At 60.4% G+C, this 57,671-nt stretch carries 50 protein-coding genes (1 of these 50 running past the window's edge); 20 read left to right on the forward strand and 30 right to left on the reverse strand.

The genetic code is table 11. From position 1 onward, the window contains the following. Positions 1-225: 225 nt before the first annotated feature. The gene (locus ASG86_RS06965; RefSeq protein ID WP_200946186.1) at positions 226-1,668 is read right to left on the reverse strand and encodes an MFS transporter; all 1,443 of its coding nucleotides are present in this window, start codon (positions 1,666-1,668) and stop codon (positions 226-228) included. A gap of 370 nt (positions 1,669-2,038) precedes the next feature. On the opposite strand from ASG86_RS06965, the gene ASG86_RS06970 reads away from it, so the two are divergent. Next, complete coding sequence (locus tag ASG86_RS06970; RefSeq protein ID WP_056331939.1) at positions 2,039-2,434, forward strand: hypothetical protein; 396 nt, start codon at positions 2,039-2,041, stop codon at positions 2,432-2,434. A 259-nt stretch (positions 2,435-2,693) separates the two neighbouring features. Here the strand turns inward: ASG86_RS06970 and ASG86_RS06975 are convergent, their stop codons facing one another. The 5 genes from ASG86_RS06975 to ASG86_RS06995 form a co-directional block, all read right to left on the reverse strand. Beyond that, the gene (locus ASG86_RS06975) at positions 2,694-4,850 is read right to left on the reverse strand and encodes an amylo-alpha-1,6-glucosidase (RefSeq protein ID WP_056331941.1); all 2,157 of its coding nucleotides are present in this window, start codon (positions 4,848-4,850) and stop codon (positions 2,694-2,696) included. A gap of 230 nt (positions 4,851-5,080) precedes the next feature. Continuing rightward, complete coding sequence (locus ASG86_RS06980) at positions 5,081-5,809, reverse strand: winged helix-turn-helix transcriptional regulator (RefSeq protein ID WP_056331943.1); 729 nt, start codon at positions 5,807-5,809, stop codon at positions 5,081-5,083. A gap of 191 nt (positions 5,810-6,000) precedes the next feature. Further along, a complete protein-coding gene (locus ASG86_RS06985) occupies positions 6,001-6,780 on the reverse strand; it encodes an MBL fold metallo-hydrolase (protein ID WP_056331945.1) in 780 nt (259 codons plus the stop codon). A 42-nt stretch (positions 6,781-6,822) separates the two neighbouring features. After that, positions 6,823-7,245, reverse strand: a complete 423-nt coding sequence (locus ASG86_RS06990) for a PAS domain S-box protein (protein WP_056331948.1) — start codon at positions 7,243-7,245, stop codon at positions 6,823-6,825. A 171-nt stretch (positions 7,246-7,416) separates the two neighbouring features. Further along, positions 7,417-8,043, reverse strand: a complete 627-nt coding sequence (locus ASG86_RS06995; protein WP_327019818.1) for an Lrp/AsnC family transcriptional regulator — start codon at positions 8,041-8,043, stop codon at positions 7,417-7,419. On the opposite strand from ASG86_RS06995, the gene ald reads away from it, so the two are divergent. The 3 genes from ald to ASG86_RS07015 all read left to right on the forward strand — a co-directional run bounded on the left by ald (position 8,036) and on the right by ASG86_RS07015 (position 10,506). Then, positions 8,036-9,151: an alanine dehydrogenase gene (gene ald / locus ASG86_RS07000; protein ID WP_056331950.1), complete on the forward strand. Its 1,116-nt coding sequence runs from the start codon at positions 8,036-8,038 to the stop codon at positions 9,149-9,151. The genes ASG86_RS06995 and ald overlap by 8 nt on opposite strands. A 68-nt stretch (positions 9,152-9,219) precedes the next feature. After that, entirely contained in the window at positions 9,220-9,477 is a 258-nt protein-coding gene (locus ASG86_RS20490; protein ID WP_134165669.1) for a hypothetical protein, read from the forward strand. Between the two features lie 534 nt (positions 9,478-10,011). Beyond that, entirely contained in the window at positions 10,012-10,506 is a 495-nt protein-coding gene (locus ASG86_RS07015) for an HtaA domain-containing protein (protein WP_235565123.1), read from the forward strand. A gap of 222 nt (positions 10,507-10,728) precedes the next feature. Here ASG86_RS07015 and ASG86_RS07020 read toward each other — a convergent pair whose 3' ends face one another. The 10 genes from ASG86_RS07020 to ASG86_RS07065 form a co-directional block, all read right to left on the reverse strand. Continuing rightward, a complete protein-coding gene (locus ASG86_RS07020) occupies positions 10,729-11,493 on the reverse strand; it encodes a type 1 glutamine amidotransferase (RefSeq protein WP_056331959.1) in 765 nt (254 codons plus the stop codon). Positions 11,494-11,757: 264 nt separating this feature from the next. Then, complete coding sequence (locus ASG86_RS07025; RefSeq protein WP_082566703.1) at positions 11,758-13,542, reverse strand: helix-turn-helix domain-containing protein; 1,785 nt, start codon at positions 13,540-13,542, stop codon at positions 11,758-11,760. A gap of 4 nt (positions 13,543-13,546) precedes the next feature. Beyond that, on the reverse strand, positions 13,547-14,707 hold the full coding sequence (locus ASG86_RS07030) for an NAD(P)/FAD-dependent oxidoreductase (protein WP_235565124.1): 1,161 nt from the start codon (positions 14,705-14,707) through the stop codon (positions 13,547-13,549). Then, positions 14,704-14,940 (reverse strand): ferredoxin, encoded by a 237-nt coding sequence (locus tag ASG86_RS07035; protein WP_056332056.1) that lies wholly within the window; start codon positions 14,938-14,940, stop codon positions 14,704-14,706. Before ASG86_RS07035 ends, ASG86_RS07030 begins: the two co-directional genes overlap by 4 nt. A 5-nt stretch (positions 14,941-14,945) precedes the next feature. Continuing rightward, positions 14,946-16,139 carry a cytochrome P450 gene (locus ASG86_RS07040; RefSeq protein WP_056331965.1) on the reverse strand — a complete coding sequence of 398 codons (1,194 nt, stop codon included), beginning with the start codon at positions 16,137-16,139 and terminating at the stop codon, positions 14,946-14,948. Further along, a complete protein-coding gene (locus ASG86_RS07045) occupies positions 16,136-16,876 on the reverse strand; it encodes a gamma-glutamyl-gamma-aminobutyrate hydrolase family protein (RefSeq protein ID WP_056331967.1) in 741 nt (246 codons plus the stop codon). Before ASG86_RS07045 ends, ASG86_RS07040 begins: the two co-directional genes overlap by 4 nt. A 1-nt stretch (position 16,877) precedes the next feature. Then, positions 16,878-17,651 carry an SDR family NAD(P)-dependent oxidoreductase gene (locus tag ASG86_RS07050; RefSeq protein ID WP_011777266.1) on the reverse strand — a complete coding sequence of 258 codons (774 nt, stop codon included), beginning with the start codon at positions 17,649-17,651 and terminating at the stop codon, positions 16,878-16,880. Positions 17,652-17,712: 61 nt separating this feature from the next. After that, on the reverse strand, positions 17,713-19,158 hold the full coding sequence (locus tag ASG86_RS07055) for a glutamine synthetase family protein (protein ID WP_235008782.1): 1,446 nt from the start codon (positions 19,156-19,158) through the stop codon (positions 17,713-17,715). A 212-nt stretch (positions 19,159-19,370) separates the two neighbouring features. Beyond that, positions 19,371-21,077 carry a diflavin oxidoreductase gene (locus tag ASG86_RS07060; protein ID WP_056331969.1) on the reverse strand — a complete coding sequence of 569 codons (1,707 nt, stop codon included), beginning with the start codon at positions 21,075-21,077 and terminating at the stop codon, positions 19,371-19,373. After that, positions 21,074-22,441: an aldehyde dehydrogenase family protein gene (locus ASG86_RS07065; protein ID WP_056331971.1), complete on the reverse strand. Its 1,368-nt coding sequence runs from the start codon at positions 22,439-22,441 to the stop codon at positions 21,074-21,076. Before ASG86_RS07065 ends, ASG86_RS07060 begins: the two co-directional genes overlap by 4 nt. 378 nt (positions 22,442-22,819) lie before the next feature. Here ASG86_RS07065 and ASG86_RS07070 point away from each other — a divergent pair, with 378 nt between their 5' ends. The 6 genes from ASG86_RS07070 to ASG86_RS07095 all read left to right on the forward strand — a co-directional run bounded on the left by ASG86_RS07070 (position 22,820) and on the right by ASG86_RS07095 (position 30,907). Beyond that, the gene (locus ASG86_RS07070; protein WP_235565125.1) at positions 22,820-24,349 is read left to right on the forward strand and encodes an APC family permease; all 1,530 of its coding nucleotides are present in this window, start codon (positions 22,820-22,822) and stop codon (positions 24,347-24,349) included. A gap of 204 nt (positions 24,350-24,553) precedes the next feature. Then, positions 24,554-25,918: an aminotransferase family protein gene (locus ASG86_RS07075; protein WP_235565126.1), complete on the forward strand. Its 1,365-nt coding sequence runs from the start codon at positions 24,554-24,556 to the stop codon at positions 25,916-25,918. A gap of 151 nt (positions 25,919-26,069) precedes the next feature. Beyond that, positions 26,070-27,185, forward strand: a complete 1,116-nt coding sequence (locus ASG86_RS07080; protein ID WP_043807263.1) for a Zn-dependent alcohol dehydrogenase — start codon at positions 26,070-26,072, stop codon at positions 27,183-27,185. A 207-nt stretch (positions 27,186-27,392) separates the two neighbouring features. Further along, positions 27,393-28,889 (forward strand): aldehyde dehydrogenase family protein, encoded by a 1,497-nt coding sequence (locus ASG86_RS07085; RefSeq protein WP_056331974.1) that lies wholly within the window; start codon positions 27,393-27,395, stop codon positions 28,887-28,889. A gap of 153 nt (positions 28,890-29,042) precedes the next feature. Next, positions 29,043-30,314 (forward strand): M20 metallopeptidase family protein, encoded by a 1,272-nt coding sequence (locus tag ASG86_RS07090; RefSeq protein WP_056331977.1) that lies wholly within the window; start codon positions 29,043-29,045, stop codon positions 30,312-30,314. 299 nt (positions 30,315-30,613) lie between these two features. Beyond that, positions 30,614-30,907: a hypothetical protein gene (locus tag ASG86_RS07095; protein ID WP_056331979.1), complete on the forward strand. Its 294-nt coding sequence runs from the start codon at positions 30,614-30,616 to the stop codon at positions 30,905-30,907. 310 nt (positions 30,908-31,217) lie between these two features. On the opposite strand, the gene ASG86_RS07100 is transcribed toward ASG86_RS07095, so the two are convergent. Together ASG86_RS07100 and ASG86_RS07105 are read right to left on the reverse strand one after the other, a co-directional pair. Next, positions 31,218-32,306 carry a HigA family addiction module antitoxin gene (locus tag ASG86_RS07100; protein ID WP_056331981.1) on the reverse strand — a complete coding sequence of 363 codons (1,089 nt, stop codon included), beginning with the start codon at positions 32,304-32,306 and terminating at the stop codon, positions 31,218-31,220. Between the two features lie 13 nt (positions 32,307-32,319). Next, positions 32,320-32,619: a type II toxin-antitoxin system RelE/ParE family toxin gene (locus ASG86_RS07105; RefSeq protein ID WP_009358115.1), complete on the reverse strand. Its 300-nt coding sequence runs from the start codon at positions 32,617-32,619 to the stop codon at positions 32,320-32,322. 584 nt (positions 32,620-33,203) lie between these two features. Between ASG86_RS07105 and ASG86_RS20105 the strand changes: the two genes are divergently transcribed. Then, complete coding sequence (locus ASG86_RS20105) at positions 33,204-33,485, forward strand: DUF3892 domain-containing protein (RefSeq protein WP_015062092.1); 282 nt, start codon at positions 33,204-33,206, stop codon at positions 33,483-33,485. Positions 33,486-33,713: 228 nt separating this feature from the next. Here the strand turns inward: ASG86_RS20105 and ASG86_RS07110 are convergent, their stop codons facing one another. The 8 genes from ASG86_RS07110 to ASG86_RS07145 are packed head-to-tail and all read right to left on the reverse strand — an operon-like array spanning position 33,714 to position 41,969. Next, the gene (locus tag ASG86_RS07110; RefSeq protein ID WP_056331983.1) at positions 33,714-34,136 is read right to left on the reverse strand and encodes a DUF4913 domain-containing protein; all 423 of its coding nucleotides are present in this window, start codon (positions 34,134-34,136) and stop codon (positions 33,714-33,716) included. Beyond that, positions 34,129-35,898, reverse strand: a complete 1,770-nt coding sequence (locus ASG86_RS07115) for a type IV secretory system conjugative DNA transfer family protein (protein ID WP_056331985.1) — start codon at positions 35,896-35,898, stop codon at positions 34,129-34,131. Before ASG86_RS07115 ends, ASG86_RS07110 begins: the two co-directional genes overlap by 8 nt. Beyond that, on the reverse strand, positions 35,898-37,517 hold the full coding sequence (locus ASG86_RS07120; RefSeq protein ID WP_056331987.1) for an ATP/GTP-binding protein: 1,620 nt from the start codon (positions 37,515-37,517) through the stop codon (positions 35,898-35,900). Before ASG86_RS07120 ends, ASG86_RS07115 begins: the two co-directional genes overlap by 1 nt. Further along, the gene (locus ASG86_RS07125; RefSeq protein WP_056331989.1) at positions 37,517-39,028 is read right to left on the reverse strand and encodes an SCO6880 family protein; all 1,512 of its coding nucleotides are present in this window, start codon (positions 39,026-39,028) and stop codon (positions 37,517-37,519) included. The genes ASG86_RS07120 and ASG86_RS07125 overlap by 1 nt, the downstream gene beginning before the upstream one ends. Position 39,029: 1 nt before the next feature. Beyond that, on the reverse strand, positions 39,030-40,337 hold the full coding sequence (locus ASG86_RS07130; RefSeq protein WP_056331991.1) for a hypothetical protein: 1,308 nt from the start codon (positions 40,335-40,337) through the stop codon (positions 39,030-39,032). Beyond that, complete coding sequence (locus ASG86_RS07135; protein ID WP_056331992.1) at positions 40,337-41,062, reverse strand: hypothetical protein; 726 nt, start codon at positions 41,060-41,062, stop codon at positions 40,337-40,339. Before ASG86_RS07135 ends, ASG86_RS07130 begins: the two co-directional genes overlap by 1 nt. A 12-nt stretch (positions 41,063-41,074) precedes the next feature. Beyond that, on the reverse strand, positions 41,075-41,362 hold the full coding sequence (locus ASG86_RS07140) for a hypothetical protein (protein ID WP_056331994.1): 288 nt from the start codon (positions 41,360-41,362) through the stop codon (positions 41,075-41,077). Positions 41,363-41,375: 13 nt separating this feature from the next. Beyond that, entirely contained in the window at positions 41,376-41,969 is a 594-nt protein-coding gene (locus ASG86_RS07145; RefSeq protein ID WP_235565127.1) for a DUF6668 family protein, read from the reverse strand. A 167-nt stretch (positions 41,970-42,136) separates the two neighbouring features. On the opposite strand from ASG86_RS07145, the gene ASG86_RS07150 reads away from it, so the two are divergent. From ASG86_RS07150 to ASG86_RS20640, 9 genes are all read left to right on the forward strand, one after another. Beyond that, on the forward strand, positions 42,137-42,409 hold the full coding sequence (locus ASG86_RS07150) for a helix-turn-helix domain-containing protein (protein ID WP_011689726.1): 273 nt from the start codon (positions 42,137-42,139) through the stop codon (positions 42,407-42,409). 36 nt (positions 42,410-42,445) lie between these two features. Continuing rightward, on the forward strand, positions 42,446-43,528 hold the full coding sequence (locus ASG86_RS07155) for a CHAP domain-containing protein (protein ID WP_056331998.1): 1,083 nt from the start codon (positions 42,446-42,448) through the stop codon (positions 43,526-43,528). Further along, on the forward strand, positions 43,525-44,040 hold the full coding sequence (locus ASG86_RS07160) for a hypothetical protein (RefSeq protein ID WP_056332000.1): 516 nt from the start codon (positions 43,525-43,527) through the stop codon (positions 44,038-44,040). The genes ASG86_RS07155 and ASG86_RS07160 overlap by 4 nt, the downstream gene beginning before the upstream one ends. 6 nt (positions 44,041-44,046) lie before the next feature. Next, positions 44,047-45,498: a MinD/ParA family ATP-binding protein gene (locus tag ASG86_RS07165; RefSeq protein ID WP_056332002.1), complete on the forward strand. Its 1,452-nt coding sequence runs from the start codon at positions 44,047-44,049 to the stop codon at positions 45,496-45,498. 68 nt (positions 45,499-45,566) lie between these two features. Further along, positions 45,567-45,797, forward strand: coding sequence for a hypothetical protein (locus ASG86_RS20495; protein WP_015062388.1), 231 nt, complete (start codon positions 45,567-45,569; stop codon positions 45,795-45,797). A 139-nt stretch (positions 45,798-45,936) separates the two neighbouring features. After that, positions 45,937-47,781 (forward strand): MarR family transcriptional regulator, encoded by a 1,845-nt coding sequence (locus tag ASG86_RS07170; RefSeq protein WP_056332004.1) that lies wholly within the window; start codon positions 45,937-45,939, stop codon positions 47,779-47,781. An 865-nt stretch (positions 47,782-48,646) separates the two neighbouring features. Next, positions 48,647-49,417 (forward strand): ParA family protein, encoded by a 771-nt coding sequence (locus tag ASG86_RS07175; RefSeq protein ID WP_056332006.1) that lies wholly within the window; start codon positions 48,647-48,649, stop codon positions 49,415-49,417. A 197-nt stretch (positions 49,418-49,614) separates the two neighbouring features. Beyond that, positions 49,615-49,740, forward strand: a complete 126-nt coding sequence (locus tag ASG86_RS21105; protein ID WP_009358100.1) for a hypothetical protein — start codon at positions 49,615-49,617, stop codon at positions 49,738-49,740. A 627-nt stretch (positions 49,741-50,367) separates the two neighbouring features. Next, positions 50,368-51,387: a DUF559 domain-containing protein gene (locus tag ASG86_RS20640; RefSeq protein ID WP_056332010.1), complete on the forward strand. Its 1,020-nt coding sequence runs from the start codon at positions 50,368-50,370 to the stop codon at positions 51,385-51,387. A gap of 102 nt (positions 51,388-51,489) precedes the next feature. Here ASG86_RS20640 and ASG86_RS07190 read toward each other — a convergent pair whose 3' ends face one another. The 4 genes from ASG86_RS07190 to ASG86_RS07205 form a co-directional block, all read right to left on the reverse strand. After that, the gene (locus tag ASG86_RS07190; protein ID WP_056332012.1) at positions 51,490-52,302 is read right to left on the reverse strand and encodes a hypothetical protein; all 813 of its coding nucleotides are present in this window, start codon (positions 52,300-52,302) and stop codon (positions 51,490-51,492) included. 234 nt (positions 52,303-52,536) lie between these two features. Beyond that, on the reverse strand, positions 52,537-53,730 hold the full coding sequence (locus tag ASG86_RS07195; protein ID WP_056332014.1) for a GIY-YIG nuclease family protein: 1,194 nt from the start codon (positions 53,728-53,730) through the stop codon (positions 52,537-52,539). Then, positions 53,727-55,712 carry a DEAD/DEAH box helicase gene (locus ASG86_RS07200; RefSeq protein ID WP_056332016.1) on the reverse strand — a complete coding sequence of 662 codons (1,986 nt, stop codon included), beginning with the start codon at positions 55,710-55,712 and terminating at the stop codon, positions 53,727-53,729. The genes ASG86_RS07195 and ASG86_RS07200 overlap by 4 nt, the downstream gene beginning before the upstream one ends. Further along, a protein-coding gene (locus ASG86_RS07205) for a DNA methyltransferase (protein WP_056332018.1) crosses the window boundary here: on the reverse strand, positions 55,709-57,671 show its 3' portion. It continues 755 nt past the right edge of the window; the window shows 1,963 of its 2,718 coding nt (coding positions 756-2,718); its start codon lies off the right edge, out of view; its stop codon occupies positions 55,709-55,711. Before ASG86_RS07205 ends, ASG86_RS07200 begins: the two co-directional genes overlap by 4 nt.

Consider the following 57,671-nt stretch of genomic DNA (forward strand, 5'->3'; position numbering starts at 1 on the left):
CTGGCTGCAAATTCCGCGCAATCTCAACGGAGTTAGAGAACTCCTTGCCGATCCGGGGGATCGGGACGATTGATTCATCTGATGCAATACGCAGACTGCTAGTTGACATAATCACAATTATCGGCGTTTGATGCTCGGTGGCAGAGATGCCCAGACAAGCGAGCAGGCGCTGGCGTTCGAAAACGCCAGCGCCTGCTAAAGGCTGTTATGTAGAGAAAGCGGCACTTAGACCGTTAGTTCGTCAGTGCTTGTGTCGGAGTTGTGGGCTTCGGGTGTTGGGTGTCCACTGAGCGTTGTTAGGGCCAGTACGCCAGCGATGACGAGAATAGCGGCGGCGACTAGCAACGCTGTACTGTATCCCGCCGTGAGAGCTGCCCCGGGGCTGACGCCCGCGCGTTCGTGCGGCGCTGAGATGGTGGCCGCGACAGCGGCCAGCACGGCTAGACCGAGAGCGACGCCGATCTGCTGGGCTGAGTTGAGCAGCGCCGAGGCGATCCCTGCCTTGTCCTGGTCGACGTGGTAAACGGCGGCCTGTGTGAGCGCTATGACGCCCAGGCCGAATCCGAGGGCGAGTACGAACATGGCCGGTGCCAGGTGGAGCCAGTAGCTGGCGTCCTCGGCGATGGTGGAAAACCAGAGCGCAGCGACGGCGCTGAGGAGTGCCCCCGTTGCAGCGACGAGACGCGGTGCTATCTTCAGCAGAAGCTTCGGGGCACTACCGGCGGCCAGTATGAGTCCGGCAGCGAACGGCAGCCAGGCGGCACCGGTCTGGAGCGGGCTGAATTGCTGGACCTGCTGGAGGTAGAGGGTGATGACATAGAAAGTGCCCATCGGGCCAATGGCGAGCAGGAGCATGGTGGCGTAGGCGCCGGTACGGTTGCGGTCTCTGAAGAGGCTTAGGGGCACCAGAGGGTTTTTGCTGCGCGCCTGGGTGAGCGTGAATACCAGGAGCAGGAGCGCGGAAGCGCCGAAGAGGACCAGTGCAGCCGGGTCAGTGAAGCCGGCCTCACCGAAACGTGTAATCGCGTACACGAGCGCAACCATTCCACTGGTGCCCAGAACGGCACCGAGGATGCCGAGCTGTCCCTGATGGCCACCCTTGGTCGGGAGGGCCCGGCTGCCCAGGAGAACGAACAGGCCGATGGGGATGTTGATGAAAAACACCCAGCGCCAGCCCAGAGTGTCTGTCAGAACGCCTCCAAGAAGCAGGCCTATGACGATGCCGAGGGCGGACATCCCCCCATAGAGGGACAAGGCCCTGTCGCGCATCTTACGGTCCTGGAACGTAGTCGAAATCAGCGCCAGTGCGTTAGGTGCTGCCATGGCTGCACCCAAACCCTGGGCGGCCCTGGCGATGATGAGCACTTCTGTGCTCTGCCCGAGTCCTCCGGCCAAGGAGGCGAGTACGAAGATTGCGATGCCGAGCTGTAAGGTGCGACGCCGCCCCCACAGGTCGCCGATGCGGCCACCCAGCAGGAGCAATGCGCCAAACGCCAGGATATAGGCGTTGACAACCCATGGCAGGTGAAGGGCTCCCACGCCCAGGTCCCGCTGGATGCTGGGTAGTGCAATGTTCACGATCGAGTCATCCAGCACCAGCATTAGCTGCGTGGTTGCGATGACCAGCAGGGGTATCAAACCGCTTTGCCGTCCTGTTTTGGGTGTCAATTCGTCTCCTACGTTCCGGTGGGAACTACTCCACTTCTCACTTCGTACTGGTACCCCCTGGGGGTATCGGTGCTATCCCAATTTATACCCCCTAGGGGTATCCGCGTCAAGTGAAGCGGACAGTCTGAGGTGGGTATAGGAGCAAACGCGGACGCATGGTTTCGTCCCGTGGCCCTCCAAATCCTCGATGGGAGATAGGTGGTTCGACGGTTCCGGTCCTCGATGACACATGGCCTGAGCGGGGTTCCAGTGTGCCCAGTTTTGGGTGGCAGTACAGCTTTCGTACTTGTCTGGTCCACAGAGCAAGTCGCTGAATTGAAGTAAGGCGTCAGCGCCGACGTCTTACACGACGAAGGAGTAGAGGAAGAATATGACTGCAAACCTCGCGCGCATGCAGAAGGCCAATTTTGTTGACGAGGACGAATACGAACTCATTACTATCGGGCGGATTACGAAGAGGATGGTGACCCTTGAGGGGGCCAGCGCTCTTCTCGTCCGTTTCCCTGTGGGGGCCTCGGTGACGGAGGACGCGGTAAAGACCGGAATTCTCGACACGGATATGTGTCCAATGCCGCATGTCGCCTACATACTTCAAGGCAGTCTGGGGGTTCGACAGCGTAGCGGATCTGAGGAGGAATTCTCTGCCGGAGACCTTATGATGTTGCCCCCGGAGCATGAAGCATGGACCGTCGGGGACGAGGATTGCGTCTTTATCGAATTCATGCGCGGGACCAGTGACGTCTACGATTACTGGCCGGAGCACTGAGACGGGTCAGCCTGCACGATGTGATGTCCTTGCACGGTGAGCGCGAGAGATTGCGCTCATCAAGGGCATGGCCTCCCGTTAGGCAAGTAGTAGTGCCTAACGGGAGGCCTGTTACGCGGGAGACAACGAACTCACATCCGTCTGGCCTGGACTCTTGCCCTTACGGCTGCCAGAAGTTTTTAGCGGACTATCCCTGTCCGGCATCGTATTCATAGTCTGCACAGTATGACGCCGTCGGGTTGGACGGCAGCCAAGCTGCCTACTTCTTTCGCCGGCGGTCTGCCTGTTCTACCAGTTCCGTAATCCATGGCCGATGTCCGCGTCGAAATTCCATCCACTCCGGCAGGCCCTGAATGGACGGGCCAGACTTGTCGATGTCGATAGTGATTCGACCGCCACCAACCGGTGCGTTGGTGATGCGCAGATCCCCGTAGGTTTCGGGCAGTACAGGATCCATCCATAGTTCCCGACGGGAGACATGAACGTCGTACTGCATCAGGTTTGTCACCAGGAGGATTGGGGCGGTTGCTGCCCAAGCCTGGGGCGAGCACGCGGTTGGATAAGGTACGGGTTCGGCGAACTGGTCGCGGCTGAAGCCGCAGAAGAGCTCGGGCAAGCGCCCACCTGACCATTCCGCGGCTTCCAGCATCGCAGTAGAAATACGCTGAGCTTCCTCCACGAAGCCGTATCGCAGCAGACCGGCCGCGATGATGGCATTGTCGTGGGGCCACACTGAACCGTTGTGATAGCTGGCCGGGTTGTATGCACCCATGTCGCTGGCCAGGGTCCGTATACCCCACCCGCTGAACATTTCCGGAGACATAAGCCGCTCGACAACCTGGGAAGCCTTGTCCTCGTCAACGAGGCCGTACACGAGACAGTGGCCCATGTTGGAGGCACAGGCGTCCACCTGGCGTTTCCTGCCGTCGAGGGCTATTGCAAAGTACCCGCGATCCGGAATCCAGAACTGCTCGTTAAACCTTCGTTTGAGCTCTGCTGCCCGATCGGAGAGTTCATCTCCCCGTGCGGTGTCCCCAGCGTCGTATGCCATCCAGGCGCGCGCAGTGTACGCGGCATAGACATAGGCCTGAACTTCACAGAGCGCGATCGGGGGCTCCGCAAGTGTTCCATCGGCAAAATTGATCCCGTCCCAGGAGTCCTTCCAGCCCTGGTTGATCAGCCCTTGGTCGTTGAGACGTTCATATTCGACGAAACCGTCGCCATCTTTGTCCCCGTAATGCCGTATCCAATCCAAGGCGCGGTCCGCGTGAGGCAGTAAATCAGCGATAATATCAGCGCCAAATCCCCACCGGCTGACGGCTCCAAGCACATCCACAAACAGTGGCGTCGCGTCGACGCTCCCGTAGTAGGCCGATTTGCCTCCAAGGGCCAAACCAGCGTTGACGCTAAACCTTACTTCGTGCAGGATCTTGCCGGGCTCTTCCTCCGTCAGCGGGTCCACGACGCTTCCTTGCCGGTCCGCCAGCGTCTGCAGTGTCCCTAGGGCCAGTGATGGATCCACCGGTAACGCCATTTCTGAGGCCCACAAGGAATCACGGCCAAAGAGCGTCATGAACCACGGGGCACCTGCAGCCACCACAACACGCTCTGGATGGTTCGGGTCCTCAATCCGGAGGGCACCCAAGTCATCGTAGCTCCGCCGCAAGGTCCGCTCTATGGATCGATTACTCATGTGTACGACCGGAATCTTGGCAACCCATTCCTTGCGGCGCCGGTCACTTGGGGACAACACTTCCCCATCAGGGTGGACGAGTGCAGCGCTCCGCGCGGAGCCTTCGACCTCGGCCGTAGCACTGACAATCGCGCTCCAGTGACCGTGTGGCGGGACCGATATCCGATAGGTGACCGCTTCCGGCTTCACGTCGGCTCCTGGCGCCTGAATGACGACCCGCTTTCGCATGCCTTGCCAAGCCCCGTCAATGGTCAACTGGTCCCGGTCGACATGGCGGCTTGCGTCCCACGTTCGTTGAATCCGGGCTTCCTTCACTTCGAAAAGGTCCGCGAAATCCGCTTCAACCTCCAGGGACATCACGCACTGGACGGGCTTTGTTGAGAAATTGCGAACCGTAAGTTGTTCTCGGAGACCGGCCCCGACTTCCCGCAGCCGCTCTACAATCAGCGGACTGTCCGCGTATCCGTCGGATCGGGGAACCCGACCTGCAAACAGCGCACGGAAAGGCTCCCGGGTCTCGGCAGCCAGGGACTCCAGCGGTTGACTGTTGACTGTCAGGTTCCAGCGGGACAGGAAGCGGGTGTCCTGGACGAACAGGCCATGCGGGTGCTCAGGATGAATGTCGCCATTGGGTAAGGAAATGCAGAACGAGGTTTCCTCGACCAGGGTGACGGTCCCTGCCCCTACTGGCCCGGCCGCCGTGTCAGCATTCCATCCAGCCATCCTGGTTCCTCCAAGAAAGCAGCGCCGACACAACGTGGTCTCTTCGACACGCTTGGGCGACGGCTTGTTTACTTGACCCTACTCTCCCGCGGCAAAGGGGTGTAGACCCTGTTCCATATCCTGCGTTGCATCCAGACAAGGAACTGGACCAGCGGATCAGACGGCGTAAAAGCAGGGAAAGGTGGCGAGCCTACAATCTTCAGAGGCATCTGGAATCGGGGCACTAAACGCTAGAAGGCTGCTGCTCGAGGAGTGAACCAACCGGAGAACTCCTCTGCCCACTCGTGTGGACCAACAAATCCGATAGAGCCCAACTGCCGTGCATCCTCACAGCGGCGAAGACCCCACCACAGATCGTAGAGGACCCGCGGGGCGACATGGATCTGAAGATCCGGGGTACGTTCTGAGCGGCCGATGCTCGCGGTTGTCTTGCTGTTTTCCCTGCAGATCCAACCCTGGAAGGGTGCTCCCCTGACGTTGTCGAACTCGAATGCCAGGACAAGCGACTTCCGAGGCAGGGAATCTGTCACGAGGCTGCGGCCCATGTGTTCGAGCAGTGTGCCAAGACCTGCCCGCAGATCATTCTCAAAGGGCTCTTGCCATCGACTTGCCCAGAGACCGAGCGACTCCAAGGTCTCGCGCAACCCGTAGCCGATCGGCGTCAATCTGTAGCGGCGCGAGCCGCGGGGGCCGGTTTCATCGTTGCGAACGACAAGCTCCAGCTGGACCAGCCGCTTAAGCCGCTGGGAGAGCAGCGTCCGTGAGAGATCAGGCAGCGCGCGGGACATATCATTGAACCCCATCTCACCGCCGAGCAGTTCACGCACGATCAACAGGGACCAGCGGTCGCCCAGCAGCCGCAGCCCTTGCGATATGGACCAATAGTCGGCACTCAGGCGCCCGGCAGTATCCGCCAGGTCGTCGTGTTCTCGGGGGAGTTGCTCTGCAATGGTCGTCATCGTCCCTGAGCTCCAAGCGGTCTGTGAGTAGTGCTGCCGCCATTCTTCCCGACCGGTCAGGCAGCTGTATGTGCGCCGTGCACATAAGTTGACGCCAAGCTGTCCGTGGTGGACCTTCTCCCATTCTGTCTTTGAAAGAAGAATCGGAGGTTGGGCTGCTAACCGCCCCACCTCCGATTCCAGTCCTCTTGCTAGAGCCGGATGTCGGCAGACTCCCCCGGCTTTAGGGCGATGAGCAGATCGCTCAGCCCAGCGTCCGCAAAGAGTTTGCTGATCTGATCCGCATTTTGGCTGAAATGTGCCCACGAATCCTCGTGCACTGGAACGACCTTTTTAGCACCCATGATCTTGGCCGCTTCGAGGGCGCGGTCATTGCTGAGAGTTATATACGCCCCATCAGCAATCACATCGAATTTAGCGCCGCCGACGAAGAGTACAGCGATGTCAATGGTTGGAAAACGGTCCGCGATTTCGCGCACGATATCCAGCTCGGAGTTGTCACCGCTGATGTACACCGTCGGTATGCCCTCCGCTTCGAGAACAAAGCCGATCACCGGACCAAGCGCGTCCCACACGCCCTCCGGGCCGTGATGCGCCGGCACTGCCGTGATCTTCATCTGCCTGCCATCGGGAAGCGCCACGGTATGAACGTCGTAGTCGCTGATCCCCAGGACGTTGGGGCCAAAGCTCCCCGCGGCCTCCGTCGTGGTGAGGGCAAGCGGCACCATCGTGAGAAAACCCCGACCGGCCACGTCCAGATTGTCGATGTGCTCGTGGGAAGCGAGAGCCAGGTCAACCTGACCAAGCTCCTCGGGGGTGGCGCTCGGGCCGAGCTTCTTGGTAACGGGCCCGGCGATCGGGTGGTGGTAGACCTGGGGAGAATCAAAGGTCGGGTCAGTGATCATCCGGTAGCCGGCGATCTCGAGGAGCAGGGTCGGTCCTCCAACGAGGGTTACTTTGACGTCGTCCATAATTTCAGTCCTATCGGTTCGGTGCGCCTGATTACGGGAAGTTCAGCTTTTGCTCATCATCTGAGCCGTGATGTCTTCTGCCCCGTGCAGGACGTAGACGAGCTTGCCCTCATCGTCGAACGCCGGGGCGTTCAGGGGCTGGAACCAGCGGGGCTCGAAAATTCCGTCCGAGTTCTCAATGTCATAGCGAACAGGCGGAAGAATGTCGATTTTTCCGGTCTCGACAACAAGCTCGATGGAGCTTCGCAGAATCTCTGTTCCCTTCGCATCAGGGTTGTCCGGGTTGTCCGGAAAAGCGTCAAGGATATCCATGCCGACGATTCCGTCACGGCTCTTTCCCGTAGATGCAAGGAACGAGTCAGTGGCGGCGACAATCGTCCTGTCAGGGGCGACGATGATGTATTGGTTCGGCAGACTTTCGAAGATTCTCTGGAAGTCGGGGTTACGTGCATCTGAGGATGACACTTTCGGTTCCTTTCCTGATAAGCGACGTTTTCGCGTCTCGTAATGCCATTGGAGCAGCTGGCCGCGCCCCTAACTAGTGCAAGACATGGACCGGAACGTCCAGTTGCCTCGACCACGAAACCGCGGATGACCGTCAGCCTGGGCCATCTACGGCGAGGTGTCCCAGGCCAACTAGAGGCCGAAGGCGGTTCCGTGACCGTGTTCGAATACGAGGTTGGTCTGGGTGCCTGCGACGGCAGGATTCGAAGACAAGTGGTCCAGCACGAATTGACGGATGTGCTCAGTGTTTTTGGCCGTGATGTGGATCAAGAAATCGTCGGCACCGCCCAGTACGAAGAACTGCTTAATTTCGGGAAGGTCCCGCAACTCGTTACCGAAGGCGTTCATGAGGTGACGGGCACCAGGCCTAAGCCGCACGCTCACCAGGGCCTGGAGGGGCAAACCCATCGCTTCGGGTGCGACTTCGACGGTGAACCGCTTGATCACCCCCGACTCCTTGAGCGCCTTAAGGCGCGCAAGACAGGTTGACGGCGCAAGCCCCAGGGCTTCCGACAACGACTGATTTGTACGCCTCGAATTCTTGGACAACAGACCCAGAAGCCTCTGGTCGACTTCGTCCAGAGTCACCTGCTGCAGTTTCTGCGGGTCGGACATCATGTAACGCTCCTCACAACGCAGGAATTTGCCAGTTACTGGCATTCTGCCGTAGATCCTGTGCTGAAACACGTCTTGCCCGCAGTTTCTGTCATTCTTTTTCCCACAAGCATCAATCTCCTCAGAAAGCGTGAGCATGATCATCTCCGTCCCCAAGGAAATCAAGAACAACGAGTTCCGCGTGGCCATCACGGCTGCCGGCGTGCATGAATTCAAAGCAAACGGCCACGACGTGCTCGTGGAAACCGGTGCCGGCGCCGGTTCCGGCATTAGCGATCAGGAGTACGCACTCGCCGGAGCTGAGATCGTTCAGACTGCAGACGAGGTCTGGGCCCGAGCCGACATGGTGATGAAGGTTAAGGAACCCGTGGCGTCCGAATACCGCCACTTCCGCGAGGGACTGCTCCTTTTCACCTACCTTCACCTTGCCGCGGAGCTGGCACTCACTCAGGCGCTTGTCGACTCCGGCGTCACGGCCATCGCTTATGAGACGGTCCAGGAAGGCCGGGCGCTGCCGCTGCTCGCACCCATGTCCGAAGTGGCCGGCCGGCTCTCCGTTCAGGTCGGCGCGACCTCCCTCATGGCGCCCGCCGGCGGCAAAGGCGTGCTGCTCGGCGGCGTACCCGGCGTCCGCCCCGCGAAAGTGGTGGTCCTCGGTGCAGGTGTCGCAGGCACCAACGCCGCCATCATGGCCCTCGGCCTCGGTGCCGATGTCACCATTCTGGACATCAACATCAACCGTCTGCGCGAACTCGACGCCCAGTACCAGGGCCGGCTCAAAACCGTGGCGTCGAACTCGTACGAGATCGAAAAGTCAGTGATCGATGCTGATCTCGTCATCGGCTCCGTTCTGATTCCGGGAGCGAAGGCTCCCAAGCTCGTCACCAACGACCTCGTGGCCCGGATGAAGCCCGGCTCGGTCCTGGTGGACATCGCGGTGGACCAGGGCGGCTGCTTCGAGGACACGCACCCCACCACGCATCAGGAACCCACGTACAAGGTTCACGAGACGATCTTCTACTGCGTGGCCAACATGCCCGGCGCTGTCCCGAACACCTCCACCTACGCGCTGACCAACGTCACGCTCCGCTACGCGGTTGCTTTGGCCAACTACGGTGTCAAGGGTGCTTTCGACCGGCTCCCCGCTCTGGCCGGCGGTCTGAACGTGGCGGCGGGAAAGGTCACTCACAAGTCTGTCAGCGATGCCCATGGACATGACCTCGCCGACTGGCAGGACCTCGTGACGGTTTAGGACATCGGCTGTGCCTGCCCGAGAGAAGGCAGGCACAGCCGGCTCCATAGGAAGGGGCACGGCATCAAATGGCATTTCACCTGCAACCCAAATGGCAGCCGCTGGTTGGCCAACTGGTCATCGTGAAACTTCTGGATAAGGAGATCCGCCGCGGAGTTGTCGATGCAGTAACCGACGATGATCAAATCCTGTGGCTCGACAGTGATGGCGCCGACCCCCGCCGTCTCTTTCACCGGGCAGACGGTTTCAAGGTGTGGGTCGACTATAGATGGGAAACCGACAGGTCCAGCCTCTGCCCTGACTTCCAGCATGCTGCTGCACCATGAGGTGCGAACACTCCGCTGCGCCTGGACGCGTACAGCTTCTAGAACAGCTGAATGACGATAATGAGTTAGCAAGAGCCATTACTCGGCTGCGCTCTGAAACAGTCCAGGATGAAGCGTCAGGCGTTCTTGTCACCTGGCACGGCCCCTGGTCCTACACCCTTGAGCTCAGCCACCAGATTCCTCCTGGACTCGTCTACGAGTGCGTCGCCCCTGAACAACTGAACTTCTAAGACTGATTCAGGACCGGTCTGACTGATCGAGCCCATCAGCGCCCCTCCCCCAACGGTGGCGCGCCGGCGGCGCCCCTCCAGCAGGATGTCGACCATGACGAGCCGACTGCGGGGTCCACCGTCTGCCGGATGGGCACCAGGCACACAGCCGGTGCGAACGCTATGCCCGCAGTACATACCGATCATCTGTGCCGACGCGAAAATGGTCGAATATGAAGAGTCGGTAAGCCACTCCCATTTCTGGTGTGTCGGGAGCGGGAGCACCACCGGCCGTGTGCAACCTGGCAACGAGAAGGAAACCATGATGTCCGAACCTACTGTGGAAAGAGCAGATCTCGGCATGGCCTGGGCGGTGAAAGAGAGCTTTGTACAGTACGTGCAGTCTATGCGCGATGGACGCATACTCCTGCGCGAGGGTGCTGCCGTGACAAATACCCGACAGTTCTATTTCCCGTTCAGAAGCCTGGATCATTCTGACGGGCACAACTTTGTGCTCCAGTTCGGTGGAGAGGCCCGCTTCCTCGCCCATCACGGGCTTATGTCGGTCTCGATTTGCAACCCAAAAATAATAGTCGGGCCCGACGGGGCATGCTTGTCTATCGAACAAGGAAACGAGATCGTGCACCTCGCCCATCTCGACTTGCCGGCGGTGTCGGTGGAAGACGGCATCAATATGTGGGCAAATGTCCCGGTAGCTCTGACCAGCGCAGGAGCGGCTGTTTTCGCAGATAGCTATTCAGCCGGAGAAACACTGGCTCCGCTGACCATGAGGGCACCATCCTTTGTGGAGGTATCCTGAACCCGTTCTGGGGTGAACTGGCGGTACCAGCTGCGACAAGGTCCTGGGCCTAGACATGAAGGCGCCGTGCTTTGCCCCGCTCCGTACTGGTGGATCCGGGCACGAGGTACTGGCAAGGACCTGTTCCTGCCCGCAGACTCAATGAGTCCAGGGGCAGGAATCGCTGCATTGGCTAGTGTCCAACGTCCACCCCGCGGCCGCAGCGCCACCACGCACTGTTAGTTACTGAGTAGCCACCGTTGCCGTGGTTCGGACCAGGTGGGCGAAGCGTCGCGCCATCGCCTCGGTATGTTCCCTCACGATCTGGTCTTGTTTCTCGAATGCTTTCATTCCGCGGCCGGCCCGCTCCACGGCAACCGTGTCATTCTCCTTGACCAGGGACAACCACTGGCGGTAGACCACCGGCGAGATCTCCGGGTGAAACTGAACTCCCCATGACATCTCGCCTACTCGAAAAGCCTGATGCGGATACTGGGCCGTCATCCCGAGCCATACTGCTGACGGCGGGAGTTGGTCGATCATGTCCCCATGCATGGCGCCTGCGAGGAAGGGCCCGGGCAATCCGGCCATCAAGGGATCCTCGGCAGCATCGGGCCGTAATGCCACCTCGACGACCCCCGCTTCGAGGCCTTGGTTTCCCCTGGCCACGGTCCCGCCGAACGTCTGTGCCATCAACTGAGCTCCAAGGCAGATCCCTAGCGTCGGTTTCCTCTGGCTGGCGGCGGCCGCCATGAGGCGCCGGATGTCGGTAAGCCAGTGATAGGCATGGTCGTCCAAGGAGCTCATGTCTCCGCCAAGAACCACCAGGGCGTCCTCTTGAATCACGTCCGGGATAACGCCGCCACTGAAAGGCTGGATGATTCTGGTGGTTATTCCCTCATCGTGCAGCCAAACACCGAGCCGGTCCAGTGGGCAGTGGAAATCTGGCTGTATGACTAGTGCCTGCAGGGTACCGGTACCTCGGGGCAGGTTTGGCTGATTGGTCATTCTCGAATTCCTTATCGGGCGGTCAGGGTTTCAGCATGCGAAACCCCGGGTTGTGAAGGACGGTGGCATCCTGTGTGGTTAAGCCGGACACCGAAGCCCCATGGCCTTTAGTCCCCGGACCCAGGCGGACAACTTCAACCTAGCGAACAGCACGGCCGGGGTCGCAGTGCCGGTTGCACATTAGGATCCGAATGTGTGTGCCACAGCCTGGTGATCTTGGGATCATCCGAATATTTCCTCAGCGGACCCCGGCCGCTGTTGCCGTCATTGAAGAACAGTGCGGTGGCCTTCGCGCATAGCCAGTCGCGCAGCGATGCCCGTGGGCAGCCAGTCGCCGGCTTCTTCGAATGAATGACCGATGAGCTGCTCTACGCGCTGGAGCCGTTGCCGGAGTGTGTTGCGGTGGATGTGCAGTTTGGAGACCGTGTCGGCAATGGATCCTTTATTGGATAGGAGCATGGCGACGGTTTCGGCCAGCTGGGTTCCATTTTCCGCGTCGTAGCGCATGAGGGACCTGAGTTCGGCGAGCACGTCCCTGATCTCTGCAGACATCCCCTCCCCAACAAGGGGCAGTTCCTGCAGGTGTTCTATGTCGCTGAAAGAGGTGACCCGTCTCCCGGATGTCCTGCCGACCAGTTCTGTCCAGGCCAGTGCGGTTTCGGCGTCTGAGAGCGCTGGCTGCAGAGAGGCGACGTCCCGCGCCAGTGGACCTACGCCGGCGAAAGCTGAGACGCCACGGTGTTCGTCGAGGTCAGAAAGAGTCGTCTCCAGCTTCGCCTTGATCTCTTCTCCGGAGCCGGAAGGGGTATCGATAAAGAGCAGGCTGAGGGGGCCTTCCGTGAAGACCAGGGATCGGGGGCCGGCCAGTTCCTGAAGGTAGGGGGCGATGCGTCTGGACACCGCGTCAGAGTCGAATTTCAGCCGTTTCACTCGCACCAGGACCGGCAGAGTGCGGCCCTTTGACCAGCCTGATTCCTCGAGAATGCGGGCGAAGGTGCTCGTGCCGACGCTTCGGAGCAGGCGTGAAGCATGGGATGAGCCGACGGACTCCAGTTCTACTGCTTCAAAGAGGGCGGCCAGCTGGGAGCAAATGGCGCTGAGCCGATCGAGCTCTCTGGTGGAATAGCGGCGTGGACGATAGCACGTGACGATGCCCCGGGTGCTCGTCAGGCCAAAGGAGACAGATACCCGCTCGTGTCCGGCGAAGTTGGATTCAATGAATTCGGACGTTGCTGTTCGTGAGTGAGTGGTTCTAACTACGATTCCGCTTCGCTCGCCCTTGTCCATTGCGATGGCGGTGGGCGGCGATGTGGCTGCACCTCGCCCGAAATATTCAATGACGCAGCCGTCGGAGCTCATGTGTTTAAGAATCGCCTGGGTGGCCACTTGGGCGCATTGCAGGACGGAAGTGGCGGAGTTGATCGGGAAATCGACAAGGAAGTGCGCTGCTGCGGATTGGCGCCGCAAGTCATCAACTGTCTCAGCCTGCAGCAGGCCGCTGGCAAGCAGCACTCCCACCTCGTCAGCAATCAGCTTTGACTCCCAGGTGAAGGTTTCCTCCTCATATGACCAGAGGCTGAACACGCCAAGGAGGGTCCCGGTCGGTGCCACGATCGGGACAACCAGCATCGAATTGAAATCTTCTTCCTGCAGTTCGCTGATGCTGGCGAACCTCGGGTCCTGCTGAATGTTCTTGTTTAGGACAACCGACTGTTTGGTGAGCCCTGCCCAGCCAGTTACACCTTCGCCGAGGCGAAGGGTGATTCGTCCCATTTGCTGGCTTTGCACTCCAGGGGTGCCTGCGCGCATGACAAGGACTTGTTCCTGTTCATCCCACAGGTAGACGAAAACCCCTGCTGAGTTTGTTGCCCTGGCTACCAAGTCCACTGCTCTTTGAGCAAGCGCGAGTGGATCGGGTCCTTCCATCATGAGCTGCGTGAGCTCGGACAGGGTGTCTGCGCGAAGCTCTGCTATTTGGAGTTTGTGGCGATAGCCAGCGGGCAGGACCTCATTCGGTTGCGGGGCCGCAGGCTCAGCAGGGGGTTTCATCGTTTCAGCTTAGAAGGCTCATGCCCATGGAGGCCCGGCTGAACTGCCTTGGCGCGTTGACGCCGATCCAAGCCACGTCCTCCGCCGCAGATCCAATCCGGTACAGGGCGGCGTTGCGTTCCTCCGCAGCGTATACCTGTACAAGTTCGCCTGCCGGCGGAAGCATTCCGTGCACCTGTACCTTTCGGCCGAACTGCTCCGTCCACCCGTACGGAGCCTGTTCCAGTTCGCTGGAGTCGAAGCCTGCGAAGTATTCTGCCAGGGCTGCGCCATGACGTTGGGCCTGGGTCCAACTCTCGAACCGCCGAAAGGTTCCGTCCTCGGCCTGCCGGGCCGAGACGTCTCCGATAGCGAAGATCCCGTCGGCGATTTCACCACTGGTCAGGAGGGCTTTCCCGTCCGCAGTGCAACGGACTCCGTTGGAAATGTCGAGCTCGCTGTAGGTCAGCCATTCGGTGTGGGGGCGTGCGCCGACAGCGCTGATAACCAGGTCGGCGTGCAGGTCCAGGCCGCTGACCCGGACCGTCCACTGCGCATCCGTTTTCTGAATGGATTCCACAGCAACCCCAAAATGAGTTACGACACCGGCCTGATGCATCCATGCCTTCGCTTCCTCTCCCAGATGTCCTGAAAAGAAGCGCTGCATTGGTTGCGGAGCCAAATCCACTACCGTGACGGCAAGCCCACGCTGGGCGAGTGTAGATGCCAGTTCCGCACCAATGGTTCCGGCGCCGATGATGATCGCACTGGAAGCTCCTGCATCCACGGCGCTGCGCAGGGCAAGGGCGTCCTGCGCGGTTCTGAGGCTGAGAACGCCCGCTGGCTCGTTCGGCAGCCGGATTGAGCCGGCTCCTGTGGAGATGACGACGGCGTCAGCGGCTACTTCTCCGAGCTTGTCCGTCAGGACAGTCCGCTTGTCGGTGAGCAGCCCGATGGCCTTTGCCTTGAGGATCGGCGTAGCCTCCGGCCACCACTCGGCCGGTTCGACGGGGCCGGTGCCAAGAAGGAATTGCTTGGACAGCGGGGGCCGGTCGTAGGGCGCGTTCGGGTCTGAATCAATGACGATAAATTCGCCTGCAAAGCCCAGCTCGCGGCTGCGTTCAATCAGCATCGCCGACGCGACCGAAGCGCCAATGACCGCAACCCGGTCTGGCAGATGTGTCACGATGCCGAAACCTCTGATGCTTTCTCGCTGGCCTCGTTCGTTTCCCGTTCCAGGATTGCCCGTTCGGGGCAGTTCCGGATGGCCTTGCGGACGTTGGGTTCATCGCCGCTGTTTTCGCGGCCAGGAATGACGTGCGCGTAGCCTTCCTCGTCGATCTCAAAGGTTTCGGGTGCCAGAGCCCAGCACCGGGCGTGGCCTTGGCAACGCCCTCCGTCGACCCAAAGTTCTCCCATGGTGATCAAGCTCCAATCTTGAGGGTAAGCGGGCCGACGCCGTGCCACGGTTCGTCGTCGTTTGCCCGTTCGAAGTGAGGGACAGCCTTCAGGAATTCCTCCATGGCGATAACCATTTCGGCGCGGCCAAGGTTCGAGCCGAGGCACCGGTGGATCCCTCCGCCGAAGGCCAGGTGGCGGTTGTCTTCACGGTCAATCTTGATGTCGTTGGGTTCTTCGTAGACCTCCGGGTCACGGTTGCCCGCGCCGAAGACGAGCACAACGCGTTCGCCAGCCTTGATTTCCTGGCCCCGGACAACTGTGTCCTTCTTCGCGGTGCGGGCCATGGCCTGGACCGGGGAGAGGGTCCGCAGGAATTCTTCGGCTGCGGTGGGGATCAGGTCCGGGTCTTCCCGCAACTGCTGCTGGGCCTGCGGGTTGCCGGCCAGGTACCAGAGGGCGGAACGGATCGCCCAGGCGGTCGTGTCGAGCCCGGCGAGGAAGAGCAGGTAGCAGTACGACAGCAGCTCTTCCCGCGTGAGCTTCCGGCCTTTCACTTCCGCTTTCAGGAGCTGGGTGATCAGGTCATTGCTGGCGTCCGCTTCCGGTCCGGCCTTTTCCCGTTCGTCGAGAAGGCGGTCGAAGTAGTCGTTGAGTTCGCGTCCGGCCGCGTATGCGGTTTCCGGATGCGCGGTCCGCTCATAGATGATTTCGTCGATCCACCGGTCGAAGATTGGCCAGTCCTGTTCCGGATATCCGGCCAGGCGGCTGAAGATAATGGTCGGCATCGGGCGGGCAAGCTTTGCCGAGACATCAACGACGTCTCCGGCTGTGAGGACTTCCTGGCACAGCTGCTGGGCGGTCTCCCGCATTCCGGGTGTCAGCTTTGAGATGTTCATGGGGGTGAACATCGGCAGCAGGATTTTGCGGAAGTCAGCGTGGGTCGGGGGATCGATGTCGATCGGAATGAGGGGGACGTCAGTGCCGAACGCCGGGAGGAGCATTGAGGGTCCGACCGCGAAGGTGTCGGGGTCCTGCTCGGCGTTGAAGATATCTTCGCTCTTGGTGATGTACCAAAAGCCTCCATACTTGTTGCTGTGCCCGACAGGTCCGTTGGCTAGGATGTCCTGGTATTCGTCGAAAATGTTGTCGAGCGACCGTCCGTGGAAGTCAAAGTCTGACTTGTTGTGGCTGAGTCCCCGCTCAGTTTCTGTGCTCATGAGAATTGCTCCTGAAGTGGTTTCTGTGACTGTGCGTACGCTGCGGCCTTCTCCACGAGATCGACGAAGAGGGCCTTCTGGGCTTCGTGGTAGTCGACCATGTGCTCGGGATGCCATTGGACTCCGATGAGGCGGGCATCGTCGGCTTCAATTGCTTCGATAACATCGCCTTCCCGTCCCACGACACGAAGGCCTGTTCCGAGCTTTCCCAAGCCCTGGTGGTGGTAGCTGTTCACGGGAATGGTCAGGTCTTTGGCGATCCGGGCAAGTTCGGAACCGGGCTCCAGTTGTACCTGGTGCCATGGTTCATGAGAGGGATGATCCTGCCAGTGCCCCCTGTCCGGGCTCACTTCCTGGACGAGGTTTCCGCCTCGAATAACGTTGACTAGCTGCATCCCCCGGCAAGTGGCCAGGATGGGCAGGCCGCGGAGCATGGCCTCGTTGTAAAGCTCGATTTCGAAGTCGTCCCTGATGTCGCACACGTCATAGACCGTGTCGGCCGGGTCCTCCCCATACAGCCGGGGGCTGATGTCACCGCCGCCGGTGAGGATCAGCCCGTCGAATCCTTCAAGCGCCGCATCGGGGATCGTTGCCGTGGACGGAAGAATGGCGGGACGGCCGCCTGCGGCAAGCACGCCGTTGGCGTAGGCCATGTTCTGGACCGTTGAAGGCATCGGGCCAAAGGCGGTATCGACGGTCTGCCGGGCCGCGGAAATGGCAATAAGGGGCGCCCGCATGTCAGTAAACCAGCCAACCGCCGTCGACGTGGATGGTGGTACCGGTCACCCAGCTGGCCTCGTCGCTGGCCAGGAACGCGACTGCGTTGGCAACGTCGGAGGGCCGTCCGATTCGTCCGAGCGGCGTGCGGTCGAGCAGGAACTTCACGGCGTCCTGGTTCTCCAGCACGGACTTGGTGAATGGGGTCTCGATGAAGCCGGGGGCGACAGCGTTGACGCGGATTTTGGAAGCTGCGGTTTCGATGGCCAAAGCCTTCGTGAACATAAGAAGTGCACCCTTGGATGCGTTGTAGTGGACCTGGGGGTGTCCGCTGCTGGCGATGACGATGTGGGCCTCGACAGAGGTGATGTTGACGATGGCACTGGTTGAATCGTCGCCCCGGGCGGCAGCGCCCTTCTCCAGCAGCGGCCGTGCGGCCTGGCTGACCAGGAACGGTCCGGTGGAGTTCACGGCGAAGACCTGGTCCCATTCCGCTACGCTCACGTCGTCGAAGTTGCTGCCCTTGACGATTCCTGCGTTGTTGACGAGGGTGTCGAGCCGGCCGAATTTTGCGTCGATCTCGGCCATGCCGCTGCGGACCGAGGCTTCGTCGGCGACGTCCATAACAACAGGCACCATTTCCGGGTGCTGGCCGATCAGACGTTCGAGCGCGGCCTCGTCACGGTCCAGGGCTACGACGGTGGCGCCCTCCTTGAGGAGCTTTTCTGCGATGGCAAGGCCGTTTCCGGACGCGGCTCCGGTGACTGCAGCGATCTTTCCGGGGTGAGTGGTCATTGGGTGCTTCTTTCTGAGTATTTAAAAAATGGAAATGGAGCTCTTAGCGCTGCACTCTGCGCTAGATGCGTTCCAGGTAACGTGCGATCTCGAAGTCGGTGACGCTGGTCTGAAGCTTGCGGAGCTCCCAGCGCCTCGTCTGGACGTAGTGGGTCACGAAGGTTTCGCCGAAGTACGCCTTGGCGACCTCGCTTTTTTCGAACTGTTCGATGGCCTGGTCGAGTGTTCCGGGCAGCTGCTTTACCTGGTGTCCTTCCTCCAGGGCGTAGGCGTTTCCTTCCACCCGCTTCGGGGCGGTCAGTTCCTGCTCCACGCCGTGCAGGCCGGCAGCGATGTTAGCGGCGATGACCAGGTAAGGATTGGCGTCAGCGCCCGGTACCCGGTTTTCAATGCGTGCGGCGCTGCTCTTTGACGGGATGGACCTGATGGCGACCGTTCGGTTGTCCAGGCCCCAGGTGGCGCTGGATCCGGCCCACTGCCCGCCTTCGGTCCGCTTGTAAGAGTTGATGGTGGGCAGGTAGAGGGCCGTGAGCTCCGGTGCCGTCTCGACGACGCCGGCCAGGTAGTTGTATCCGATGGCGCTCAGTTCGCCGGGCTCCTCGGCATTGGCGAAGGCGGACTTGCCCGACTGCGGATCCCAAAGGCTCTGGTGCATGTGCCCGGAGGAGCCGGCCCACTCCGGGTTGATCTTGGCCATGAATGATGCCGTGTAGCCGGCCTCAGCTGCAACCTCCTTGACGGTTGCCTTTAGCCGGAGGGCGTTGTCCGCGGCTGCGAGAGCATCCGAATAGTGGATGTTCATCTCGAACTGGCCCGGACCGTTTTCACTGTTGCTGGCCTCGATGAAAATGCCCTGCTCAGACAGGCGGCGTCGGATCTCACCGATGAGGAACTCGGTGCCTGTGTCCCTGACGAGGCTGTAGGTGTGACTGCCCGCCGTGATGGGGGTCAGGTCGCGCCAGTCCTTGGCGGCAAGGTCCGTCGGGGTGCCTTTGAGCAGGTAGAACTCGAACTCGTAGGCGCAGACTGGCGAGTATCCAAGGTCTTCGGCTTTCTGCACGACTCGCTTGAGAATGCTCCGGGGACAGATTGCCGCAGGCTCGCCCGACATCTCGTAGGCGTCGCAAATGACGGAAGCCACGCCGGGTTCCCCCGGAACGACCTTCAGGGTACTGAGATCGGGGAGGAGCGTCACGTCAGGGTAACCCGTGTCCCACCCCGTGTAGCTGAGATCAGAAATGATTTCGTCCTGAATGTCCCAGCCGAAGATGATGTTGCAGATATTCGTTCCGCGCTCAGCGACGCTTTCCAGGAAGTACCTGGCAGGGATGCGCTTGCCGCGCCATACGCCGTCCAGGTCCACGACGCCCACTTTGAACGTTTTGATGTCGTTGTCGGAGACGAACTTTTGCAGTTCGTCATGCGCTGACGCGGCTGAGGATTGATCCTGCATGTCGATGGCCTCGAGTTCGTGGAGGTCCTCCGGGACCTGTGTGATCGGATTCACTATGTACCTCTTATCCTCATTGATATTGGTTACTAAAAACACTAAGAGCGGGGTCCTTTTGGCGTATGTGCAAGGTGCACATCATGATTGCCGGCTACATGCATTCGGTAAGCCAGGTCACATTCCTGTGCGGTAGGCAGGCCAAGGCTTTTCCGTGTTCTGCCCAGTACCCAGGACACGAAAGCCATGGTGCTGGGCGGGTCGAGCGGGGCCTAGTAGACGTCCTTGACGTAACGTCCTTCGCTCTTCAGGGACTGCAGGTAATCGTGCGCCTTTTCGGGGGTCATTGCGCCGTGGCTTCTGAGCACCGCCAGCAGGGCTTCGTCGATGTCAGGTGCTATTTGTTTGCCGCCGCACACATAGACCGAGGCTCCACCCGATAGCCAGGCAAAGATGTCTTCTCCTTCTTCGCGGATCCGGTCCTGGACATAGACCTTGCCCTGTTGATCCCGGGAGAAAGCCACGCTGAGGCGGTTCAGCACGCCGTTGCTTTGCAGTTCTTCCATTTCCTCCTGATAAAGCCAGGAAGGCTTTTCATGGCGGTCCCCGAAGAACAGCCAGTTTCGTCCCCGGGCTTGTGAGACTTCGCGGTCACGGAGGAAGCCACGGAACGGGGCAACTCCGACGCCCGGACCGACCATGATCACGTCAGCTGAGTTGTCGTGGGGCAGGTGGAACTCGTGCGCCGGCAGCGGGAAGACTTTTATGGTTGTCTTGGTCTGCGCGGCGGACTGGAGGAATCCGCTGCATGCACCCGAGTGCCGGCGGCCGGCGGTCTCGTATTGCACAGTGGAGACCGTCAAGTGGACGCGGTCGCCGTCAGCGAGGGGACTGGAGGCAATGGAGTACGACCGGTGCTGCAGGGGCCTCAGCATTGAGAGGAACTCGCCGGGATCGACATCCGTTGTCCGGGTTTCCTGCAGCACGTCCAGCATGTCCCGTCCCCACAGCCAGTCCTCCAGCGCATTGCGGTCACCGGACTCGACCAGGTTCCGCACGGGATGATCCGGGGCGAGATTTTCGACGAGCCAGGCCACGATGCCCAGATGGGGCAGCCGAAGCTCATAGTCGTTTTGAAGCGTCTCGCGTACGGTCTTGCCGTCTTCACCGAATACCTCGCTGCCCGCGAGGCCAAGGAATCCGAGGAGGTCTTCCACGAGTTCGATGGAGTTGGTGGGGATTACGGCAAGTGAGTCACCTGGCCGATAGTTGCGGCTGTCGCCGCTGACCTCAAGCTCATAGTGCCAGACCTCTTTTTCGGACTCTGGAGCGCTGAGGAGGCGGGCCTCGACGACGGTGGCAGTGTCAGGTTCCCGGCGTGTGCCTTTGGGCTGCTCGGCGGGGTTTGCTCCTGGAACAGTGGAGTCTTCCGGGTTGTTGTCTCGCTTCTTGGGAACAACTGTCTTGAAGGTCTCAAGCATGCCCCTGATCCACTTGCCTGACGTCAGGTCATAGTCGACATCGCAGTCGAGGCGGTCAAGGATTCTCTTGCCGCCGAGTTCGCCAAGGCGCTCGTCAAGATCGCTGCCGGCTTTGCAGAAGTCTTCGTACATGGAGTCGCCAATGGCAAGGACTGCGAAGGGAACGTCCTTGAAGAGGTCTGAACCGGCGCTTTGAAGCTGGTCCCAAAACGGTTGCGCATTGTCCGGCATGTGGCCGTTGTCGTGTGTGGCGGTAACGATCAACAGGCGGTCCTTGCGTGCCGCATCTTGCGGGGTCAGCATGTCCAGGCTCATAAGCTCGGCTGCGTAACCCTGGCCGTTTGCCTTGTCCACGATCTTGGACGCAAGGAACTCAGCGTTCCCGGTCTGGCTGCCGTAGAGGACGCTGAGGGTCTGCACGGCGGTACCTGTCTCACTGGATACTTCGGATGAGGTGCCTTGGTTGGTCCGAACCAGCTCCCCTGTGTCAGTTGTCACGGTTCTGTCCTTACAAATACGGTCTTGAGTTCGGTGTATGCCTCGATGGCAGCCTGGCCCAGTCCGCGGCCGATGCCTGACTGTTTGAAGCCGCCATAAGGTGTCTGGATTCGAATGGATGAGTTTGAGTTGACCGACAGAGTCCCGGACTCAAGTGCCCGCGCCGTCCGCAGGGCCTGTCCGACATCGTTGGTCCAGATGGAGCCGCTCAGGCCGTAAATTGAGCTGTTGGCCAGCGCGATGGCTTCCTCTTCGGTGTCGAAGGGAATCACTGAGGCGATGGGGCCGAAAATTTCATCGGTCGCCACCCGGCTCTTGGGGTCCGGGGCGATGACGATTCTGGGCGCCATCCAGAAGCCGGGGCCATCCGGTGCTTCACCGGCGGTGACGACGTTGAGACCGTTTTCGAGGAAGCTGGAAACGGTGTCGCGGTGGGCAGCCGATACCAGAGGTCCCAGATTGGTCTTGCCGTCCAGCGGGTTACCGATTTTCAGTGCACGCGTAGTCTCGATGAATCCCTCAACGAACTCATCGAAGATTCCCCGCTGCACGAGAAAGCGGCTGCGTGCACAGCAGTCCTGGCCCGTGTTGTCGAAGACCGACATCGGGGCTGCCTGCAGACACTTGGCGAGGTCAACGTCGTTGTAGACGATACTGGCGGACTTCCCGCCGAGCTCAAGAGAAACCCTTTTCATCGTCGTTGAAGCCGCCTGGACGATGGACCGGCCGACCTCGGTGGAACCAGTAAAACTTATCTTGCTAACATCCGGGTGTTCAGCGAGGGCATTGCCGATCCGGGCGCCCGAACCAGTGAGAACCTGAAGCGCGTCCCCGACGACGCCCAGTTCCTTCACGATCTCACCAAATCGGACAGTTGACAGGGGGGTAAGGGCCGCGGGTTTCACAATTACCGAATTACCGCTGGCCAGAGCCGGGGCGATACTCCAGGATGCGATAGGCAGAGGGAAGTTCCACGGGGCAATTACGGCCACAACACCCAGCGGCTCGCGGAAAGTCATGCTGACGCCGCCATCGACCGGAATGGTGTCCCCGAGGATCTTGTCCACCGTTCCGGCGTAGTACTTGAAGCACTCGGCGACACCAAGAACTTCCTGTCGGGCCGCCGCCAATGGCTTACCAACGTCGGTGGATTCGAGCAAGGCCAGTTCGTCGCTGTGAGCGATGACAGCATCGGCAATAGCCCAGAGGGCATCACGGCGTTCAGCCAGTGGCTTGCGGACCCAGGCGCGCTGGGCGGCCCCTGCGCGTTCGACCGCTGCATTTACGTCCGGCAGGTCGTAGGCGGGCACCTCGCCTATCTGTTCTTCTGTAGCGGGGTTGTAGACCGAAATAACGCTGCTCATAATCGGGTGCTCCTTCAGGAGAAGTGGGGTTTGTCGAAAATTTCCTAGTCCCGTATGGACTCTGGGAAGCTCCGTTAGTTCCGACAATGCCTGAGGAAACTGCGGCCAGCGAGTGCTGGGAGCACCACGATAAGTAGCTGTATGTGCGCGGTGCACATTCCATAAACTCCTCGTTCAAAGGACCGCGTCCATTCTTTTGCCAGCGAATAGCTGTGCATCAAGACCATGCGCAGGACGGATGTATGTGCAGGCTCAACACCGCAAACTCTGGGGCAACTCCTACGCTGTAATCCAACTCACAGTGACGTTCGGCAAGGGGGCCGGCCCGATTGTGGGTTCCGCGATGCCGCTCAATTCTGCCTTGTCGAAGGCATCGCGATGACACTCAGCTTCTACGTCCAGGAGGGACGAATGGCAACTAAAGATGTTAAATTTGAGCCGGTGGATGCGGGACCCAACGGAATCTTGAGCCCAGACCGCTTGCTCAGCAGGGGCCTGGGAGTCCGGTCGATTGTGTTCATGGTTGTGGCGGGAGCTGCGCCCATGACAGCTGTCGTGGCTGGCTGGCCTGTTGTCGTTTCTGCATCGGGAAGCACGGGCGGTCCGCTGTTCTTCCTTATCGCGACCGCTATTCTGTTTCTGTTTGCCGTTGGTTTTACGAGGATGACGCCCTTTGTAAAAAATGCTGGCGCGTTCTATTCCTACATCCAAACGGGGCTGGGCCGAGGTGTTGGCATGGGGGCTGCCACTTTTGCGCTCGGAACATACTTGCTGCTGTTTCTTGCGCTGTGTTCATACCTGGGGTCAGCGGCCCAGACCACGGTTCACGATCTGGGCGGTCCGGAACTTCCCTGGTGGCTGTGCAGTCTGGTGCTGATGGCAACCTGCGGTGCTCTTGCATACCGGGACGTCGAGCTCTCCGCCAAGGTGCTGGGCGTGGTCCTGGTCATCGAAACAGTCGTTCTGCTGGCAGTAAACATCGGGGTGATTGTCCACGGCGGCGCGGAAGGGTTGAGTGCTGACTCGCTGTCCCCCGCGCGTTTGGGTGAAGGTGTCCCGCCTCTGGGCGTCATGTTTGCCTTCTTCTCATTCATCGGCTTTGAGGCCACCGCCGTCTTCCGGAACGAAGCACGTGACCCCGACCGCACTATCCCGCGGGCAACCTATATCGCCGTTATCGGCGTCGGCATCTTCTACACTTTCACTGCCTGGGCACTCCAGGCGGGAGTCGGAAGCAGCCAGATAGTCGAAGTCGCGACGAACGACCCCACCAGCATTGTTGTAGGGCTCGCGGGACAGTACGTGTCCCCGCTCCTTGCCACCCTGCTCCAGGTTTTCCTCATCACCAGCCTTTTCGCCTGCATCCTCACCTTCCAGAACGTACTGACCCGGTACCTCTTTACCCTTGGTACCCAAGGTGTTCTTCCGTCTGGACTTGGTGCAATCCACCCACGTCACCACGCTCCATCCAGGGCAGCCTTGATCGTCTCGGTAGTTGCGATAGCACTGCTTGGTGTCGAGGCGATCATCGGGCTCGACCCGGTAACGCAGGCCTACACCTGGTTCTCAGGCTCGGCCACATTGGGCATCGTTGTTCTGATGGCTCTCACGTCACTCGCGGTGATCGTGTTCTTCCGGAGGAATGCACACAACAAGAAGGTCTGGGGCACGTTGCTGGCCCCCGCGCTTGCCCTTCTCGGACTCGGGGGAATTGTCTTTCTGGTCCTTCAGAACTTCGGGCTTCTCGTCGGCGGCGACTTGGCGGCGGGAATACTGTTGACGCTCATGGCTGCACTCTTCCTGGGCGGCGTGACTACCGCGCTGGTTATGCGATCCAAGCGGCCGGCGACGTATGCCGCACTGATCCCGGCAGGTTCCAGCAGCGAAGAAAGTTCCGCAGGGATTTAGGAACAAAGACTCATCTCCGTAGCCGCCGTCGCACGAGCCTTCTTGGGAACGACGGTAATGGTGGCCGGCTGCGCAAGGCGCGGCCGGCCACTCGCGCCCATGGACAAAAGATCTTCCAGAGATTTGCCCACCCGTCACTGCAGATAGTGAGCTGCGAGAGCAGCTGCCGATATTTAGGAGCTTCCCATTTCCGACAGCGCACTGTTGAAGCAAATCATCGACAAGAAGTACCCGACAGTTGCCTACGGCGAAGGCATCTTCCTGTATGACACGGAAGGGCGCCAGTACCTGGATGGTTCAAGCGGCGCCATGACCGCCAGCATTGGTCACGGCGTGGACGAAATTGCGGAGGCGGTGAAAGAACAGTGCCGCCGCGTAGCTTTTACGTATAGAACCCAGTTCACCAACCTGCCCGCTGAAGAACTCGCCCGCCGGCTCACCGACATCGCTCCCGGGGACCTCGATATAGCGTTTTTCGTCAATAGCGGGTCCGAAGCATCCGAATACGCCATCCGCACCGCAGTGAGCTACTGGCGCGAAAGGGGGCTCCCAGGCAAAGTCAAAATCCTTGGCAGGACCATCAGCTATCACGGCATGACAATGGGCGCCCTGTCGATGTCCGGGCATGCAGCACGCCGCCCCGACTACGGATCCTTGCTCCATGCGTTCTCCTTCGCCCCGCCGGCCTACGCCTACCGCTTCGCCCTGCTAGGCGAGAGCGAGGAAGTGTACGCTGCGCGGGCTGCGAAAGCCTTCGAAGACGCCATTCAGAACGAGGACCCCGGCACAGTCGCGGCAGTCATCGTCGAACCAATCGTAGGAGCCGCCGGCGGGGTCCTGACGCCGCCAGCCGGCTACTTCGCCCGCCTTCGCGACATTTGTGATCGGCTGGACGTGCTGCTGATCATCGATGAGGTCATCACGGGAATGGGGCGCACGGGCGACTGGTTCGCGAGTTCCTACGAGGACGTCGTGCCGGACCTTCTTCTTATCGGCAAAGGAATGAGTGCCGGATACTCCCCTGTTGCTGGCGTCCTGCTGCGGAGCCACATCGTCGAGGCGCTCAGAGAGGGCAGCGGCGTCGCTCCGTTCGGGCACACCTTCTCGGGGAACCCACTGGGGGCAGCGACCTGCCTGGCGGTCCTGGACTTCATGGAACGCGAGGATATCCTCGCGAACGTCCGGCAACGGGGGAAGCAGCTTGAAGAGGGTCTGCTCTCCCTGGCAACAAGGTACCGTTGCATCGCCGACGTCCGTGGGCGGGGCCTGCTCTGGGGCTTCGAGTTCGTTATGGACCAGGAAAGCAAGCAGGCACCCGATCCTGCGCTGGGAGCGGCTGGCCTATTCGTCGATGAATGCCTGGACCAAGGGCTCCTTGTCTACCCGGCCGGGATCGCCCCGCTGAACAATGCCGTGATTCTGTCCCCGCCCTTGGTGATCACCGAAGAGGAGACACGGGAACTGCTGGCGAAGCTGGAAAAAGCCCTCCGCGCCATGGAACGTCACGTTAAGCGCTGGGCCGCTGTAGGTGAGAACCGGCATGGATCCCGAGTTGGAACCGGAAGCTGACACTGATCCCGGCCGTTCCAACGTCCGCGCTGGTCAGGTTGCACATAGTGCTCGTAAAGGCTGTTCCGTCCACACACTTTTGAAACTCGACCAGGGCTGAAGATGGTCGAAGCGACCCATCTGCCAGCTCCTCAACCACCAAGGAAGCCAAGTGACTACACCGATTCTTGCCGCCGTGCTGGAAAAGCCCGGAGCCCCTCTTCAGATCCGCGAACTGCTGCTTGATGATCCGGAGGACAATGAGGTTCTCATCCGGACCGAGCGAGTGGGCCTTTGCCATAGCGATCTGCACTATCTGAAGGGGTCGCTGGATATCTCCCTGCCGGTGGTCCTCGGGCATGAAGTCGCAGGCATTGTCGAGCGCGTCGGTTCTGCAGTCACAAGAATTAAGACTGGTGAAAGGGTCGTGGCAACGGTCACCCCCTCCTGCGGGGCATGCCGCAACTGCATAAGCGGGCGCCCGACCCAGTGCGAACGAGTCGACTCGATGCGTGAGCGGCAGCGACCCAGGCTGCTCTCACCTGATGGATCAAGCGTTGAGTCGCTCGGGGGTATAGGCGCTTTTGCAGAGGCCTTCCTCGTTAAGGAGGCATCCGTTGCAGTGGTCGGCTCGGATCTGCCTCCCCAGGTGGCGTGTCTTCTCGGTTGCTGCATTAGTACAGGAGTCGGCGCGGTTATTCACGGCGCAAAGGTAGGGCCAGAGGATACTGTTGCCGTAATCGGTTGCGGCGGTGTCGGAATAGCCGCCATTCAAGGTGCCAGGTTGGCTGGGGCACGACGAATCATTGCCATTGACGCTGTGCCGGCGAAGCTGGAGCTCGCCCGTAACTTCGGTGCCACGGACACTGTTGTCTCCTCATCCGACCCGACAGAAACACTCATCCAGGTCCGATCACTTCTTCCCCAAGGTGTCAGCCATGCAATCGAGGCGGTGGGCCGCAGCCAGACAGCGGAACTCGCCTTTTCGCTCCTGCGCCCGAACGGAACCGCCACCATCCTCGGTCTCATGCCCACAGGGTCCGAACTGCGTATCCCCGCAGATGCACTCGTATACGGCGACCGACACCTGCAAGGCGCCTACATGGGCGCGAACAGGTTCCTCAGCGACGTCGACATGTTCACGGACCACTACCTGAACAACCGACTGGATCTCGATGCAATGGTCACCAAGGAACTGCCCTTCGAACGTATCAACGAGGGATTCGAAGCGATGGCGGAAGCCTCGACGATCCGAGTTGTGCTGAACATGACCGACAGGCAACTGTGATCCGGACAACTTTGAAGACCGTTTGGCAGCTGACTGTCAGGCCGATCACGATCTGATTTTGCGCCACGGCCAGCGCCGGAACGAAAGCTGCGCACTGTGGCGCTGCAAATCCTCCCGAACATAAACGGTCAAACGTCAATGCCCAGCCCCTGCCGTCGCTGGTCCTGGACGACAAAGACAACAACGAAAACCAGAGGAGCACCTTGAATGACTGCTGAAGGACTAGCACAACTGACCGCTAACACCCCCGACCTTGTCGAGCAACGCTCCTTTGTCGATGGCGCATGGCTGCAGCTCGACGAAAACGGCCGCTACCTTACCAACCCAAATACGGGCGAACCCCGGCAGCCGATGCGAAAGACCGGAAAGGCTGACGTCGAGTGCGCACTCGCCGCAGCGGCGACACTGCACGAGTCCGGGAAACTTGAAGACATCAAACTCCGGGACCGTCTTGAGCTCCTGACGAAGGTAGCCGCATCTCTGGATGCCCAGAGCGAAGAAATCGCGCTGCAGGACAGCATCAACACGGGAGTCCCTATCCGGACCACTCGCCTGATTGCAGGTGCACTTGGGGACAGAGTCCGGGGAACTATCGCTGAAGCGGAGCAGCTTGGCGAGTCGGAGACCCTTGACGGCGGTGACCGGTCTGTGGTCATCCTGCGCAAGCCCCTCGGCCCGGCCCTCATCGTTGGCCCCTGGAATGCTCCAACCTTCACCGTGGTAGGCAAGGTGGCGGCAGCAATGGCGGCTGGTTGCCCGGTCATCCTCAAACCCTCTGAGAACGCCCCCGGCGGTTGCCAGCTCTTCGCCGAATCGATCGTCGCCGCCATGACTGAACTCGATTACCCGAGCGCTGCGTTTCAACTGGTTCATGGGAATTCGGAGACAGGATCACTGCTGACCTCGGATCCCCGCATCGAGGCTCTTTCGTTTACAGGGGGCGATTCGGCAGGCCGAACGGTTGCGAAGGCTGCGGCGTCCAATCTGGCTGTCATGCAGATGGAGCTCGGATCCAACAATCCCGTGATCATTCTCGATGATGCCGATGTCAGCTCGGCGGCACAGTCCATTGTGCAGGGCATGACCCGTCTCAATGGCCAGTGGTGCGAGGCGCCCGGCAAGGTACTGGTTGACGGGTCGGTTCACGACCGTTTCGTTGAAGCTATGAAGTTCGAACTCAGTAAGCTTCGGGTCGGAAATGCCTTGGATGAGACAACGGAAGTGGGTCCCCTTGCGTTTGAGCGGCAGCGTGACGGTTTGAAAGCCGCAGTGAATCGACTCCTCGAACTGGGGGGAACGCTGGTCACTGCCGGCGACCTACCCGATCTTGACGGCTGGTTCCTGGCACCGGGGATGATCGTCGGATGTCCCGCCGGAGCCGCCGCGGAAGAACTCTTCGGGCCACTGGTCACGATACATCCCGTGCATTCCGTTGAAGAGGCGCTTAGCCATGCAAACGGACCGGCAACCGGTCTTGATGCCTACGTATTCGGCGGTGACGAAACACGAGCCATCGACGTGGCATCCCGTATTCGCGCCGGTGAAGTCCGCATCAACGGCACGTTCATGAGCGACCTGGCCGGCAATTCGCGTCAGAGTTTCTGGGGTACCAGCGGTATCGGAGGCCACGGTCCCCAGTACGGCGTTCGCTTCTTCACCGGCGACCGCGTGGTTGGCGTGGACAGGACGGATTTCCCGCTCTAGGCGCCAATGCGACCCCAACAAGCGTAAGCGAGGCCCTGCGAGACCTGCGACAAACATCCCGGAACGTGACGCGTGGCTAAGACGGGGGCCTCCGCGTCCTCTCGGGCAAGCAGCAGGCCAGGGCCTGGCAACATGAGACGAGAAAGTCCTTCAATGACAGATACTTCAACGACAGGTACGGTGCGGTTTTCACCACTAAGTTTCCTTGAGGGCGCCGCAGCGGCGATCCCGGCCTTTGGAAACGACCTGGTCGATTTCCGTAGGGAAATGCACGCCGATCCTGAAGTCGGCCTGTATCTGCCCCGCAGCCAAGCCCGGGTCCTTGAGGCACTCAAGGGACTCGACCTCGAAATAAGCCTGGGAAAAGCAGCCTCGTCCGTGGTTGCGGTACTACGCGGCGGGGCCAGCCAGTCCCCCGCCGGGAGCCGTCCTGCTGTACTACTCAGAGCGGACATGGACGCCCTTCCTCTGGCAGAAAAAACGGGCATACCCTTTGCCTCGACCAATGGCGCAATGCATGCCTGCGGCCATGACCTGCATACAGCAGGCCTGATTGGAGCCGCCCGCCTGCTCTCGTCCGTACGTGACACCCTGACCGGCGACGTCATCTTCATGTTCCAACCGGGGGAGGAAGGACATGACGGGGCCCGCATCATGCTGGAGGAAGGCGTTCTTAACACAGCCGGAAGGCGACCGGATGCTGCCTACGCCCTGCATGTCGTTTCGGACATGGCGTCAGGCGTGTTCACGACCAAGGCCGGCTCCTACATGGCCGCCTTCGGAGATCTGTCCGTAAAGGTTATCGGGCGAGGTGGGCACGGTTCGCGCCCCTTCCAGGCTCTGGACCCCATACAGGTAGCTGCTGAAATGCTTGGTGCCCTACAGACGTACATCACCCGGCGATTCAACGTTTTTGATCCCGTGGTTCTATCCGTGGGCCAATTCCATGGCGGTTCCGCCTCTAATGTCATACCTGATTCGGCGGAATTCAGGGCCAGCGTCAGGTCTTTCAGCCCCGGTGTCGAAGCACGGCTCGCACAGGAGTTGCCGGATCTTATCCGGCAACTGGCGACCGCTCATCAACTGACAGCCGAGGCAACGTTCACTCCGGTAATGCCGGCCACCGTCAATCACGACAGTGACGCCGAACTCTGGGGCAGGACAGCACGCACGTTCTTCGGAGAGCACCGGTTCGTGCCCAGCCCGTCCCCCCGGACCGGCTCTGACGATTTCTCCCGTGTCCTCGTGGAGGTCCCCGGAGCGTACGGGCACCTCGGAGCTGGGTCTCCAGATATCGACCCCATGGAGTGGGCTCCCATGCACTCACCCAGGGCAGTGTTTGATGACAGTATCCTCGTCGATCAGGCACAATTCATGGCGGGTGTGGCGCTTGGAAAGCTTCAAGAGTTGGAGGTGCTGGGGTAGCTCGGAGGGCCTCCGGAGCGGCCACCTCACTTGAAGCAGTAGACCTAGCAGTACCCGTCTCAAAGCTCGAGTGGATGGCACTTCATCCACTATCACGTTGCCGGACACCCAATCTCACACCGCTCGGCCGGCCCTTGAATTCCTTGCAAGACGAGCGCCAGGAATAAACCTCATATGCAGTCGGGTGGAAGCGTCCGCTCTACAGACGAGACGACTCTAAGCAGGTCGTACGATCCGGCAGAGACGACATAAACGGCAATTCCGACCGTACACGCCGGTCGACCTTTAAAGGAGGACGTGTGTCCTACAAGTTGCATGAACCGGAAGTCAGCTCGGCCTTCTCGCTAACGAGCGGCGACTTGTTCCCAAACCCGGCGCTTCCTCTTTCCCTTGAAGTCATCACTTTAGATGGGCCCCAGAGCAAAGACGAGAAGCTAAACCGTGCTATCAACAGACTCATACCCGCCGCTCTCGAACGCAGGCAGGGAATCCTGGTCATACAACGCGATTACGGCAAATACACCGTTCGTGTCGACCCCGAAGTGCCATGCGGCACAACTCGGGAGTTCCGCGACTGGATCGTGCGAAGGTGAACCAGAGGACACGACTTGACTGCGCCATTTACTTATAAGCCTTGAGGGCAAACTTCCGTCCTGAATGCGGGCTGCCGTCTGAATAGATTCCTTAACACCACTTACCCCCATGTGTATGAGGTTGCCTTCTCTGCATGAGCTACACCCCAACCTGACGTCAGGCAGCAAGGAGAAGAGCGTCAGGTTAGGGTTCTGAAGTAAGTTCCTGCATCGGTCCCCTCCGCAGTCTTAGATCCAAATCTGACAGCAGCCACAAATAAAAACTTGTTGGAGTGTCAGTTCCAGAGGTGCTCTTAATGTCACCTGGGAGTCAGTGGGAGTGGCTCCAGCGCTCTAAATGAGAGCTTACGGTTGGTGCCCCTTTTGCCAATGCAGTCCGGTAGTCGAGAGCCTTATCGCGTTGCAGTCTTCCAAGTACAACCACTGAATGCACTCCTATTCGTTGTGCAGTCGACTCAATCCACCCCCTACGAACGGCCGTCGGCGGGACTGGTAGGCCCCCCGGTATCTGCCATTCACCTGCCTTTTCGTCGGCAGCTAGCTCGGCGGGCTCGGTTGAAGAGTCTTCATCAATCACGAGACGCTCGGGCGTCACATGTCCCAGGAGTACATGCGCCACTTCGTGGAGAAGCGTGAATAGAACCACATCTAGTCGCTTACCTCTTCCCGACAATGCAATTACTGGCTTCTCAGCGTCTTCGTCCAAAAGGAAGGACGCGCCGTTCAGCTTGCTTCCAGGGAACGCTTCGACATAGACAAGACGCACTCCTACAGCAGCAAATTCAGCAGGGAGCTTCGAAAAGTTTTCCGGATTTGCGACCAAGCGCGAGAGCCGCTCCGCTAGTTCCGTGAGCCCCACTGGGTCGTAGCTACTAACCTGAAGATCCTGCGCACGCTTGCGGGCGCACGCGAGCCATGCTTTTTGGGTTGGTGTTGGTTCTTCATCCTGATTGGAGCGTCGGGCTGCGGCCAGAAACCGCGGTGTGTCTTCAATGTGTTCGATTTGGAACAGCTTGATCAGCTCGTCTTTTTGCTCCGTCAGTGACTGGCCGGTCAGGATTCCTCTTTTGAGAAGTAGCGATACTGGAGCCAATTCGTTCATCCTGGCCCGCAGCTTGACCTCGTCTAAGTCCTTGCGGGTCGCCTCATTCCGGGACTGGCTCCAGAGGAGATACGAATTTTGCAGGTTCAGCCAGTACTCCGGACCAGTACCAAGAGCTGCGCCGATCTGAGCTGCAGATTCACGAGTTATTTCCTTCTTCCCGGCGATTATTTCCGAGACGAACTGCGCCGGGCGCCCAAGGATCTGTGCAAAGTCGCTCTGGGACCAATGACGTGCTTCAAGCTCCTCGGTTAGAAAATCCCCGGGAGGGAAAGCTTCAGCGAGCTCGGGGGCCATGGAAATCAGTCCTTCAGTGGTAGTCAACGGCTTCAATGACGATGGCTATGCGCCCGCCATCCTGAGTTTGGAACCGCAGAATAAGCCTGTATTGGGTATCGATCCGGATCGACCACGTCCCAGCACGGTTACCTTTTAGCTTCTCAAGGTGGAGGGACTTCAGCGCTCTCAAATCCTGATCTGTGACCGCCGCGTGCAGCTGCTGGATTCGTCGTCGGTATGCCCGGGTGACGTTTGGAGCCCAACGTGATGTGCGATGGTCTGGCTCGTAGGCGAGTTTCCGGAGATCCTCATCCTCGTAGTCCACCTGCATTCTGTAAGCCGTCCTTCACCCCTGATGTGAACAACACGCTACAGGAAATGCTCAACTTCTTATGAAAACTATATCGTAGAACTCGCAACTTGTCTTCACCCTTGCACCTAAGAACCAAGACGATTACAGTGGAAGCGTCGGCAGGTCCGATGCAAAAAAGGGCGGACCCGTTCCAGCGGGCCCGCCCAGCAACTCGAGGTCAGGACCGCAAGTTCCATGGTTAGTGGTACTAGCGATTCTAACGGAGCCACAGGCGCCCGCGAATGGGCGCCCTCCCCCTCGGATAAGTGTTCTGAGGAGGACACTATGGCACGATCAGTTAGCCGCAGCGCGCGAACCGGACGTTTTGTAACAAAAGCGACTGCCGCCAGATCTCCACGGACGACAACCACTGAACGGGTTGGTGCCGGGACCGGAAATAGCCGGAGTGTTAATCGTTCGGCATCAACGGGACGGTTCGTCACTGATGCGACAGCTCGGCGTAACCCCGGCGGGACCATAACCCAGCAGGTCTGATCCCCTCAGCAAGGAGATCAGGGTAACGCGGGAACACGTAGAGGCAGTCAAACAACTAGGAGTAATCCATGGCGGTAAGAATTACCCACGTGCGGGTTGAAGGATTCCCAGAGGATCATCAACACATCACGAGCTACAAGTGGGTCAATGAAGCAGATAACGGCAGCGGAACCAGTACGAAGCCGGCAATGGTCGAATTTATCGATGTAAAGAAGGGTCGGGCGTACGTAGGATCTGGCTCCTCAAGAGTGGAGGTCGGCGTAGTTCGGCCCCAATCGGCAGCTCCGTATCTTCGGACCTATGCTGATCAGCAATGGACTAACAACCTTCTGTCGTTGCCCAGATTTTAAGGTTCATTGCCAGCGCCAAGACCCCTGGGGAAACTCCTTGGGGGTCTTGGCGTTGGAGTAACACTGAGTTCGCTGCCCACAGCCGGGGACAATCCTGATGGGTTATCCACCGCTACTGCTGCTGAGGGAGCTTTCCCGATGGCTCCCGATTTCCAGCCGTGGATAACCCGGATTGACCCCAACTGTGGACAGCCCGCGTGGTCACCTTGGGAGTTGGCAACACCCAGTTCAGAACAGCCCTGGGGGTGGTTCCTCACAGGGTAGAGGGGCGAGTTTCGCGCGGTGGCCGTCGTCGGGGGTGCAGCCCTTGAACGGCCCATCGGTTGAGAGCAGAACGGACATGTGGTGGTCTGCGTGGTCGCGCCACCACACGCTCATCCCTGTGGTTCCGTCCAGACGCAGGAACTCCCAGGCACGCCAGAGCGCCTCGAGGCGGCTGATCGCTTCCGCGTGCTTCCACCACTGCGGGCACCAGGTCACCCCGCCCTGCACATTGAGCTGCCGGCGGTAGCTGGTGGCCAGCTTACCGCTGACGAATTCTGCCACGTTCGGGTAGAACAGCTCAGGGGCGTCAGCGTCCTCCTCGGCTGGCTCGGTGGGGGCAGTGGTGTCCTCCAGCTCGTCGTCCCACTCCCCCAGGCCCTCACTCATTAGAGGCACCCGCGGCGATCCACCGGCTGCTGGCAGCGGCCGTCGGCCTGTTCGCTGCGTCGTGTGCGGCGATCGATGCCCGCACCGCATCAGCCTGCGGACCGTTCATCCAAGGCACCGTTTCCAGCAATGCCGCTGGTGCGCCGGAGGCGAACATGATGGCCCGACCGCGAGGGAACGCTGCCAAGTCCGACACATCCAGCGTGCGTTCCTTGCGGTCGTCGTCGTGGCTGTAGGAGGTGCCTTGTTTGGAGCGGCTTCTGGTCATGTTGGAGTACCGGTACTCCCCTACGAGCTGGGCGAGCTCGTTCAGGAACTCGGCTTCGGCGACACCGCCGCCGTAGACCTTGATGTTGGAGGCGCTCCAGAGCTTGCGCATCCCGTCGCGGCCCCATACTTCAACGCCTTGAGACCAGGACTGGAGGATGGTCATCAGGACGATGCCGCGGGAACCGTAGTGGCTGTAGAGGTCTGGCAGTTCGCGCCAGCGGCAGACGTTCGCTGCTTCGTCCAGGACACCGACCATGGGTGTGGCCAGCCGGCCACCGGGCGAGTGGACGGCGAGTTCTTCGGCGGCCTCGACCGTGGCCACGGTCAGTGCGGTCACCAGCGGGCCGGCGGTGCCTTTGCCTTCCTTGGACAGGCTGTACAGGGTCCCCTTCGACCGGACGAATTCTGCCGGATCGAACTGGGCTCGCTCGTCCTTCTCACCCTGGGGTGTCACCCAGCGGGCGACTTGGCGGTTCGTGAGGCAGGAGGCCATTTGCAGCGCTGTGCCGTACACGCCGCCCCGCTGCTTCTCGGGTGCGTTGATGACGCCGCCGACGGCGTTGGAGGTCTGGGTGAAGCCGTGGGCCTTGAGGATGTCCACCGCTTCATCGTCAGCGGGACGGGTCAGCCAGGTGTGGACCTGCGTGATCGGGCGGCCGTCGAGGGCTGCGGCGAGCAGGAGACCGGCAAGGAGATCCTGGCCGGCGGGGTCGAAGTAGGCGTCCGTTTTGGCGTCCGGGCCGCGGGAACCGGCTGCGAAGTGGTCGGCCAGGCGTGCCGCTTTCACTTCATCAGTGACGTAGGACAGGGGGTTCCACCACCAAGAAGGTTCCTCGAGTGCGACGGACTGCGGGTCGAAGACCCAGACCGGGCCCTCGGCGGCGCGCACGTCGCGGGTTCCGTCAACAATGTCCCGCTTGTTCGAGGTCACCAGCGCAGCTCCTGGGGCGGCAAGGATCGCCGGAATGGCCCGGGACGTCGTCTTGCCCGTCCTGGGCCCCCAGATGTCGATGTGCATGTCTTCCCAGGAGCCGTAGACCATCTGCCCGCCCAGGACCGTCTTACCGACCGGGACGCCGGGTGAGCCCTTTACCCCGAGACGTTCTGCAGTAGCCGTGGCACCGCGCAGGCTCAGGGCACGCAGGTCCCGGCCCTTGGCCATGTGCTGGGCCGCGGCGTCCACACGCGAACGCTTGGACCGCTTCCGCAGCACCGCACGCACCACCAGAACGGCCACAAGGATGATGAGGACGCCGAAGCCGATCAGTACCCAGGTGGCGGCCGCGGGCCACGTGACCTTCTGCGAGAGCAGGCTGAAAACCAGTTCAAACGGGTTCGCAGGCAGTTCCTGGCCGTCATTGGACAGCAGCGAGCCCAGGTGCACGGCTCCGGCCACCGAGCCGACACCGATCACCACGACGGTGATGAAGACCCAGAGCAGGATGGTTTCGCCATCCATCCGGGAGCGCTTGCCGCTGCTCGGTGCACCCATCAGTTCTCCCCTTCGCCGTTCCCGCTGATCGTCCAGCGCTTGTTGGTGTCGTGCAGTGATTCCTCCACGCTGGTCAGTTTGAGCGCGACCGGGATCCCTGGGCGGCCGCCGACTTTGAAGAGGAACTTGCCCAGGCCAGGGCGTACCCGCTTGCGGGATCCGCCGACGTCGGTCCATGAACCGGGGTCAGCCCAGGAGATGAGGCGGGCTTGTTCGGCCCGGGAGAGGGTGACGGCTCTATTGAGTTTTTCCATTTCTGCTCCGGGCAGCGCGCCGCAGACGACCATGCCGGAGCGTTCAACGAATCCGCGCGCTTTCATCCGTTCGGACTCGGTGGGCAGGGCTTCGAGGTCGCTCATGGTGTGCGTGATCATGGCCTGCCCGACGCCCTCGGTCCGGTTCAGCCGGGTCAGCGAGTCAACCCGGTCCACCATGCCTTCACCGGAGCGCAGGGCCCGCCAGAGCTCGTCCATGACGACGAAGTAGTTCCGGCGCGGTTCCAGGCCGGCGTCCGCCAGGGTGTGGGCGACCTGGACGGTGGCAAACCCTGTTGACCAGCAGGCCAGCAGGCAGGCCGCTTGAATGTCCCGCTGCGTGTCGGAGATCCCTGACAGGTCGAAGACCACGGGTTTGGTCAGGTCCATCGGCTGGTCGGTGGGCTGGGAGAACATGTCCGAGAACCGGCCCGAGCCGTCGAGGGAATACAGCGACTGGCGCAGCTGGTCGGTCGCGTCCAGGTAGCGGCTCATGTCGCCACGGTCCAGGGCGATCGCGCGCAGCTCGTCGGGGGCGTCTTTGATGACCTCGATCAAATCCCCGATCAGGGGCACGCGGTCCAGGCGCTCGTCCAGGATGTGCAGTGCCCGGTCAATCAGGGATTCTTCGTGGGCGCTGGGCTTGGCGTTCCGCACGATGGTGATCAGCGCCGTGATCATGTTCAGGCGCCGGTTGTGCGAGTCGGCCATCAGCTGTTCGGCCAGCTTCTCTGCCTTCACCGCTGCCGCGAGAAGCGGCACGGCTGCAGCCTGGTCGCCGTCTGGATCGTTCAGGGTCCGGTTCGCTGTGGCCCGGTGTTCCTCGGCCGAGGCGAGCAGCCTGACGGCGGCTCCTGTGGCTTCACCGGGATCCAGGACGTTCAAGTGGCCGCGTCCGGGACCCAGGCTGATGACTTGCCCGCCGAGGGCTTCGATCAGGTCAACGTAGTCCGGCTTCAGGTCACCGAGGATCAACGGGTTGATGCTCCGGCCTGCCAGGCCCAGGACGATGTGCCGGACCAGGGTGGATTTGCCGTAGTGCGGCAGGCCGAGGACGAACATGGAGGGGTTGTTGATCATGCCGTGCATGAACCAGCTGATGGGATCGGCCCCGAAGGGCGCTCCCGTGTCGGTGTGAACGCCGATCGGCACTCCCAGGATTGGGGTTCCGGATCCGCCCACGAACGGCCAGAGACCGCAGACCTGGACCGACGTGCCGCGCCATTCGTCGGCCGCAGTGACGTAAACGGCTTCGCCCTGTCCTCGTCCGCGCCAGCCCCGCAGGCCCGGGCGGCGGGCGACCGCGGCCGCGATCTTCGTGGCAGGGGCCGATGTGCGCTGGTGCTTGGTCTTGCTGCCGAACATCACATGGCCTCGCGGATCTCTTCGGGAACCTTCAAGTGCTTGGGCAGGACCAGCCCCAGTGGCAGGGACGCGGCAAAGGCAGAATCCTGTGAACCGTAGGCGCGGCGCAACAGCAGACGTGCCGACGGGCCGAGGTTTCCCTCCACGACGGCCACGGCGTCCTCAAGGTCCCGGGAGGACAGCACCGTGGCAGTGACCACCATGCCGAAGTTGACCAGCCCGGCACCTTTGGCTTCCTCGGCTGCGGTGGCCTGCGCCGCGCGGGCATCGACCAGGGCGCGGGCTGTGGGCCGGTTGGTCGAGGAGGCCCGGGTCAGGGCGCTGGTTTGGTCCGACTCCACGATGGCGGCCGCGCGGCCGGCTTCGATCGGCCGGTACAGCAAGGTGACGCGCTTGCGGTCGATCTCCCCGTGCGGTGCGACGAGGCGGCCCAGCGCTGATGCCAGGATGTGTCCGCGTGGTGCGCCCGTCATCGTCCAGGACACCGAGTGCCCGGAATCGTGGCGGTAGCCGTCCCAGTTGGATTGATGGGCGGACGGTCCGACGTCGCCCCAGTCCAGGTCAACGGGTGTGCCCTGGTAGTGGGCTTCGTCGATGAGTCGGGCCGCTGCAGGGTCGTACGCGACGCGAACGACCTCACACAGTTCCTGAGCGTTCAACGGTGCGCATGCTCCGGCGCCGGTGGATTCCAGACGCTCGGTCAGGCTGGGAAGCCGTGAGGCGAGATCCCTCGCGATCTCTTCTGCTGTGCGTCGTTTGCCGCCTGCCCGGGCAGCGGCGCTGAACGTCAGCGCGACCCAGGCGCGGATCGTGGCCGATCCCTGTGGGTAGGTGTTCAAGGCCTCCCGGAGCATGGCCTTGGCAATGGCCGGGGCGTCGTCATGGATGTTCGATTCAACTTCCCTGCGTAGCCGTGCCCCGGAATCGGGTGCGGTTTCGACCGTGACGGATGCAGCCACGACGGCAGGTTCATTCGACAACGAGGCCAGCCAGCCGCCCCAGTTAGCCACCCAGGCATCAATCTGTTCAGGATCGACCAAGGACGCACCGTCGGGCTGGGTGCCGAAGACAACGCTGTAATGAGCGGTGGAGGGAAGGTGGATCAGCGCGAAGGGGCGGCCATAGGAGTCCGTGAACTCGTAAAGTTTGGAGCCGGCAGAGATCCCAGGCAGCTGGAACTCACCCCAAGGCGTCAGCCCCAACGGACCGGAGCGGTAGATGTTGGACTTCTTTCGCCGCGCGGAGCGGAACGCCAGCCGAGCGAAAATCCGCTCCCCTACAGACTTGTTGTGCTTGTCGGTCACCGAGACGACGGCCAGCGCCACCCCAAGAATGAACAGAGCAACGAGTCCGGCCAACCAGCCGCCGACAAAGAGACAGATCACCGTGATGATGAGGCCAACAAACAAACCGGCTGTTGCCAGCCCACCAAGGGTGCCGATGCCCGCCTTACGCGGACGCCGCCAGTTTCCGTAGGTCGGTTCCCTATATGTGTTCTCAATAGCTGCCATCTCAGGCACCCCCCGTGGATTCTTCGCTCATGTCTTTGATGGCCCCGGAAGCGGCCTGGCCTGCTTCAACGCCCTTCTGTGCGGCCAGTACGGCGACACCGCCCGCGCCCGCCGCTACAGCGCCACCACTGGCGGCTGCTCCGCTGCCTGCAGCAGCACTGCCGGCACCGGTAGATTCTGCCGCCCCAGTGGCTCCGGCGCTCCGGGTACCTGTCTTCCCCGCTGTGCCGGACGTTCCTGACGTTCCCTGGCTGCCAGTGCCCGAAGGGCCCTGCGATCCAGGGCTATGACTCGACGTGCTGCTGGTTGTCGTCGAGCTGGTGGAGTATCCGCCGCCGCGTCCTGCGCTGCCCATGCTGATTGCGCCGGAAGCCAGTGCGCCGACCGTCCCTGCTGCCAGACCGCCACCGCCGCCAGCGACAGCACCAACCATCGGGGTGACGAACCGCATGAGGGCTGGCATGGCGAACAAGGCAATGATCATCAGAGCCAGACCGGTCACCGTTGCCAGGAGCGCGGAGCCGAAGTCCTTGCCGTCACCAACGTTCCCGAAGATCTTGCTGCCACTGAGCTGGAAAGCCGTCGCGTAGACGATGGCGGCCGCGGGCTTGTAGAGGATGAAAGCGATCAGCCAAGCTGTGCACTTCTGAAACCAACCCCTGCCTGCCTCGGTATTGCTGAAAGCTGCAGCCGTAGGGAAGATCCCCGTCAGGATGACGAGCAGGCCACCGCGGATGATCATGAGCACGATCTGCATTACGGAGGCCAGAATCGCAATCAGTCCCAGGAGAATGATCATGATCGACCCGATCGGGCTGGTCGCCGAAAGCGCCAACAAGGCCGTGATGTTCTCGTTGAACGAGGTCCCGTTCGTGGAATTAGTGATGATCCAGGCCGAGAACTGATCCGCCGCGACCGTCAGCAGTCCCACGGCCGCTACACCAGCGCCGGAGACGACGATTAGGGTCGCCAGCGAACGCACCAGATCCCGCAAGGGGGCACCCCTGCGCTCAATCGTCATCTTGGCTGCACCCACGAGGACAGACATCACAGCCAGGGAAGCCGTCCAGAAGTAGAGACTGTTCTGCAGGAACAACACCGGGTCACTCCCGGTGGACCCTCCCGGGGCTGCGGTTAGAGCGGGAGTTCCCACATTCACCCAAAATGTTCCGAGTGTTTGGACTGTTTGTCCAACGGCATCGGCAATAGCTTTCGCCATGTTCTTGACGGCATCATTGGCGACATCTTCGATGGCCGCCCCTGCCTGGCAAAAAGGATTTATTGCATTCAAGCCGGAGCAGTCAGCCATTAGACACCGGCCCACTCGACGTAACCACTGAGGTCACTAAGCTGTCGCGCCCCAGTGTCTCCTGTAGCCGGCACAACGAACTTCCAGTCGCCCTCGTACCACTGGAGCGGAACCGGAATGGAGACGAAGGTTCCGTTTGCACCCTTGAATGCGAGATCAATGACGGCTCGGTCAGCCTCGTAAGAACGGAACGTGAAGCCGGCCAATTGGGCTGTCACGGAGTTTGGGGCGGCTGTTGGGGAAGACTTCAGCACCGCATCTAGCTCCGGGCTTGGTACAGCCAACTGCTGATAAACGAGGTCCGCTTTTCCAGCTGAGGACAACGCAGTCATGTTTGCCGCTGCATACAACGCACCGGTCGGTGAGTGTGCGAAACAGGAACGAAGGCCGTTGGCTTCGGTCTTGCCGGGGCCGAACTGCATAGGCGATGTTGGTGCGGCGATCTTGCCGACCAACTCCCATTTGGTGTCGGCGGGTGTAGTGGCCGGCTTGGCCTGGTCACCGGATGGCAGGCCACACACGCTGGCCGCCGACGTCGCCGAAGGTTCGCCGCTGCTGATGCTCGTGCTGGTGGTGCTCGGTTCAGGGGACGCCGTTCCGCCGCCTCTGGGAACCAGGGCCAGGATTATCCCGAGCGCGACAATGATCGCCACGACAACGGCCGAGATGATGAACTTAGGTTTGGTCAGCGGATTCTGGTCTTCGTTCACTGTCGGTTCAGTCATGGCTGAAGCTCCTTAGACCAGGGCGCCTACGACGCCGCCAGCGGAGGCTGCCAGGATGCACCCGCCGAGGACCCATGCCAGACGGCCGGCATGCTCGCCGCCCTCTCCGCGTCGGTTATTGATCATCATCGTTCCGGCTGTGATCAGGATGCCCGCGACTGCCAAGCCGAAGACGATCCATGCGACCCATTTGAGGATCGTCAACAAACCTTCAGAGCCGGGAGGTGCCTCACCTGTGCCCGGGTTCGGTATCTCTGTGATGGCAAAGCTTGACCATTCCAAGGCCTTGGAGAACAACATGAGTTTCTACTTTCTATTTGGCCGGGAGTCCGGCGGTGGCAGTTACTGCGATCTGCACCTGCTCAAGAGTGGTGCGGGCTTCTTTGGGAAGTTCCTCGGTCCCGATGTCATGGCCGTAGCGCCATGTGTCCACCCAGGGGAAATGCCACATGTGGGGCACTCCCCCGCCGACGACGCGGGCGAAGTCGCGGATCTCTTTGGGGAGCCGCCCGGGAGCGTCAGCCATGACCACGAGGCCGGCGATCTGGATGGCGGGAAGTGACCTTGATGCCCATTCAGTTGCAGCCAGCCGTGCTGCACGAAGGCCTGGGATATTGGACCGGGCAACCAGGACGATCACGGATCCGGCTGCGGTCAAAGGCCAGTGATGATCGGCTGCCCTGGTGTTCTTGTCCAGGCGTGCAAGCGACGTTTCGCCCGCGCCGCCGTGGACGCCAAGCCACCAAAAGCTCGGTTCCCTCCCCGCAACGTTCCTTCGGGGAAGCCGGTCCGCCTGGTCCGGCTGCGGAACACTCAGCTGTGGCCTCGTCGCCCCCGTAGGGATGAAAGGCGGCTCTTCCGGGATAGCTGGAACGGGTTCGTCGATAGTTTCTGCGCCGAGCGTCACCCAGCGATTCTTTGAGACCGGCATTTCACTTCCCCTACTAATGTCCGCAAAGATCGTATCGGTACCATCCGACACGAAAGGCCAAAAGTGACCGCAAACAACAGCTTTAGTACCTTTCAGTCACGTCTAGTACATCACAGTACCAATTTGTGGTCTACGATGGCTCTATGCGGTGGGACGGACTGAGCGTGGACCCCAAGTACCTGGAAGCACTCTTCGCCAAGTACCCGGAGCGTCTTACGCCTCAGGACCTCGAAGAGATCTTCGGGTTGTCCCGAAACACCGTCTACCGCTGGCTCCAAACCGGAGTGATTCCTGCTTACCAAGTCGAGAAGACATGGTTGATCGCCAGAGATCAAGTCAAGGACTGGGTCTGGGAGAACCGGAACACGCTCAGGAAGGGCCAGACACCAGAAGTGAACGACGAGGACCAGCCCTAAGGCGAAGCAGCTGACGAGCAGATGTGAGGGGGACACATGCAATCACGAACGAGCGCGCCTGCGCTGGTCGCCGGCGCCGTCCTCGCACCCGTCGGCTTGGTACTGTCCATCATCCTGTTCGGCGGGGGCTCCCAGGCCGCGGCCGACGTCTGCTCACCGACCGGATCCAGCGTCAGCGTTGACGCAACCCAACTGCCCAAGGTCGCTGTCGCCGGCTACGAGGGCGAACAGCTGAAGAACGCGGCCCTGATCATCAACGCAGGCAAAACCCTTGGCCTGTCGGCCCGAGGGCAGACGATCGGCGTCATGACGGCCATGGGCGAATCCGGGCTCCGTGTTCTTGACTACGGAGACGGCCCGGGGCCCGACTCCCGGGGACTGTTCCAGCAGCGCGACAACGGCGCGTGGGGAACCTACCCGGACCGCATGAACCCAACGGCATCAGCCACAAACTTCTTCACCGCCCTGCAGAAGGTCAGCGGGTGGGAACAGCTCGAACCCACCACGGCCGCGCACCGGGTCCAGCGCAACGCCGACCCGTTCCACTACCAGTCCTACTGGGCGGCCGCCGTCGAGGTCGTCGCCGCCCTGGCCGACGTTCCGATCACCGATGCCGGCGGGGAAAGCTCCTGCGGGATCCCCGGCCAATCCGGCAAAGACGATGACCTGCCCTGGCGCACCGCGAAGATCTACGAGCCATCCCCGCTGGGCATGTACAACCGCGAATGCGTCGACTTCGCCCTCTGGCGTGTGAACCAGCAGCTGGGCAGCACCACCACCCCCTACAAGGTCCTGAACGGCACCTTCCGGCCTGACGGTGCCGTGCTCGGGTCTGCCCTTACCTGGAAAGACGGCTGGGACGCCAAGGGCTGGCCCACCGGTGGAACGCCACGTGTTGGCGCTGTCGTTTGGTACTCCCCCGGCACCGGGGGCGCAGACGGCACCTACGGCCACGTCGCCGTCGTCAAAGCCGTTAACGGTGACGGCAGCTTCCTGGAAGAGGGCTACAACGGCAACCCCGCCCCGAATGACCACACCTACTACACCCGAACCGTAGAGAACGGCACTCCCAGCGCCTTTCTCTACCTGCCCGGCAGCGACTCACCGGAGGAACCATGAAACGCGCCCTGACAGCCCTCGCGGCCCTGCTCGTGTGCACGGCCTGCGCGCCGGTATCCACCTCAACACCCGCAGAACCGTCACCCACCACTTCCACCGCCAGCCCAGCCACTCTCAGCGCTGGCGGTAAGCCCCAAGCTCCCGGCGGCACAGCACCGGCCACCCTGGGCATTGCCTGGGACGAGGCAAGCAAAACAGCCGCGCTGGAAACGGCGACCAAGGCCATGACGCTGTATGCCCGTCCCACGGTCACGGACAAGCAATGGATCCAGGAGCTCGGGCAGCTGTTGACTGCCCAAGCAACCGCTGATTACCAATACGTTGACCCGGCCAACATCCCGGTCAGCAGGATCACCGGAACGGGCCAGCTCAGGATCGATGAGAACAACGGTTTCGGCTGCCAGGTCGTCTTTCCCACCGATGCCGGCGACTACGACGTGCAGCTGCTCCGCAGCGCAGCCGACAAGCCCTGGCAGGTCAACCGTTTCACGCCCCCGAACGGCACAAAGTAAGGACAGATGATGGAAACTCAAGCGCTCGACTTCCCCAAGATCAACGCCGTTCTACGCACTAACGGAACCGGCGAAGTCACCATCAACGGGACCTCCCACGCGATCGAGGCCGCCGACGAAGCCGCCGTCCTTAGCGGTGCATTACGAATCATCACCGAAACCGCGGCTCAGCTCGGCCGACCCGTCCGCGTCAGCACCACTGACCCGGACGGGCAGGGCCTCATCATCGTCTCCCCCGAAGGCGTCGTCAGCGAGGCCGCACCGATCAAGCCCACCCCGAAGCGGGAGCAGGACACCCTGCCCGTTACGGCAGCCCCTTCGCTGGAAATGGCTAAGGCCACGACCACGGCCGCGCCTGTTTCGGTCCCCGATGCCTCTGCGGCCGAAGAAGTGCCGGCACAAGCTGCCGACGCCGCACCGTTGACCTTCAGCGCAGCCGTTACAGCCGCGCCCGCCGGGGCGCCCGCACGGGCTGCCACAGCAGCCGCTGTGGAGCCTGCCACCCGGCGCAGTCTCAAAGACACTTCGTTCCTCATTAGCGCGCCCGTGCTCCAGCCGGCCACGCGCGGCTGGCGGGGCGTTCTCAGCCGCTTGGGCTTCCGCATGGACCCCTCGGCCGAGGAGCTGGCCGAACGGGAAGACATCCGCACAGTGAGCCAGCACTGGCCCGGCCCCCGCACCGTAGCCGTCGTCAACCGCAAGGGCGGAGCGAACAAGACCCCCACCGTCGTGATGCTCAGTGCGATCCTGGCCCGCTACAGCGGCGCAGCGACCGTCGCCTGGGACAACAACGAATCACAGGGGACGCTCGGCTGGCGCACCGAAAAGGGCGGCCATGACAACAGCGTCCTGGATCTCATCGACTCATCAAAGGCGCTGCTCTCCCCCAGCGCCCAAGCAGCCGAGATCGCCCGGTTCGTCCACCACCAGACCTCGGACAAGTTCGACGTCCTGCGCTCAGACGAGAACGAGGAGGGCGACCACGAAGTGACCGCAGAGGAGGTGGACATCGCCCACCAGGTACTCACCCGCTACTACCGTCTGATCGTCATGGACTCCGGAAACACGGCCCGCGCCGCAAATTGGCGGCGAATGATCCACCACACTAACCAGCTCGTGGTCCCCGTGACAGCCATCGAAGACCGCGCCGAGGCCGCGCGCCTGACCCTCCAAACGCTGGAATCCCGCGGCGGCCACGACGGCGAGCTGGCCCGCAACGCCGTTGTCATCGTGTCCGAATCCACCGACGCCAAGCGCAGCATGAGCGGCGACGCCCTCAAACGCGCCAAGGACGAGGCCCGACGGATCGCTGACGGCTTCGCCCCCCATGTACGTGCCGTGGTCCGCATCCCCTACGACCCCGCACTGGTCAATGGCCCCATCCGCTACGACGCCCTCCAACCAGCTACCCAGCGCGCGTGGCTTGCGGCAACCGCCGCCGTCGCAAAAGGTTTCTAAGAGCGATGAAACCGACACGCCGTACTTTATGTCCAGTCCCCAGCGTTTCAGAAACTAACGTGAGGGGCATGGCAATTCAGAAACGCGCACGCGGAGGACGCCCTTCTAAAGGGGACCGTCATGTTCTGACTACCCGGCTCCCCGTTGCAGACGCAGAAAAGTTATTCGCTGTAGCAGATCACCAAGGGCAGTCGGCTAGTGAGTTCATCGCACATGCCGTTGCTGAAAAGCTCGCCGCCATCGACATGACATTCGTTGCCGGCCAGGGGGAACTGCCTATCGGCCGTATCGCCTCTTAAAAGAGGAAGGCCCGCACTAGGCGGGCCTTCTCGAAGCATTAAGTCCAGATCCAGTTCTTGGCGGGACATGATCTGAACTTTTACAACACCCACGCTGTGGGTGCCATTTGTGTTACCTCGAAAGGAACTACTGCACACCATGGTACCGGAACCGGTATCGGCGTCAACGCATGCCCTTATGGGTGTCGCGCCGTACGTGAAGCCAAAAGATGCATGGAGCCTTGCTCCGATGATTGCTGGCGCCCCTTCTTACCGACTTGGTCGTTGGATTGGCTCGCGGTTTCAGTACCCCCGGCCGAGCAACGCACCGAAAATCACTCGGGTTCTGCCGGAACGTCCTGCGGCGGTAATGGTGCATGGCCCGGATGGCAGTGTTGCCACGCTGTGCCTGGACTTTGACACGTCCAAGGCCCTCAAGGGTGTGGTTGACGCGGACGCTGCCCGGGTGGGGCGGTTGTTGTCGGCGTGCGGGATGGTTTTTGTTGAGGACTTTTCCCCTAGTGGCGGCCGCCACCTGTACATCCCACTGCGGGACCGTATCGGCGCAGCTGAAGCCAGGGAACTGGTCGAAGCACTCGCACTGACGGCCAGGAGTCTGGACCCGAGTCCGCACCAAAACATCACGGATGGATGTATCCGCGTCCCTGGATCGGTGCACAAGGCTGGCGGGCACCAAACCCTAATCACTCCACTCTCCCAGGCCTACGACATCCTGCGGCGACGCAACCCAGCCTCTGCGCTGATGGAGCTTCGGTCCGCGCTGGCTCCGGAGCTAACCCGGAAGCGCGCACTCAAAGCCCGTGCAGCCAAGACTGTTGCCGGACAGCGAACCGGGATTCTGCCGGCACTACCGCTAAACGCTGGTAGTGAAGCGCCGCTGCGTAAGGTCGCCCGAACCGGTCTGTACGACACGGCCAGGTACAAGGGCCCATCCGAGGCTCGCATGGCTGTACTGAACCACTTCAGCGCCTGCGGCTGGTCCCTGCAAGACGTCGAGAACGAACTCACCGGCCAGTTCCCGGGGCTGGCCGCCCTATACGGAACCCCCCAACGCCAGGCGCGACTCCTGCCCTACGAGTGGACCAAAGCCCAGTCCCTCACTTCCAACCAAACCCTTCAGAAACGACTCCCCCGTAAACACAGGAAAAAGAGTGCCCCTATTAACAACACAAGCCAAACTTTAACCACCGGGGGGGCAGGGAACCTTAGCAGCGCCGGTGTGCAGCAGCTCGTAAACGATCTGGAAAATGTCCTCTACGCAGTCCTCGATCACAGACTGCAAGCCAGAGGCCGGCAAGGCCTCAGCCTCCGTCTGCTCATTCGTGGACTACTGGGCTACATGAGAGCCAAGGAAACTGATGTTCTTGATGTTGGATGTCGAACTCTTGCTGTGGCGATGGGAAAACACCACGTCACCATTGCGCGGCTTCTGCCCGTCCTGGTTGCTGCCTCCGATGGAATCCTGACTAAAGTCATGAACGCACGTCACAAAGCCGCCGACGTATACCTCATCCAGCTCCCCGAGCAATATCAACAACTAGCCCGCGAACTAGCTTGGCGAAAAGGAAAAATTCATGCCATTCGGCCTGTTTTTCGGGCACTCGGGGACGCTACAGCGCTGGTGTACGAAGCCATCGAACGCGGCCGCCACTCCCCCACAACTGCGGATCTCGTGCGGGCCACCGGTGTCAGCCGGAATGCATGCTCGGCCGCGTTGGCCGAGATGGAAGCCTTGGGTATGGTCCAACGTCAGGGACACGCGTGGAAGACCACCACAGTCAACTTACGCATGCTCGCGGCACGACTCGGCGTCATGGATGACTACCTTGATCAAATCAGCCGTAACCGGAATGAACGCGCTGCCTGGCACGCTTACCTAGACCGGTTTCGTACCCCCAAGGTCGAAGAGACTGACCTGTTTGATCTAGAACGGGACGAGTACTGGATACCACCCGACGATGCGGCAATTTGGCATGCAGCTTGAGGCCGGAATGACAGGAAAGACTTAGGACTGCATTACGGTGAAGCCTGCAAGCAAGTCGAGGAGGATCTTCACGATCTCGAGCGTGAATCTCATTGGCTGGCACCCCAGGTCTCTGCCTTATGGAAGCGGCTTAAGACTCTTAGTTCTCGCCGCCTGTTGTGAACCCCGCGGTCGGACAAGGAGCATGCGGAGAGAATCAATCTTGACGTATTTATTATTGTGGCGTTCTACTGTTGCTGGTGGGGCGGCTCTTCTGCGGAACTCTGTGCACCTTCAGACTTTGGGCCGTAAGTGTCTTCGGTTAGAAGGGCTGGCAACTCCCGAGTGTCCCCGGCTCAAACGAGTTGGCCCCAATGTTGGCGCTATGAAGACGTCATCGTCACGCAATAGCCCTTGAGTCTTGCGCCCCGGAGTACGGGCGTGTGCCCTCAGCCCTCTTGGGATTAGCGACATATGTAATAAATCCAGACGTATTTATCGCGTTCTCATGCGGTGGCCGCCAAAGGCGCGACCATGCAGTGCCGGTGGAAGTCCTTGAGGGCACTCTCCGGGCTCTTCTCTGGCGAGCAGCTGATGCCGATGTGACGCCAGGGATAGTTCTCGGTCGCCTCCCGGAGCCAGGCGTTGGATCTTGGGAACCGCCCCTCTTCCTCTATAGCTTCGCCTATATGTAGCGACGCGCCGAGATAAATACGTCATGACGTAAAGATAGACGGATAGATTGATAGCCAGATGTCCAGTTTGAGGATGGGGCGGACGTGTAACGCCTCGGGCTAATAAATACGTCATGACATAAAGATAGATTGATTGACGGATTGATAGACGGGCAGACAGCCAGATTTATTAATTGCAATTGAGGTGACATGTGAAAGTAACTGCGATAGGGAACCGAAAGGGCGGAGTCGGTAAGACCTCTGTGACATTGGGTCTTGCCACCGGTCTGAAGTTAATTGGCAAAAAAGTGCTGGTGATCGACCTGGATCCTCAGGCAAACGTCACCGAAGCACTTGAAGGTTCCGGTGAGTTCGACGTTTTCGACGTGTTGTATGGGGGAGATGCTGGCACTTTGGGTCAGGCCATCACCAAGACCTCTTGGCCTGGCATTGATCTCATCCCGAGCTCCGAATCGCTCGCGCGGCTGGAATCGGAAAGCATCATGACACCAGAGTTGCGGTTGAAGACCGCCGCCTGGGGCGCTGAGGAATTGATGGCATACGATCACATTCTTTTGGATCTTCCTCCCGCGTTGGGTCGTCTTACGCTCAATGGCCTTATTTGGGCTGATCGAGTCCTCGCCATAACGGAGCCTGCGGCCTTCTCGGTGAAAGGCGTCACCGAATTCCTGGAGACAGTGAAGAAAGTGCAGTCGTTACCGCACCTGAATCCGGCACTTGAGTTCCTAGGAATCATCATCAACAAGACCAGTTCGCCCCTGACAGGGGAGCATGCCTTCCAAATCGGCGAACTGGAGGCTGCCTATGGGCAAGACGTAAGGAGTCCTCACCTTCCGCTCAGGACCGCCATGCAGGACTCTGTCAGTTCGAGAGCCCCTCTTACAAAGCTCAACAGCAGGGGAGCTGTAATCATGACCGAAAAGTTCATCGAGCACGCTCGCTTTATCGATGGAGTCAACTGATGCCAGTAGAGAGAAAATCAGCGATCCGCAAGGCACCCGCTGCGGACGTAGTCGATGTTCTGACCTCCCGAAGCGACAGTAGGCAAGAGCTGTCTACGGAACCTTCGCGTGCGCAGTCACCTGACCCGCTAGAGGTTGCTCCGCGAGCATCGACAAACAGGCGGCCGGGACCGGGCCGTCCCCGAAGCAAACGTCGGATGGAACCCTTCTCCTCAAAGATCGAAATCGAACTCAGAGACGAGATGGATGACTATGTGGCCGAGCACGGACTTTCCATCATCGACTTCCTGGATGAGGCGGTCAGGGACCGCCTCAAAAAATAATTACGTCTTGACGTAATTATTGACCACTAACTGCCGTGTCCGAGGGTGGCCTGCCGAAATAAACCAAACCAGCTGATGGGCTGCCTCTTATTGTCTGATGCCTCATCTAACATCCTTCAAATAGACCGTATTTGGATGGCTTTTGATGGGGGCATTGTGAAAGCACTTGAGGACTGGCCAGCACTTACACCGGAAGTGCGTACACAATTGGGCCTTTCCCGGCGAACACCAAAGCCAGAGACGACGGTTGCAGCCAGGCATCCGGAAGTTCTGGACATGTGGGACGACGAAAACCTATTCGGCCCCAACGACATTCCGGCCTCATCACCAGTGAAGGTCCGCTGGGTATGCAAGCAGGGGCACAGGTTCGTGGAATCAGCAGTGGTCCAATGCGGTGCTGTCTCAGGCTGGCGACGCAAGGCCGGAGGCTCTCGAGCATGTCTTACCTGCCTGGGGGAGCAAGAACACGGATGGGTGCGCCTCCAGTGCGGACACGAAGTCATCGCCAAACCAGGCGCCGAAAACATGGCCGTGTGCCGGCCATGCAGAACCGCTTCCTTCGCTGCCAGGAAGACAGCGACCGGTCCTAAGTATCCAATCGGTACAGTCATTCAGTCCCGGAACCTTATGACTTCTCAGACGGAGCAGCGGGTGAGAGACAAGCTCATCGCTGCAGGGTTCACTGTCCACAAGGGAAGGAGCGCTATCCAGTGCGGCCATGAGCCACAGCGCAACAATTTTCCCATCCTTACCCCGGACATCCTGATCTCCAAGAGCAAGGTATGTGTGGAAGTGGACCCGGCGCACACCCATGTTGGTAAAGAAAAGGACGACCGAACACGCAACCAGCTGCTCGCCGCCGCCGGATGGCAGGTGGTTCGTCTAAGGATCGGCGGGCTTGGACCCGTCGGAGAGCATGATGTGGTGGCCGAATCTGAAAGCGTTACGAATGAGGCAATGGATGCCTTGGCTTCAGCCGTGTCAGATGCGGTGGTAGGCCGTCCCGGAATTATCCGCAGGATCGCGAAAAAGGCTCCCACAGCGGTTCGACAGAAGTCCCGATTGGGTGCCATTGCTGAACACAAGTACTACGAAAACGCATTCTATGTCTCATGGCAGCTGAACTCTGGACGAGCACAGCGCATGGTAGCCATGGACCACGGGCGATACCTTGCCATTGCAGAAGGCTGGGACCCGCCGCAGTTTATCTGCCACCTCGGGCTGGATGAGCTGCCAAGAAAACAATGGCGCACTGCCTTGCAGGACATCTTGGCACAAATGTCGGATACAGATTTTGTGCCGAGGTCCAGGTTCCCTTGGGGCGACGAGCTCTTCATTGGAGAGCAGGCATCAACAGTCCGAGTACACCCAAAGTTCTATTTGGGTGCTTCAGCATGGGAGCTCACAGCCAACATCGTCGGCGCAAACGTCTTCTCTGAGGCTGCAATATGTGCCGATAGAGATGTCCAGGCGGAGCTTCATCCAGAGGCCGTCCAGCGCGGCTGGCGGATTGCAGCCGTTGGCCAATGCAAGGGAAAGTACGGGGATTACCAAGAAATCCAACTACTCTGGCGATCACCGTTGCAGGCGCCGACGGGGGTTGATGAAAGTGAGGCGCTTGCTGCAAGCAACAACGTCGGCCATTGACCGGTGTTTACGTTTACTTGGGGGCCGGTGCGGACAGAGTTAGGGAAAGATGCCGTTCTCCTAGGACCCGCGCCACACATGAAACGACAGGTGGCGATTGATTCAGCTTATGACTTCGACCTTGTCGACAACTTCGGCGACGTCGGTATCGGCCTCTTCAGCCCGGTGTCCTGGTTTGGTCAGTTCCAGGCTTGCAAGGTGTTTCTGCAGTCGCTTGGACATGGGAAGGAATGTGCCAAGGGTGAGGCCTCCAGATAGTACGGCTCCGACGACGGGAATTGCCTTCGCGATGCCGTTGGCGAAGAGTGTTTTGGTCATACTCACGCCGAGATGCTTGGCGACGTTTTTCACGATCGGGTAGATAACCCCTTGGGTCAGTGCCTGCTGAGGAAGTTTCTTAGCTACATTGGCGGCTATCATGTTCGCGACTTTCGCCACCCCACCTTGGGCGATCTGCACTCCGAACATTACGCCCACGAACAGGATCAGCATGCTCTCGGTTGCTTCATCGACTTCTTCGCCGTCATCGGCGAATAAGTCAGGCCAACTGTAGATGTAGGCCAATTTCTGGGCGATCCGAAGCATATGTCCCATGTACTGCGCGAGGTCGGCCGGGACAGTGCCGATCATTGCCAGGCCGCCGGGTATACCCGCGAGGGTCGAGAGTCCGGTGACCTTGCTGGTCTCATAAGTGATCGAGGTGTTTGCAGCCTCCACAACTATTTTGAGCGGGACACCTGCTGCTGCCGGACCGTCAGCGATTGCCCTCTGGATCTGTTCCTCGGTGCAGTAACGCTTGAGCGCTGTTCGCAGGTAAGCGGCCCTGTCGATCCTCACACCCGGTAGCCTCGCCGCAGCGTCCAGCGCCTGCGTGAAATTCGATCCAGGGCTGGCAATCTCTGAAGTTTCGGTCATGGGTAGATCGTATAGGTGGTCGACTTGCAAGACTCATCTGCCGACCCATTCCGATGCGTGGCGATCGATAGCCTGGCATTCTTCACCACCCGCGCTTCAAGGGGAGTGCTGTGTCTATGGCTATCTATCTTTGTGACCTGAAGCGCGCTCATAATCGATGCCGACGGAACTGCGGCCGTGGCCGGGGCGGATCTTTCCTGTTGGACCGTCGCACACCTTCAGGGGCCTCGCCAATCAGTCACGCGTGACCAGTTGCTGCAGCCCCTTGTCGTAGACGTAGTCGGTGATCTCACCGGACATGATCATTGCGACGGCCCTGTTGATGGTCTCCAGCGGAACCACGAACCACTCCGAGGGGTCGTAGTCGCGTCCTTTCCGGTCAACCTGTGTCAGGTCCAGGCGCGCTTCGGCGAACACACGGTGCAAGAGGTGCTCCAGCCAGGACGCACGCACGTTGTAGAGCCGGTAGTCCGCCAGCACCTTCACCGGTGCCATCAGGTAGGTTGGCGAATTCGCCGCATTTTTGATGCGGGTCTCGACGTTGGTAGTGGAGAAGCCGATCTTGTGGAGGTCCTTCATCCCCGCGACAACAGGATCCTCGCTGAGCGACTGCAGCACGTATATGTGACCGCTCTCCAAGTCGGCGTCGAGGATCTCGCTGGCATCGTGGCCTGTCCGCGCCAGGACCTGGCCCTGCGCCTCGTACAGGCGGGTCATGAGGCTTTGCTTGTACATCGCCGACTCAGTGCCGTTTTCAAAGACGACGCGCAGGCGCTGCTTCTGCCTGGGCTTGCCACCGACAATCAGGTCCACGTCCTCGCCTACCTCAGCCACGAAGCACATGACGCCGTTCAGCACGAAAAAAGCACCCATGCGGATGAGATCCATGCCAGTAAAAGGCATCAGCTTGTACGTGCCCTCGGCCAGCTCGGCATGCTTCGCCTTGAACAGCGGCTCGAACAGGTCGAAGTCTTCGGCCTTCACCCGCTGAGCGACGGAGTCCGGGGACTCGGGGCGCTTGATCACGGGTAGATCCGACACATCGAGGATGCCGCTCTCGTCGCCCAGTAGATCGTCCAGGTCATCGCTCTCGAGAAGCTCGTCCAGCGACTCGGGAGCTGCCTCTACAGCCAGCAGCTCGAACTCCGTGTCGAGGTGCTTGAGTGCCGCGATCTTCTCCTCGTTGGCGAGGATGCCCTCGAGACGGGCCCCGAGCTTCCGCTCGGCGATCTCCCGCGTCGCCGAGCTCGGCAGGCGCTCGTGCGTCCGGCGGAACTCCACGATCTCCAGGAACGCACGCTCGAGCCGGTCGGAGGAGGTGATTTTCTTGGGCTTCTCGGGCGCGTCGAGCAGCCCGTCGAGGTCGTTGTCGATGAGGTCCTGCAGGGAGGACGGTGCCGCTTCGAGGATGTCGTCGTAATCGCTCATTCGCTCTCCACCATCTCATTTGCCCGCTTTTGGGCCTCGAGCTTCTGCTTGGCCCTTTGGAGCCACAGCAACGCATCCGCGTATCGCTTCTCTGTCGGGTCCTCGGCCCTCGAGTCCGGTCGCCGACCGTTGACCTTGATCCAGTTCTTGATCCGGGGAACGAGTGCCAGCGCTTCTTCCTCGGTGAACTCGACACGGGTGGCCGTGATCTGGTCCTGAATAATCCGAAGCACCGAGGGAGTCACCGACTTGGACATGACCTCGAAGGCGCGCTGGAACGGATTCACCGAGTCGATGAGGTTGATGTTGAGGTCGTCGATATTGACGAACTTCTCTGCCATCTTGATGAACCGCTTGTCGCCAACTGTGCGCACTTCGCCGTTCTTGATCACAGAGTCCACGACGACCTGCTGGCGAACCTCCTCCACCTGCGCCTCGGTGAGGTCCGGGTACTTCTCGCGGATGATCTTGGGGATCAGCACCTTGTTGGTCGTCTCGGCGTCCACTGAGCCGGCGGCGGCGCGCGCGAAGGTGTCGTCCTGGAGGATCGTCGCTTTCAGGTCGTTCAGATCAGTCTCCACGATCTGCTTCACGCGATCGCTCGACGGTTCCTTGAAGCCCTTGATCTTCAGCTGCCCCGGCGCGGCGGAATCGTCGTCGTCGAACTTCTTCGTCTTGAAGGTGAAGTTCTGCGCGAGCACCTGCTCCATGAGGAGAGACGCGGTGATGGCCTTGAGCATGTTGTTGACCGAGACCTTCACCTCACCCTGGGTGGCGTCCGGCTCGGCGATGAGGTTCGTGAACTGCGCGTGGGACTTGCCGGGGCTGTCACGGGTGACCCGACCGATGATCTGGATGACCTCGGTCAGCGAGGCCCGGTATCCGACAGTGAGGGCGTGCTCAGCAAAAGGCCAGTCAAAACCTTCCTTGGCCATGCCGAGGGCGATGATGATGTCGACCGCGTCGCGGTTCTTGGAGGCTGTGTGAGCCAGGTAGTGCAGCGTGTCGCCGCGCTTCTTTTGGTCGGTGTCGTCGACGAGGTCCGCGACGCGGACGATGGTTCCGGTGTCCTGTCGGCGCACGCTGATGATGCCCGTGTCGGGGTCAGTCTCCTCGACGTGCCCGATGACATCGATGATGCGACCGATCTCTTCGAGCTTGTCCTTCGTTGACTCTCCCGAGTTGACGTTCGGGATGTGCACGATGGTTTTCTTGTCGAGGTCCAGCACTTCGCCGATCGCGTCCGTGTAGCGGCCCTGGTAGAAGTGGTGACCAATGCCGAGCGAGTGCAAGTGCTCGTATCCGTTGAGCTGGTCGTAGTAGTTGAAGGTGACCGGCGTGAACTTGGCCTCGTCCTCTGGCGAGAGCACCGGTACGGAGTCGCCGCGGAAGTAAGAGCCCGTCATCGCGACGATGTGGACATCGCTGCCGTTCATCACGTCACGCAGGAGTGCGCCGAGGCGGCTCGACTCGACGTCCGCTGAGACGTGATGGAACTCGTCGATCGCGAGCACCGTGCCGTTGAACGACTCCGGTGCCAGCCTTTCGAATGCGAAGCGGAGTGTCGCGTGGGTGCACACGAGTGTCGCATCAGGCCCCTGGAGAAAGTTGATGAACGCGTCAACCTTGCCCGCAGAGGATCCCGCATCACAGAGGTTATGCTCAGGTTTGATTTCCCAGTCCGCGAAGAAGCCGAACTTCGAAAGAGCCGTCGACGCGAACGACGCACCGATCGAACGCTCCGGGACGGTCACGATGACTTTTCTGCGCCCCTGGTTGTAGAGCTTGTCGAGGGCCACGAACATCAGCGCCCTCGATTTACCAGACGCTGGCGGAGCCTTCACCAGGAGGTGCTGCGCGTCGCGCTTCGCGAAGACCCGTTGCTGCATTTCGCGCATGCCCAGGGCATCCGTGTTCACCGAGGCCTTCGTTTGGGAATAGGTGACGTCGACGATATTGATGGGCTTCTTGATCGCGTTCACTTCGCGGTCCTCCGGGTCTTCTTGGATGAGGCGTTCGCTGCCTCGGCTTCTGTCATCTCCTCATACATCGCAAAGAGGGCAGATAGTCTTTGCTCATCGGTCTCATATCCGCGCTTGGAATAGATCGAGTCAACCAGCGCATCGACCTCTGCATGGGCGACGCGTAGATCCTCCGGCATCTTGTTCGGGTCGTAGAGCTCTGCGAGTGTCTGCTCGCAGTGGTACTCGCGCACATCGAGTACCCGCAGTGCAGCAGCGGTGAGCTTCTCCTTCATTGCATTTGACAGAGGCGGGACGGGGAAGTTGTTGTACACGATTGTGTTGGAGTAGCGGTAGTTGATTCGCATTCTTCCAGCGACGGCCCGCACCCATGTCATGTGTGCTTTCGAAGTGATGATCGCGAATACCCAAGGCTCAGCATCGTATGCAGCGAAGGCGGCATTAGAAATCACGGTGTCGGGCCCTAGATATCCAACAGGAATGTAGTCGCGAAGTCCCGAAGACGCAGCAGGGACAATTATTGACTCCGTGGGCTTGTAGCGGACTTCACCAAAGCGGAACGGCATTGATGAGATCTTCTGAGTGGCGGCCTTCGGGCTAGCCCTACGCATCTCGGAGGTTTTCTCGAAACGATGCTGCAGAGGCGCGATACTTAGTGCCGACTCTTCCTCGTCTGGGCTCACCCACACGCAGTATCGGTCCAGACCATTGATGAATTCCAGCGAGCCAAGGAAAGTCTTGAGGAAATGGGCGGCTTGAGGATCCGTACTAAGAAGGGCGTCCCGGTCATGGGGCTCAAGAACCAAGTTGCCGCCGTCGGTCGGCTGTGAGCCCTTTTCCATCGGAGGCAGTGACGACAACGGTTTCGAGCGTGAGTGAACGTAGATATTCTTGGCGTCGGCGAGATAACCGTTGATATTTGACACTGCTATCTGAAGGTCATCCGTGAAGAGATACTTTTGACGCTCCCCCGCCCTTCGCAAGCCGATCACAGCGACCGTGACATCTGCATTTCCCTTGGCATTGTTGTCCCATTGGAACCCGGTGTAAGCGAAACCGATCTCCAGATCCAGGGAGAAGATCATAGGAAACATGAGCGCGACGTGTTCACCTTGTGTCACAGTCTTTGTCGTTACGAACGCGAGCTCAGCTCGGCTACGGGCGATGTACTCAGCGCCTTTGACAAACCAGAGGGCGATGTAGTTGAGGCTTTTCGAGTATGGACGTGTGCCGAATACGAAGCCGAAATCTGCTTTTTGGGCAGGCGACTGCCTTGTCGCCCCGTAGTATGGCGGGTTTCCGATGAGGTAAATCTCCTCGGAGCCGCTGTTGGGACACACCGCGTTCCAATCCACGCGTGTTGCATTGCAGGCCTTAATCTGGCCGGTTTCTTTTAGTGGGATGAGCGGGATGGAGAGATTGAACTTCTCCTTGAACTCGGCGTTCATCTGATGCTTGGCGATCCAGAGGGAGAGAATAGCTACCTCGACAGCAAAGTCGTCGATTTCTAGCCCGAAGAAGTTCTCAATGTTGATCTTCGACTCGGCGTACAGCATCTGGTGCTTTGGGTCGATCTCGAACAGTCGCTCCAGGATCGCGTGCTCCAGACGACGCAGCTCCTTGTAGGCAATGATGAGGAAGTTGCCGGATCCACAGGCAGGGTCGAAAACCTTGATCGCGCTGATTCGTTCGAGCAGTGCCTCAAGCTTCTTGACAGAGTCATAACCTGCATCAAGCTGTTCCTTTAGATCATCCAGGAACAATGGTTCGATGGTCTTGAGGATGTTCGGCACTGATGTGTAGTGCTGGCCCAGGTCACTGCGCTTACCTGGGGTGACAATCGCCTGGAACATGGAGCCGAAAATGTCCGGATTGATGTCACGCCAGATCAATGTGCCCAGCTCGATCAGCAGGTCGCGGGCCTTCTTCGTGAACTGCGGCACAATCTGTTCTGATGTC

Source organism: Arthrobacter sp. Soil764 (assembly GCF_001428075.1).
Taxonomy (GTDB): Bacteria; Actinomycetota; Actinomycetes; order Actinomycetales; family Micrococcaceae; genus Arthrobacter.

Excerpts from the sequence above, each read along its gene's own strand:
- ASG86_RS06970 (WP_056331939.1), top strand. The coding sequence starts at position 2,039 with ATGACTGCAAACCTCGCGCGCATGCAGAAGGCCAATTTTGTTGACGAG.
- ASG86_RS06975 (WP_056331941.1), bottom strand. The coding sequence starts at position 4,850 with ATGGCTGGATGGAATGCTGACACGGCGGCCGGGCCAGTAGGGGCAGGG.
- ASG86_RS06980 (WP_056331943.1), bottom strand. The coding sequence starts at position 5,809 with ATGACGACCATTGCAGAGCAACTCCCCCGAGAACACGACGACCTGGCG.
- ASG86_RS06985 (WP_056331945.1), bottom strand. The coding sequence starts at position 6,780 with ATGGACGACGTCAAAGTAACCCTCGTTGGAGGACCGACCCTGCTCCTC.
- ald (WP_056331950.1), top strand. The coding sequence starts at position 8,036 with ATGATCATCTCCGTCCCCAAGGAAATCAAGAACAACGAGTTCCGCGTG.
- ASG86_RS06995 (WP_327019818.1), bottom strand. The coding sequence starts at position 8,043 with ATGATCATGCTCACGCTTTCTGAGGAGATTGATGCTTGTGGGAAAAAG.
- ASG86_RS20490 (WP_134165669.1), top strand. The coding sequence starts at position 9,220 with ATGGCATTTCACCTGCAACCCAAATGGCAGCCGCTGGTTGGCCAACTG.
- ASG86_RS07015 (WP_235565123.1), top strand. The coding sequence starts at position 10,012 with ATGTCCGAACCTACTGTGGAAAGAGCAGATCTCGGCATGGCCTGGGCG.
- ASG86_RS07020 (WP_056331959.1), bottom strand. The coding sequence starts at position 11,493 with ATGACCAATCAGCCAAACCTGCCCCGAGGTACCGGTACCCTGCAGGCA.
- ASG86_RS07025 (WP_082566703.1), bottom strand. The coding sequence starts at position 13,542 with ATGAAACCCCCTGCTGAGCCTGCGGCCCCGCAACCGAATGAGGTCCTG.
- ASG86_RS07035 (WP_056332056.1), bottom strand. The coding sequence starts at position 14,940 with ATGGGAGAACTTTGGGTCGACGGAGGGCGTTGCCAAGGCCACGCCCGG.
- ASG86_RS07040 (WP_056331965.1), bottom strand. The coding sequence starts at position 16,139 with ATGAGCACAGAAACTGAGCGGGGACTCAGCCACAACAAGTCAGACTTT.
- ASG86_RS07045 (WP_056331967.1), bottom strand. The coding sequence starts at position 16,876 with ATGCGGGCGCCCCTTATTGCCATTTCCGCGGCCCGGCAGACCGTCGAT.
- ASG86_RS07050 (WP_011777266.1), bottom strand. The coding sequence starts at position 17,651 with ATGACCACTCACCCCGGAAAGATCGCTGCAGTCACCGGAGCCGCGTCC.
- ASG86_RS07065 (WP_056331971.1), bottom strand. The coding sequence starts at position 22,441 with ATGAGCAGCGTTATTTCGGTCTACAACCCCGCTACAGAAGAACAGATA.
- ASG86_RS07070 (WP_235565125.1), top strand. The coding sequence starts at position 22,820 with ATGACACTCAGCTTCTACGTCCAGGAGGGACGAATGGCAACTAAAGAT.
- ASG86_RS07085 (WP_056331974.1), top strand. The coding sequence starts at position 27,393 with ATGACTGCTGAAGGACTAGCACAACTGACCGCTAACACCCCCGACCTT.
- ASG86_RS07090 (WP_056331977.1), top strand. The coding sequence starts at position 29,043 with ATGACAGATACTTCAACGACAGGTACGGTGCGGTTTTCACCACTAAGT.
- ASG86_RS07100 (WP_056331981.1), bottom strand. The coding sequence starts at position 32,306 with ATGGCCCCCGAGCTCGCTGAAGCTTTCCCTCCCGGGGATTTTCTAACC.
- ASG86_RS07105 (WP_009358115.1), bottom strand. The coding sequence starts at position 32,619 with ATGCAGGTGGACTACGAGGATGAGGATCTCCGGAAACTCGCCTACGAG.
- ASG86_RS20105 (WP_015062092.1), top strand. The coding sequence starts at position 33,204 with ATGGCGGTAAGAATTACCCACGTGCGGGTTGAAGGATTCCCAGAGGAT.
- ASG86_RS07110 (WP_056331983.1), bottom strand. The coding sequence starts at position 34,136 with ATGAGTGAGGGCCTGGGGGAGTGGGACGACGAGCTGGAGGACACCACT.
- ASG86_RS07115 (WP_056331985.1), bottom strand. The coding sequence starts at position 35,898 with ATGGGTGCACCGAGCAGCGGCAAGCGCTCCCGGATGGATGGCGAAACC.
- ASG86_RS07120 (WP_056331987.1), bottom strand. The coding sequence starts at position 37,517 with ATGTTCGGCAGCAAGACCAAGCACCAGCGCACATCGGCCCCTGCCACG.
- ASG86_RS07125 (WP_056331989.1), bottom strand. The coding sequence starts at position 39,028 with ATGGCAGCTATTGAGAACACATATAGGGAACCGACCTACGGAAACTGG.
- ASG86_RS07130 (WP_056331991.1), bottom strand. The coding sequence starts at position 40,337 with ATGGCTGACTGCTCCGGCTTGAATGCAATAAATCCTTTTTGCCAGGCA.
- ASG86_RS07135 (WP_056331992.1), bottom strand. The coding sequence starts at position 41,062 with ATGACTGAACCGACAGTGAACGAAGACCAGAATCCGCTGACCAAACCT.
- ASG86_RS07140 (WP_056331994.1), bottom strand. The coding sequence starts at position 41,362 with ATGTTGTTCTCCAAGGCCTTGGAATGGTCAAGCTTTGCCATCACAGAG.
- ASG86_RS07150 (WP_011689726.1), top strand. The coding sequence starts at position 42,137 with ATGCGGTGGGACGGACTGAGCGTGGACCCCAAGTACCTGGAAGCACTC.
- ASG86_RS07155 (WP_056331998.1), top strand. The coding sequence starts at position 42,446 with ATGCAATCACGAACGAGCGCGCCTGCGCTGGTCGCCGGCGCCGTCCTC.
- ASG86_RS07160 (WP_056332000.1), top strand. The coding sequence starts at position 43,525 with ATGAAACGCGCCCTGACAGCCCTCGCGGCCCTGCTCGTGTGCACGGCC.
- ASG86_RS07165 (WP_056332002.1), top strand. The coding sequence starts at position 44,047 with ATGATGGAAACTCAAGCGCTCGACTTCCCCAAGATCAACGCCGTTCTA.
- ASG86_RS20495 (WP_015062388.1), top strand. The coding sequence starts at position 45,567 with ATGGCAATTCAGAAACGCGCACGCGGAGGACGCCCTTCTAAAGGGGAC.
- ASG86_RS07170 (WP_056332004.1), top strand. The coding sequence starts at position 45,937 with ATGGTACCGGAACCGGTATCGGCGTCAACGCATGCCCTTATGGGTGTC.
- ASG86_RS21105 (WP_009358100.1), top strand. The coding sequence starts at position 49,615 with ATGGAACCCTTCTCCTCAAAGATCGAAATCGAACTCAGAGACGAGATG.
- ASG86_RS20640 (WP_056332010.1), top strand. The coding sequence starts at position 50,368 with ATGACTTCTCAGACGGAGCAGCGGGTGAGAGACAAGCTCATCGCTGCA.
- ASG86_RS07190 (WP_056332012.1), bottom strand. The coding sequence starts at position 52,302 with ATGACCGAAACTTCAGAGATTGCCAGCCCTGGATCGAATTTCACGCAG.
- ASG86_RS07195 (WP_056332014.1), bottom strand. The coding sequence starts at position 53,730 with ATGAGCGATTACGACGACATCCTCGAAGCGGCACCGTCCTCCCTGCAG.